The sequence below is a fragment of the Rhizobium acidisoli genome (assembly GCF_002531755.2).
GTDB classification, from domain to species: domain Bacteria; phylum Pseudomonadota; class Alphaproteobacteria; order Rhizobiales; family Rhizobiaceae; genus Rhizobium; species Rhizobium acidisoli.
The window spans coordinates 3,051,398-3,109,068 of sequence record NZ_CP034998.1 but is presented as its reverse complement, the minus strand read 5'-3'; the positions used below and the strand labels follow the sequence as shown (position 1 = coordinate 3,109,068).

Annotated in this window: 54 protein-coding genes and 1 pseudogene (2 of these 55 running past the window's edge); 31 read left to right on the top strand and 24 right to left on the bottom strand. The window is 57.9% G+C overall.

Annotated elements, in window-relative coordinates:
* Positions 1-187: the beginning of a transglutaminase-like cysteine peptidase gene (locus CO657_RS15300; protein WP_012558674.1), read on the bottom strand. It extends 413 nt beyond the left edge of the window; the window shows 187 of its 600 coding nt (coding positions 1-187); it begins with the start codon at positions 185-187; its stop codon lies off the left edge, out of view.
* A gap of 304 nt (positions 188-491) precedes the next feature.
* Here CO657_RS15300 and CO657_RS15295 point away from each other — a divergent pair, with 304 nt between their 5' ends.
* The 5 genes from CO657_RS15295 to CO657_RS15275 all read left to right on the top strand — a co-directional run bounded on the left by CO657_RS15295 (position 492) and on the right by CO657_RS15275 (position 7,220).
* Entirely contained in the window at positions 492-1,916 is a 1,425-nt protein-coding gene (locus CO657_RS15295) for an O-antigen ligase family protein (protein ID WP_054182851.1), read from the top strand.
* Positions 1,917-2,202: 286 nt separating this feature from the next.
* On the top strand, positions 2,203-3,414 hold the full coding sequence (locus tag CO657_RS15290; protein ID WP_003590696.1) for a polysaccharide biosynthesis/export family protein: 1,212 nt from the start codon (positions 2,203-2,205) through the stop codon (positions 3,412-3,414).
* Between the two features lie 79 nt (positions 3,415-3,493).
* Positions 3,494-4,192 carry a hypothetical protein gene (locus tag CO657_RS15285; protein ID WP_054182964.1) on the top strand — a complete coding sequence of 233 codons (699 nt, stop codon included), beginning with the start codon at positions 3,494-3,496 and terminating at the stop codon, positions 4,190-4,192.
* A 47-nt stretch (positions 4,193-4,239) separates the two neighbouring features.
* Complete coding sequence (locus CO657_RS15280; protein WP_003590699.1) at positions 4,240-6,516, top strand: polysaccharide biosynthesis tyrosine autokinase; 2,277 nt, start codon at positions 4,240-4,242, stop codon at positions 6,514-6,516.
* Complete coding sequence (locus CO657_RS15275) at positions 6,516-7,220, top strand: hypothetical protein (RefSeq protein ID WP_054182850.1); 705 nt, start codon at positions 6,516-6,518, stop codon at positions 7,218-7,220. The genes CO657_RS15280 and CO657_RS15275 overlap by 1 nt, the downstream gene beginning before the upstream one ends.
* Positions 7,221-7,444: 224 nt before the next feature.
* Here the strand turns inward: CO657_RS15275 and rapA2 are convergent, their stop codons facing one another.
* The gene (rapA2, locus tag CO657_RS15270) at positions 7,445-8,155 is read right to left on the bottom strand and encodes a calcium-binding lectin RapA2 (protein ID WP_003590706.1); all 711 of its coding nucleotides are present in this window, start codon (positions 8,153-8,155) and stop codon (positions 7,445-7,447) included.
* Positions 8,156-8,839: 684 nt separating this feature from the next.
* Here rapA2 and CO657_RS15265 point away from each other — a divergent pair.
* The 4 genes from CO657_RS15265 to CO657_RS15250 all read left to right on the top strand — a co-directional run bounded on the left by CO657_RS15265 (position 8,840) and on the right by CO657_RS15250 (position 14,900).
* Complete coding sequence (locus CO657_RS15265; RefSeq protein WP_054182849.1) at positions 8,840-10,465, top strand: right-handed parallel beta-helix repeat-containing protein; 1,626 nt, start codon at positions 8,840-8,842, stop codon at positions 10,463-10,465.
* A gap of 492 nt (positions 10,466-10,957) precedes the next feature.
* Positions 10,958-12,727: a type I secretion system permease/ATPase gene (locus tag CO657_RS15260; RefSeq protein WP_054182848.1), complete on the top strand. Its 1,770-nt coding sequence runs from the start codon at positions 10,958-10,960 to the stop codon at positions 12,725-12,727.
* Positions 12,728-12,742: 15 nt separating this feature from the next.
* Complete coding sequence (locus tag CO657_RS15255) at positions 12,743-14,050, top strand: HlyD family type I secretion periplasmic adaptor subunit (RefSeq protein WP_054182847.1); 1,308 nt, start codon at positions 12,743-12,745, stop codon at positions 14,048-14,050.
* Between the two features lie 154 nt (positions 14,051-14,204).
* Positions 14,205-14,900: an SGNH/GDSL hydrolase family protein gene (locus CO657_RS15250; protein ID WP_054182963.1), complete on the top strand. Its 696-nt coding sequence runs from the start codon at positions 14,205-14,207 to the stop codon at positions 14,898-14,900.
* A gap of 93 nt (positions 14,901-14,993) precedes the next feature.
* Here the strand turns inward: CO657_RS15250 and CO657_RS15245 are convergent, their stop codons facing one another.
* The 12 genes from CO657_RS15245 to CO657_RS15190 form a co-directional block, all read right to left on the bottom strand.
* Positions 14,994-15,470, bottom strand: coding sequence for a glycosyltransferase (locus CO657_RS15245; protein ID WP_054182846.1), 477 nt, complete (start codon positions 15,468-15,470; stop codon positions 14,994-14,996).
* Positions 15,467-15,925, bottom strand: coding sequence for a glycosyltransferase family protein (locus CO657_RS15240; protein WP_003565826.1), 459 nt, complete (start codon positions 15,923-15,925; stop codon positions 15,467-15,469). Before CO657_RS15240 ends, CO657_RS15245 begins: the two co-directional genes overlap by 4 nt.
* A 209-nt stretch (positions 15,926-16,134) precedes the next feature.
* Positions 16,135-17,118 carry a glycosyltransferase family 2 protein gene (locus CO657_RS15235; RefSeq protein ID WP_054182845.1) on the bottom strand — a complete coding sequence of 328 codons (984 nt, stop codon included), beginning with the start codon at positions 17,116-17,118 and terminating at the stop codon, positions 16,135-16,137.
* Positions 17,115-17,999 (bottom strand): glycosyltransferase family 2 protein, encoded by an 885-nt coding sequence (locus tag CO657_RS15230; protein WP_054182844.1) that lies wholly within the window; start codon positions 17,997-17,999, stop codon positions 17,115-17,117. Before CO657_RS15230 ends, CO657_RS15235 begins: the two co-directional genes overlap by 4 nt.
* 81 nt (positions 18,000-18,080) lie before the next feature.
* Positions 18,081-19,025 carry a glycosyltransferase family 2 protein gene (locus tag CO657_RS15225; protein ID WP_054182843.1) on the bottom strand — a complete coding sequence of 315 codons (945 nt, stop codon included), beginning with the start codon at positions 19,023-19,025 and terminating at the stop codon, positions 18,081-18,083.
* Between the two features lie 84 nt (positions 19,026-19,109).
* Entirely contained in the window at positions 19,110-19,931 is an 822-nt protein-coding gene (locus CO657_RS15220; protein WP_003590723.1) for a hypothetical protein, read from the bottom strand.
* Between the two features lie 12 nt (positions 19,932-19,943).
* A complete protein-coding gene (locus tag CO657_RS15215; RefSeq protein WP_003590725.1) occupies positions 19,944-20,975 on the bottom strand; it encodes a polysaccharide pyruvyl transferase family protein in 1,032 nt (343 codons plus the stop codon).
* A 31-nt stretch (positions 20,976-21,006) separates the two neighbouring features.
* Entirely contained in the window at positions 21,007-22,509 is a 1,503-nt protein-coding gene (locus CO657_RS15210) for a lipopolysaccharide biosynthesis protein (protein WP_003590726.1), read from the bottom strand.
* A 129-nt stretch (positions 22,510-22,638) separates the two neighbouring features.
* Complete coding sequence (gene pssM, locus CO657_RS15205; RefSeq protein WP_054182842.1) at positions 22,639-23,541, bottom strand: exopolysaccharide glucosyl ketal-pyruvate-transferase; 903 nt, start codon at positions 23,539-23,541, stop codon at positions 22,639-22,641.
* Entirely contained in the window at positions 23,538-24,044 is a 507-nt protein-coding gene (locus CO657_RS15200; RefSeq protein WP_003590730.1) for an acyltransferase, read from the bottom strand. The genes pssM and CO657_RS15200 overlap by 4 nt, the downstream gene beginning before the upstream one ends.
* A complete protein-coding gene (locus CO657_RS15195; protein ID WP_003590733.1) occupies positions 24,044-25,195 on the bottom strand; it encodes a glycosyltransferase in 1,152 nt (383 codons plus the stop codon). The genes CO657_RS15200 and CO657_RS15195 overlap by 1 nt, the downstream gene beginning before the upstream one ends.
* A 34-nt stretch (positions 25,196-25,229) precedes the next feature.
* Positions 25,230-26,303, bottom strand: coding sequence for an endo-1,4-beta-xylanase (locus tag CO657_RS15190; protein WP_054182841.1), 1,074 nt, complete (start codon positions 26,301-26,303; stop codon positions 25,230-25,232).
* 271 nt (positions 26,304-26,574) lie between these two features.
* Here CO657_RS15190 and CO657_RS15185 point away from each other — a divergent pair, with 271 nt between their 5' ends.
* A complete protein-coding gene (locus tag CO657_RS15185) occupies positions 26,575-26,883 on the top strand; it encodes a hypothetical protein (protein WP_245292960.1) in 309 nt (102 codons plus the stop codon).
* A gap of 104 nt (positions 26,884-26,987) precedes the next feature.
* Here CO657_RS15185 and CO657_RS15180 read toward each other — a convergent pair whose 3' ends face one another.
* The gene (locus CO657_RS15180) at positions 26,988-27,875 is read right to left on the bottom strand and encodes a DUF6030 family protein (protein WP_054182840.1); all 888 of its coding nucleotides are present in this window, start codon (positions 27,873-27,875) and stop codon (positions 26,988-26,990) included.
* 491 nt (positions 27,876-28,366) lie between these two features.
* Here CO657_RS15180 and CO657_RS15175 point away from each other — a divergent pair, with 491 nt between their 5' ends.
* The 5 genes from CO657_RS15175 to CO657_RS15155 all read left to right on the top strand — a co-directional run bounded on the left by CO657_RS15175 (position 28,367) and on the right by CO657_RS15155 (position 32,003).
* Complete coding sequence (locus tag CO657_RS15175) at positions 28,367-28,999, top strand: class I SAM-dependent methyltransferase (RefSeq protein ID WP_003590741.1); 633 nt, start codon at positions 28,367-28,369, stop codon at positions 28,997-28,999.
* A 170-nt stretch (positions 29,000-29,169) separates the two neighbouring features.
* The gene (locus tag CO657_RS15170) at positions 29,170-29,595 is read left to right on the top strand and encodes a helix-turn-helix domain-containing protein (RefSeq protein ID WP_003590742.1); all 426 of its coding nucleotides are present in this window, start codon (positions 29,170-29,172) and stop codon (positions 29,593-29,595) included.
* A gap of 162 nt (positions 29,596-29,757) precedes the next feature.
* A complete protein-coding gene (locus CO657_RS15165; protein ID WP_054182962.1) occupies positions 29,758-30,948 on the top strand; it encodes a YcaO-like family protein in 1,191 nt (396 codons plus the stop codon).
* Positions 30,945-31,652, top strand: coding sequence for a TfuA-like protein (locus CO657_RS15160; protein ID WP_054182839.1), 708 nt, complete (start codon positions 30,945-30,947; stop codon positions 31,650-31,652). The genes CO657_RS15165 and CO657_RS15160 overlap by 4 nt, the downstream gene beginning before the upstream one ends.
* A 102-nt stretch (positions 31,653-31,754) precedes the next feature.
* Positions 31,755-32,003, top strand: coding sequence for a hypothetical protein (locus CO657_RS15155; protein WP_054182838.1), 249 nt, complete (start codon positions 31,755-31,757; stop codon positions 32,001-32,003).
* Positions 32,004-32,478: 475 nt separating this feature from the next.
* Here the strand turns inward: CO657_RS15155 and CO657_RS15150 are convergent, their stop codons facing one another.
* A complete protein-coding gene (locus CO657_RS15150; RefSeq protein ID WP_012558648.1) occupies positions 32,479-32,685 on the bottom strand; it encodes a hypothetical protein in 207 nt (68 codons plus the stop codon).
* Positions 32,686-34,333: 1,648 nt separating this feature from the next.
* Between CO657_RS15150 and CO657_RS15145 the strand changes: the two genes are divergently transcribed.
* Positions 34,334-35,383 (top strand): glycosyltransferase family 2 protein, encoded by a 1,050-nt coding sequence (locus CO657_RS15145; RefSeq protein ID WP_003590751.1) that lies wholly within the window; start codon positions 34,334-34,336, stop codon positions 35,381-35,383.
* Here the strand turns inward: CO657_RS15145 and CO657_RS37300 are convergent.
* Positions 35,372-37,018 (bottom strand): polysaccharide deacetylase family protein, encoded by a 1,647-nt coding sequence (locus tag CO657_RS37300; RefSeq protein ID WP_245487141.1) that lies wholly within the window; start codon positions 37,016-37,018, stop codon positions 35,372-35,374. The genes CO657_RS15145 and CO657_RS37300 overlap by 12 nt on opposite strands.
* Before the next feature lie 8 nt (positions 37,019-37,026).
* Complete coding sequence (locus CO657_RS37295; RefSeq protein ID WP_245487140.1) at positions 37,027-38,415, bottom strand: glycosyltransferase family 2 protein; 1,389 nt, start codon at positions 38,413-38,415, stop codon at positions 37,027-37,029.
* 115 nt (positions 38,416-38,530) lie between these two features.
* Between CO657_RS37295 and CO657_RS15135 the strand changes: the two genes are divergently transcribed.
* From CO657_RS15135 to CO657_RS15120, 4 genes are read left to right on the top strand one after another with little or no spacing between them, the layout of a single operon-like run.
* Positions 38,531-39,379: an ABC transporter permease gene (locus CO657_RS15135; protein WP_003590755.1), complete on the top strand. Its 849-nt coding sequence runs from the start codon at positions 38,531-38,533 to the stop codon at positions 39,377-39,379.
* A complete protein-coding gene (locus tag CO657_RS15130; protein WP_054182837.1) occupies positions 39,376-40,677 on the top strand; it encodes an ABC transporter ATP-binding protein in 1,302 nt (433 codons plus the stop codon). The genes CO657_RS15135 and CO657_RS15130 overlap by 4 nt, the downstream gene beginning before the upstream one ends.
* Complete coding sequence (locus CO657_RS15125) at positions 40,677-41,867, top strand: glycosyltransferase family 2 protein (RefSeq protein ID WP_054182836.1); 1,191 nt, start codon at positions 40,677-40,679, stop codon at positions 41,865-41,867. The genes CO657_RS15130 and CO657_RS15125 overlap by 1 nt, the downstream gene beginning before the upstream one ends.
* Entirely contained in the window at positions 41,860-43,227 is a 1,368-nt protein-coding gene (locus CO657_RS15120; protein WP_054182835.1) for a glycosyltransferase family 2 protein, read from the top strand. The genes CO657_RS15125 and CO657_RS15120 overlap by 8 nt, the downstream gene beginning before the upstream one ends.
* A gap of 92 nt (positions 43,228-43,319) precedes the next feature.
* On the opposite strand, the gene CO657_RS15115 is transcribed toward CO657_RS15120, so the two are convergent.
* On the bottom strand, positions 43,320-44,276 hold the full coding sequence (locus tag CO657_RS15115; RefSeq protein ID WP_054182834.1) for an NAD-dependent epimerase/dehydratase family protein: 957 nt from the start codon (positions 44,274-44,276) through the stop codon (positions 43,320-43,322).
* A gap of 314 nt (positions 44,277-44,590) precedes the next feature.
* Positions 44,591-45,745: a class C beta-lactamase gene (gene ampC, locus CO657_RS15110; RefSeq protein WP_054182833.1), complete on the bottom strand. Its 1,155-nt coding sequence runs from the start codon at positions 45,743-45,745 to the stop codon at positions 44,591-44,593.
* Positions 45,746-45,876: 131 nt separating this feature from the next.
* On the opposite strand from ampC, the gene CO657_RS15105 reads away from it, so the two are divergent.
* On the top strand, positions 45,877-46,755 hold the full coding sequence (locus tag CO657_RS15105; RefSeq protein ID WP_054182832.1) for a LysR family transcriptional regulator: 879 nt from the start codon (positions 45,877-45,879) through the stop codon (positions 46,753-46,755).
* A gap of 59 nt (positions 46,756-46,814) precedes the next feature.
* On the opposite strand, the gene CO657_RS15100 is transcribed toward CO657_RS15105, so the two are convergent.
* On the bottom strand, positions 46,815-47,804 hold the full coding sequence (locus tag CO657_RS15100; RefSeq protein ID WP_049733775.1) for a substrate-binding domain-containing protein: 990 nt from the start codon (positions 47,802-47,804) through the stop codon (positions 46,815-46,817).
* A 48-nt stretch (positions 47,805-47,852) separates the two neighbouring features.
* Positions 47,853-48,833 (bottom strand): NAD-dependent epimerase/dehydratase family protein, encoded by a 981-nt coding sequence (locus CO657_RS15095; protein ID WP_054182831.1) that lies wholly within the window; start codon positions 48,831-48,833, stop codon positions 47,853-47,855.
* Between the two features lie 103 nt (positions 48,834-48,936).
* Between CO657_RS15095 and CO657_RS15090 the strand changes: the two are divergent.
* From CO657_RS15090 to CO657_RS15055, 8 genes and pseudogenes are all read left to right on the top strand, one after another.
* Positions 48,937-49,832, top strand: a pseudogene (locus CO657_RS15090) (ATP-binding cassette domain-containing protein).
* Positions 49,833-49,900: 68 nt separating this feature from the next.
* Positions 49,901-50,899: an ABC transporter permease gene (locus CO657_RS15085; RefSeq protein WP_012558636.1), complete on the top strand. Its 999-nt coding sequence runs from the start codon at positions 49,901-49,903 to the stop codon at positions 50,897-50,899.
* A 323-nt stretch (positions 50,900-51,222) separates the two neighbouring features.
* Positions 51,223-51,414, top strand: coding sequence for a periplasmic nitrate reductase, NapE protein (gene napE / locus CO657_RS15080; protein WP_003590772.1), 192 nt, complete (start codon positions 51,223-51,225; stop codon positions 51,412-51,414).
* 8 nt (positions 51,415-51,422) lie between these two features.
* Positions 51,423-51,737: a 4Fe-4S dicluster domain-containing protein gene (locus CO657_RS15075; protein WP_054182829.1), complete on the top strand. Its 315-nt coding sequence runs from the start codon at positions 51,423-51,425 to the stop codon at positions 51,735-51,737.
* Entirely contained in the window at positions 51,730-51,990 is a 261-nt protein-coding gene (locus CO657_RS15070) for a chaperone NapD (protein WP_054182828.1), read from the top strand. The genes CO657_RS15075 and CO657_RS15070 overlap by 8 nt, the downstream gene beginning before the upstream one ends.
* A complete protein-coding gene (gene napA, locus CO657_RS15065) occupies positions 51,987-54,494 on the top strand; it encodes a periplasmic nitrate reductase subunit alpha (protein WP_054182827.1) in 2,508 nt (835 codons plus the stop codon). Before CO657_RS15070 ends, napA begins: the two co-directional genes overlap by 4 nt.
* The gene (locus CO657_RS15060) at positions 54,461-54,964 is read left to right on the top strand and encodes a nitrate reductase cytochrome c-type subunit (protein ID WP_054182826.1); all 504 of its coding nucleotides are present in this window, start codon (positions 54,461-54,463) and stop codon (positions 54,962-54,964) included. The genes napA and CO657_RS15060 overlap by 34 nt, the downstream gene beginning before the upstream one ends.
* A gap of 8 nt (positions 54,965-54,972) precedes the next feature.
* Positions 54,973-55,668 carry a NapC/NirT family cytochrome c gene (locus CO657_RS15055; protein WP_054182961.1) on the top strand — a complete coding sequence of 232 codons (696 nt, stop codon included), beginning with the start codon at positions 54,973-54,975 and terminating at the stop codon, positions 55,666-55,668.
* Positions 55,669-55,709: 41 nt separating this feature from the next.
* On the opposite strand, the gene CO657_RS15050 is transcribed toward CO657_RS15055, so the two are convergent.
* On the bottom strand, positions 55,710-56,033 hold the full coding sequence (locus tag CO657_RS15050) for a hypothetical protein (RefSeq protein ID WP_054182825.1): 324 nt from the start codon (positions 56,031-56,033) through the stop codon (positions 55,710-55,712).
* Positions 56,034-56,334: 301 nt separating this feature from the next.
* On the opposite strand from CO657_RS15050, the gene CO657_RS15045 reads away from it, so the two are divergent.
* Together CO657_RS15045 and CO657_RS15040 are read left to right on the top strand one after the other, a co-directional pair.
* Positions 56,335-56,748 carry a hypothetical protein gene (locus CO657_RS15045; RefSeq protein WP_245292958.1) on the top strand — a complete coding sequence of 138 codons (414 nt, stop codon included), beginning with the start codon at positions 56,335-56,337 and terminating at the stop codon, positions 56,746-56,748.
* Positions 56,749-56,844: 96 nt separating this feature from the next.
* A complete protein-coding gene (locus CO657_RS15040; RefSeq protein WP_054182823.1) occupies positions 56,845-57,372 on the top strand; it encodes a YegJ family protein in 528 nt (175 codons plus the stop codon).
* 96 nt (positions 57,373-57,468) lie between these two features.
* Here CO657_RS15040 and CO657_RS15035 read toward each other — a convergent pair whose 3' ends face one another.
* Positions 57,469-57,671, bottom strand: partial view of a peptidoglycan L,D-endopeptidase MepK gene (locus tag CO657_RS15035; RefSeq protein WP_054182822.1) — the end only. 1,156 nt of this gene lie beyond the right edge of the window; the window shows 203 of its 1,359 coding nt (coding positions 1,157-1,359); its start codon lies beyond the right edge, outside the window; the stop codon is at positions 57,469-57,471.

Sequence of the window (57,671 nt, the reverse complement as noted above, 5' to 3'; positions counted from 1 at the left end):
CCGGGTTCTGGGCGCAGAACAATACCTGGGCGAAGGGCGGAATGATCTTGCCTTTTTCAGAGATATAACTGACCGCAGAATTGCCGTTAAGGCCGCGGGCAAAACCTGCGGGACCGGCGGCAAATGCCGAGCAGGCATTTCCTGCTGTAAAGGCCAGTGCCAGAAGTGTAACGAATGTTTTCTTCATCTGTTAAATCCCCGTTCAGGGCAACCGATTGAGATCAGGCTTGCCTTTTGTCCCAGTCAATGGCATGGCGATTTAGTGATCTGCCAAGTATTGGCCGCAGAACGTCTGTCCCGTTCATGCTGCTTGACGGAGCATAGCCGGGGCTTGTCTCGATTGGCTTAAGTCTTTCGCGACAATTTTAAACGATGTGAAATTCTGTTGCACTTTAACACGCAAGCCATTGATATGCAACTTATGTTAGTGCGTGCATATTGACCGCTTGGGTTGCAATTCCGTTATTGCTGCCCGCTGGTGAAGAAATCGAATGTTATCCAACCTCATCAATCGGCAGGTCTTGCGAGAGGCTCTTCTCCTTGCGTTTATCGGCCTCGTTATACTGACGCTCATTCCGTTTGGGAGCGTCACGCCCTTTCCCTTCGCCTTTGCGGCGATCGGCATGTTTGCCCTTGGCGCCATCTCGGCACTGCTGTTCGGAGAGCCGAGACAGAGCAGATGGGTCTTCAGCAGCGCTTTGTTGGTGCTCGTCGTGGTGACGGGCTGGACGTTCATCCAGACCATCGAGCTGCCTTCCAACTGGCTGGCAAACCCGGCCTGGCGTGCTGCTCGTGATCTGGCAGGTGTCGAGTACGCGGCAATCTCGGTCGCTCCGGCCGACACGCTAGCGTCGATCCTTGCGGTGGCGCTGCCTTTCGTCACCTTCCTGACGGGGCTTCTCTTATGCGATACTGATCGGCGCGCAAGGAAAGTGCTGACCCTCCTCGGGCTTTCAGCTGGTATCATCGCTGTGTTCGGGCTGATCCAGTTTTCACTGTTCCCAAACATCCTGATCGTCGTGGAGAAACAGGCCTATCTCGACAGCCTGACCGCGGTCTTCGTCAACCGCAATACCGCTGCGACCTTCCTCGGGCTTGGGACGCTGCTGATGCTGACCCTGGTCAGAGACATCGCCCGTTCCTATTCAAACCATCCGCCCGGCGAGCCGGGCCGAAACACGCTTCTGTTGAAATCGTGGATCTACATGCTGCTCTTGTGCGCATGCTTCACCGCACTGATGCTGAGCCGCTCGCGCGCCGGCATCTTCGCGACCTTTATTGCCGCCCTCATTTATTTTCCGTGGCTGGCCATGAATTGGAACGGCTCGCGGCGTTCTCTGAAACCGGCGCCGCAATGGCGTTCGATGCTGAAACTTCTCTCAGCGATCGTTTTCATCGTCGCGCTGCTGTCGGTGTTTGCAGGTCAGGCGATTTTGCGCGCGCAAGAGCGCCGGCTCGAGGATGATGATCGGTTCTGCATCCTGCCGGGCATATGGCGTGCCATTTCGGATCATTGGTTGACCGGGACCGGCCTTGGAACCTTCCGGACCGTATTTCCTGCCTACCGCGATTCTGCCTGCGGAATTTTCGGGATCTTCGACCGAGCGCATAATTTCTATCTCGAAGGATTCCTCGGCCTCGGGATATTGTTCCCGGTCACGGCGATCCTTGCCTTCGCGGTCCTTGTTAAGGTGTTTCGGCAGGGGTTCGCCCAAAGGCGGCGTCTCAGGCATTTTGTGCTGCTTGGCTTGGCGGCAACGGTTTTGGTCGCCCTTCATGCAGCCGTCGATTTTTCGCTGCAAATACCGGGTTTTGCCGTGTTCTTTTCCGCCTTCCTCAGTGCGGTCGTCGCGATCAGCCTTGGACGTAGCAACGGAGAAGCGGATGTGGCATATGAGCGGCCGCTCAGCCGCTAAAATTTAAACAGATGGTTTATGAAGGTTTTTGAAAAATAGCGATTGTGCAGGTGCGAACTGTTGACTCTGAAACGCAAGAAATTTTATAGCGGGTCCAGCCCTCGGGTTTTTACGGCGCCAGAAAAGTTAAACTGGGTCGTTATTCGCTTCCTCAGGGGCTTGGCGTTGCCAGCCTGCCACAGTTAGGGGAATGTTAATCGGCTTTCAGTGTTATTGATCGGGGTTTGTCTTGTATTTTGTCAGATTGCGGGGCAGTAGCTTCAGGGGCGTCAACACAGGTTATTCTATGGGTTGTTCTCGTATCGGTAGTACACGCGTCGCCATTGTTGTAGCGCTAACCACTATATTGGCAAGCTGCACATCGTTGCCAAGATCCGGTCCCGATCACAAAGATGTTGATCGAGATGCCGCAGTGAAAGTGACAACGAAGGAGCGTCGCGTCGGCATCGACTACGCCCTGATCGATCTCAGCAAGAACGTTCTGCCCTATTTTACCTCTCCCCAGCCGACGTCCTTCAAGGGATTTGGCGGTGGTCGCGGCGGGGCGCCTGAAATTCCGCTTGGTTATGGCGACGTCGTCCAGGTTGCCATCTTCGAAGCTCAGTCCGGCGGTCTCTTCATTCCGTCCGATGCCGGCAGCCGACCGGGCAATTACATTTCCCTGCCAGAGCAGACCATCGATAGAAACGGGACGATTACTATCCCTTATGCCGGTCGCGTTCCGGCCGCCGGTCGCCTGAAGGAGACTGTGGAGCAGGATGTCGAGGATCGGCTCGCGAGCCGCGCGATCGAACCGCAGGTGGTCATCACGACGACAACCAACCGCTCCAGCCAGGTGGCCGTGCTCGGTGACGTCAACAATCCTCAGCGCATCACGATCAGCCCGGCCGGTGAGCGTGTTCTCGATGTCATTTCCGCCGCCGGCGGTTTGACCACCAACAATATCGAAACCAATGTTACGCTGCAGCGTCGCGGCAAGACGGCAACCGTCGCCTACAATACGCTGTTGAAGAATCCGGCGGAGAATATCTATGTTGCGCCGAATGATACGGTCTCGATCGATCATGAGCGCCGCACCTATCTCACGCTCGGCGCCGCTGGCGTCAGCGGCCGCTTCGATTTCGAAGAATCCGACCTGACTCTCGGAGAAGCAATCGCCAAGGCGGGCGGTCTGCGCGATGACCGCGCCGATCCGGCCCAGGTCTTGCTCTATCGCTTGGTCCCGAAGAAAACGGTTCAGTCGATGAACGTCGACACGACGAGATTTGCGGGTGAGACGGTTCCGGTGATCGTCCGCGCGAATCTGCGCGATCCGGCGACCTTGTTTGCCGTTCAGCAATTCAAGATGGAAGACAAGGATATTATCTATATTTCCAATTCGGACTCGGTTGAACTGGTCAAGTTCCTTGACATCGTAAACTCGGTATCGTCCACTGTTTCCGGCGTGACCGACGACGCGCGTGATACTCGCAACGCGGTCCAGGATCTCGGAAATTGATTGAAATAGGCAAGCCGACATCGATCGCGAGTGATCGATGTCGGCGGCCTATATAGCGGATTTGATGAAGGACTATGTTATGGCAAGAATTGGTGTTTATCGTAAGCTTGCATATAGCGGAATTGCCGTGGCGATGTTTGCCGGCATGAATTCAAACGCTTTTGCGGCTGCTTGCCTGGGCCCGGCAAATCTCACTTCCGTTGATGTCAGCGGTTTTACGGCCAACCCCGCCGTTCTGCTCGACATGTCCGATCCATTGATTTTGTCGTCGCGTGTTCGCGCCCTGGTCGGGACCAGCAATGACGCGCTGTCGCCGGTGATCGAACAGGCCAAGGCGGCCACTGCCGCGCAGATGGCGGCAATCGGCTCCGGTCTTGGGCGGGCCGCAAACAGCTGCCAGGTGTCGGATCCGCAGTTCAAGCTGGCGATCGAAAAGGCCGTTGCCGATGCGGCAAGTGCCGATCCCAACCTTGCGCCGCTGCTCGCAGCCTTTGCAAAGGTCCTCGCAGAAGGTGGGACCGCAGCGCTCGGCCCGGGTGGCGCTGCCGCTGCAGCATCCGGTATCGGCAACACGGGATCGATTGGGCAGACAGGTCCTGGATCGGACGATGGCACGCCTTATGACGGCGCCGCAACGACTGCGGGTACGCTGAAGGTGTCGAATGCCAGCGACGACTCGTCTTCGACGACCACGACGATCGTCAGCACAAGTGGAGGCGGTCAATCCTCCTCCGACACGACGCAATCGACGAGCCCGAGCGTCGCGGTCATACAATAGCTGGAATTGCCCTTAGATCTTAGCGCTTGATTTGTTGGAGATCGAAATTGCTATCGCCAGATAAACTTACGCCGCGTATCGACCCCTCCCGCGATACGGGAAACGAAGCTGATTTCATCGATTTCGACAAGCTCATCGCGATTGCCCGCCGACAGTGGCGGATGGTTGCGGCGTGCGCGTTCGCCTTCGCCATTCTCGGGATTGTGTATGTCCTGACGTCGGTGCCTGTCTACACCGCCGACACGAGCGTGCTGATCGACCGCAGCGACAATCAGGTCATCAACCAGCTGGCGGCTTTCGGCCAGATGGACGATGACGAAGGAACTGTCCTTAGCCAGGTCGAGCTGTTGAAGTCCGACACGATTGCCTATGCCGTCGTCGATAAGTTGAAACTGGTCGACGATCCGGTGTTCAACGCGCAGCGGAATTCGCTGTTTTCAGTTGCAACGCTGAAGTCTCTGTTCAGCTTCAAATCATGGTTTGCGGACGATGCGGCAGTAGCGCCCGATCCGGAAATGCAACGGCGGTACGCTGCGGAAACTGTGGCCGGCAATATCGATGTCGAACGTGTCGGCAAATCCTACGTTCTCGATGTCAGTTATACCTCGCAGTCACCCGATATGGCGCGTCAGATCGCCGCGGCCATTGCCGACGTCTATCTGGTCGATAAACTCAATTCGAAATACGAGGCGACACGCCGGGCCGGCGAATGGCTGCAGGAGCGTATCGAAGAGCTTCGGCAGCAGGCACTGGACACCGACCTTGCTGTTCAGAAATTCCGCAGCGAGCACGGGCTCGTCGAGGCCGGATCCGGTACGCTGATCAGCGAGCAGCAGCTTTCCGAGATCAACACGCAGTTGATCAATGCTCAGGCTGAGACGGCGAAGGCCGAGGCAAAATATGCGCGCGTCAAATCGATCATCGACGCCAAGCAAACCGACGCGATCGTCACCGACGTGCTCGACAGCTCCATTTCCAACGACCTGCGCAAAAAATATCTTGAGGCTTCCAAGCTCGAGACGGAAATCGAGGCGCGGCTCGGTCCTGATCACGTCCAGGCGGTTCGGCTTCGTGCGGAGATGGAAGAATATAAGAGACTCATGTTCGATGAGTTGAACCGCATCGCCGAGAGCTACCAAAGCGAGCTGCAGGTCGCGCAGTCACGGGAGAATTCTCTGCGTGACAGTGTCACAAAGGCGACTGGCGTTGCCGCGACGGCCGGTGAAACGCAGGTGCAGGTTCGCGAACTCGAGCGCACGCGCGACACCTACAAGAATCTTTATCAGAGTTTCCTGACGCGCTACCAGGAAGCCATCCAGCAGCAGAGCTTCCCGATTACTGCTGCGCGCATCATCACCATGGCAGAGACACCGACGAAGCCGAGTGCTCCGAAGAGAGCCCTTGTCGTCGCTTTTGCGATGTTCCTCGGATGTGCGGTCGGAAGCGGCATAGGTGCCTTCCGAGAATTCCGGGATCGGTTCTTCCGTACCGGTGACGACGTCAAGGAAGTGCTCGATGTCGAATCTCTTGGCGTCATGCCGCTGGTTGACGATAACATCGATGATCCGACACTCGTCGATCCCAGCAACCCGCGAAGCATCGCCAGGGGTAGCAAGACCACGACCTATGTCGAGGAGCACCCGCTCTCGGCGTTTGCCGAGACGCTTCGAAGCGCCAAGATTGCGATCGACCTCAGTGCAGCCGACCAGCGCTGCAAGGTCATCGGCGTGGTGTCGAGCTTGCCCGGCGAAGGGAAGTCGACGACATCCATCAATTTTGCCAAGCTTCTGGCAATGCAAGGCGCCCGCTGCCTGCTGATCGACGGCGATATGCGCAATCCCGGTGCGACCCGAGCAATCGGTCGTCATGCCGAGGCCGGCTTGCTCGAGGCGATCGTCGATGGCCGTCCGCTCAAGGATCTGATCCTTCTCGATCCCAAGACAAAGCTTGCATTTCTGCCGACGGTTGCAAGGTATCGTGTCCCGCATTCGTCGGAGCTGCTCGCGTCACGCGGCATGGACCAGCTTCTTGAAATTGCGCGTCAAAGCTTCGATTACATTATCGTCGACCTGCCGCCCTTGGCGCCCGTCGTCGATGCGCGCGCTATAAACTCGAAGCTCGATGCAGTGGTTTTCGTTATCGAGTGGGGAAAGACATCGCGCAAGGTCGTGCAGTCGACGCTGCTCTCCGAGCCGGAGCTCTATGCGAAATGCGTCGGCGCTATATTGACCAAGGTCGATCCGTCGCAGATGAAGCTTTACCGGACATTCGGCTCCAGTGAGTATTATTATAAGCGTTACTCGCGATACTACACTGAAAGCTGATGCCTCGCGGTCCGTTCGTTTCGGTCACACGGATTGTTTTCCTTGTCGTCACCGCAGTCTTTGCGGTGCTGGCCGGCAGAGAGCTGTACGCTTCGATAAGAACCGCCAGTATCTCTATCGTCGCTGAAAGGCTCGAGCACGGCGAGACCGTCACCGATGATGTTGCAGCCAAATATGCGGCGCGGACCATCGACATTGTCGATGGACATTATTGTCGGTCGGACATTGTCGCCGCCGGTGTGACACTTGTCCTGGCGCAACTCGATCGGCAGAACGTCAACGTCAATTACGATGCCTGGGCTGCCGCGGCATCGAGCGCCCGACACTACATGCAACATGCGCTTTCGTGCATGCCGACGAACAGCAATTTTTGGCTTCGTCTCGCCGCCGTCCAATCCGTCATTGCGGAAGATCCGCTTTCGGTTGCGGAAATGATGAAGCGGTCCGTCGCTCTTGCGCCCCACGACGAGTCGATGATTCTGACGCGGTTTTACTTCTGGAATGATTTTACGACTGCGACGCTTTCAACGGCAAAGGCTGCGCTCGATAGCGATCTCGTGACGATGCTGAAACTTGGCGACCGTTGCAGGGTCAACGCCACCATTAAAGAGATCAGTCCACAACTCCGCCCAATCTTCGATCGAACCTGGGCAGGGCTTGGGGATGGAGCGACAGCGCGATTCCGGCAGCGCTGCAGCAAGTAATCGTCGGCGGTTCTAAAGCGCGTCGCATCAAACTTGATTCATGCGACGCGCTTTAGCTCTTTGTTTTGATGCATGTCGCTATCCCGGAACCGCTGCACACTTCCGGGCGACATGCATTAGGGAGAACAGCTGCAGAGTCAGAACCCCCGTCAACCAGGGTTTTAGGGGCAATAGCGCCCGCCGCTTGCGCGGCGGGCGTCGTCTATTGATTATCTGATGAACGATTAGACGCTGGCGCCCGAGACAAAATCCGTGCCCGTGATATTGAGCGTCAGAACGCCGGCATCCGTGTGACCTTGGCCGTCGGAAATCTTATAATATTGGATGGTTTCCGTGACGTGATCGCCAGGAGCGATATCCGATGCCAGATCGTAGGTGAATGAACCGTCCGACTTGACATGGAACGTGCCATAGGTCCCGGCGACGTCGGTCGTTGCGCTCGGATTGCCGTTGACATTCGTGCCAGCGAACTGACGGAGGAAGAGATGTCCATTGTCGCCGGCAATGTCGTTGTCGAGCGCATTACCGCTGATCGGGCTGCCTTCGTTGAAGCTGTAGTGGTCGTCGACAGCGATCGGCTTGACTTGGGTGACGCCCTGGATGTTCAGGGTGAACAGGCCGACATCGGTATGACCGCTGCCGTCGGAGATCTTGTATGAGACCTTTTCCTGGAGCAATTCACCATTGGTGAAGTTAACCTTGGCAGCATCGCTCAGAACATAGGTGTAGCTGCCGTCCGGTTTGACGAAGAAGGTGCCATAGTCGCCCTGGATTTCAGTAACCTGGCTGTTGCCTTGCTTGGCGCCAACGCTCTGCTGGTCGAATGCGCGAAGGAATAGGTGGCCGTTGTCGGATGAATCGTTGCTGAGCAGATTTCCCGAGATGACGTCGGTTTCTAGAAATGTGGCAGAATCGTCGGTTGCGTGAATAGCCATTGTTGTCTCTCCTGAATTGATCTTCGCTGGCCAATTTTAACCTTAGCGACGGGTGCGATTAAGGATATATTAATACAGAGAGTCAAGGCTGAGATTAACATGATATTAACATTAGAGTGCCGATGTGCAATAATGGCACACATACAATCGGAGTAATTGGACGAAACACCGGCGGATTGGCGCATTAATAATAAGTGAATACGCGGCATATCGGACGATTGAACATATTTCTTCACAAGGTAAGAAGTTTTATTCGGAAGCAATCAATAGGAATACAGGAAGTCACTTCCGTGCAGATGAAATTGTCAAATAATCACATTGGGCTAGCAATCTCTTTTGGTGATTTTGTCGTGTTATCTCGATAGCCTCTCTTACATCCTATTAAGGTCGTCACTGTCATTTCTATTGTTGGATACGCTGAGGAACAAACTTCTTAGTTGTAGCAACATGATCACAGCAATCCGCCGGTTACGGAAAAAGGACTGCCATCGAACTGCTTTCTAGTAAAAATACATTCTTGTCATGCGTTGCAACTTTAACGCCATGGAAAATACATCAGAGACGAAGAAAACTCGCCTGACGATGAAGAATATCGGCAGATAGAAAGAATTTTAGTGTTTCATTTTAGCCGGCGGAGAGAGGTCCACGCTTAGAAGATTTCCATTACCTTGGGGAGATCGAAGCATGACCGTCTATTACGTGAATTCAGCGACAGGGTCCGATCATAACAGTGGAACCGCGGAGAATTCGGCTTTCGCGACATTATCCGCCGTCGAATCCCTGAGGCTGAACCCTGGCGACAGTGTGCTGCTTGCTGCCGGAAGCGTGTTCAATGAACAATTCGATTTGAAATACTCCGGCAGCGTTGCGGCTCCGATCACCATTGGCAGCTACGGTCTTGGCGACGCCCCGGTCATTCACAGCAGCAATGACGGCATCCATGGTTCCAAGGCCTCGAATATCGTGATCGAGAATATCAAGATCGCCGATACTGGGGCGAACGCGATATATGCAGGAAACGTGTCGAACTGGGTCGTACGGAATGTCGAGGTGAGCAATACCGGCCTTGCCGGAAAGCCCGGATCCGTCAGCTTCCAAAGCAGCCAGAACATCACCATCGAAAACAGCACACTGACCGGTGTCCATTCCGACGGGATCTGGATGGAAAAGGTCAAGGGCGTCACCCTGATCAACAACACCGTCACCAACAGCCAGGGAAGTGCCGCAGACGCCATTCAGCTCAACGACAGCAGCAATATTCTCGTCAAGGACAATCATCTGGAGCAAACGCAAACCAACAGCGCCAAAGGTGTCTTGGTACTGGTCCGAGCTCAAGATGCTTTGGTCGAGGGCAATACGCTCGTTGGCGGCGGCTTCGGGTTGAGCGCGCAGGCGGGCACCAACATCGCCATTCACGACAACAACATCTCGGGATATGGCGGCTACAGCTGGTCCTACGGCATCGGCCTTGGCGATCAGGGCGATGCGAAGAACTACGATATTAGCGGGAATTATATCCATGACGGCGTGTATGGGGTTCTGGTCAGCGCCGCCGGCAATCCCGTCTATATCCGCGAGAATATCGATGTTCATGACAACGTCTTTGACGATCTGTCCTCCTCGGCGCTTAAGGTCGACCGGCCAGCATCGGGCTCCTTCTATGACAATATCATCGACAGCGATGTATCGACGCTGACGATGCCTGCCACAATCGCTGCGCAAAACACGTTCTTTGTCGGCGACAACAAAACATTCGAGCAAGCGCAGGCCGAACTCGACAGCGCCGCCGGCGGCACGAATGGTGATACGTCAACGAGCCACGAGCAGACGCCTGTTGCACCGGTCGTCGAGCATCCCGCGGAAATACCGGCGCAGCCCCAGGTAAGCGCTCCAGTGGCTGCGACCGAAACGCCGGTCGCGACCACGCCCTCAGTCGCCGCCCCAAAAATTGTCGCTGTCCACGACAACTTGAAGATTTCGGCCGACACCGGCAGCGCATATCATGGAAACCTTCTTGAAAACGACAGTGCCGCCAATGGCAGTGTGCTGCTGCGTCGCTTTGGCGACAGTGCCGTGGATAAACATGGGCTGACGGTAACGGGCAAATACGGTGTGATCCATATTGAGAGTGATGGCGATTACACCTACACCGTGGACGCAGCGAAACTCGTCGGCCTTCACGGGAACGTCAGCGAATCCTTCCAGTACAAAATTTCCGACGGTGCTTCGCACATCGACACGGACTCGCTGGGTATCTACATCAATGTCGATGCATTTCATTCCAGCCAAGCATCGCACTTGTTGGTGTGAAGCCCATCAACGCTGAGACAGCGTCAGTCGGTCGTGTTCGCCCGGTTGACGTTTCCCGGCTTCAATGCCGATGCTTGCTGCGAGGCTGTCGAACGCGGGCGATGGCAGATGGCAAAATATGTCCACGGGTCATAATCAGAACAAACTATAGACTGAATTTATAGTTAATCCCCCAGTAAATCTCGCGTCTATGGGCGCGTCCTGTTCATCTCTTTGAACCGTTATTGGGCGATTTGCGGTTTTCCCTTGCTTAGGCCGATATATTTAGCGTAGCGTTAAGCTAGGGCCTCTGAAATCATTCGCTATAAATGGGGATTTTCGGTCATTTTTCAGTGGGGTTCATGTAGTAAGCTTTGGACTTGTCAGCGGGTTTCGGCACCAGTGCCGAACGTCCGAAGTAGCTATGTCATTGTCTGGCCTTGATAGGCCTGTAGCTGCGATATACGCAGGCTTATTTGTCTGTATGCGATGCGGTAGAGAGGGATTTAATTCGTGTTTCAGAGTTCAGCGACCGATGCCAGTGAGCCGTCCAAAGCCTTGCGGAAGTGCAAGGGGGGACTTGTCTTCATCGGCATAGCAAGCGCGCTTATCAATATTCTCTATCTTACCAGCTCATTCTTCATGCTTGAGGTATATGACCGCGTCATTCCGAGCAAAAGCATACCGACGCTGGCTGCCTTGGCGATACTTGCATTGGCTCTTTACGCGTTCCAGGGCGCGTTCGAGGTTCTCCGGAGCAGGATGCTCGTGCGCGTTGCCGGTGCGCTTGACGAGATGGTGAACGGACGCGTGTTCCGGGCGCTCATCAAGGCGCCGCTGAAAGTCAAAATCGGCGGGGACGGGCTTCAGCCGTTGCGCGACTTCGACCAGATAAGAACCTTCCTGTCCGGCATGGGCCCGACGGCGATGTTCGATCTGCCGTGGCTTCCCTTCTACATCGTGATCTGCTTCCTGTTTCATCCGGCGATCGGATATATCGCGATCGGTGGATCGCTGGTTCTCGCCATCCTGACGTTCTTGACCAACCAGGGAACGCGGACGCTGTCAAAACAGCAATCCGACGCCGCCAATATGCGCAATGCCTTTGCGCAGACCTCGATCCGCAACTCCGAAGTCATTCACGCCATGGGCATGGCGGGCACCATGGCCGAGATCTGGGACCGCAAGAACGAGGAATACCGGCTCATCACCCGGCAGGCGTCGGATGTCGGCAACGGATATGCGACCCTGTCGAAGATTTTCCGTATTGCCCTGCAATCGGGAACGCTTGCGACCGGCGCGATCCTGGTCATTCAAGGGCAGGCCTCTTCAGGCATTATCATCGCGGGCTCTATTCTGACGTCTCGCGCTCTGGCGCCTGTGGAAGCGGCGATCGGGAATTGGCGCGGTTTCGTCTCCGCCCAGCAAAGCTGGGCGCGGCTTGCGAACCTGCTGAAAACCATTCCGGAAATCCCGGCACCGCTCGCGCTCGCAGCGCCTTCCAAGCAGGTTACGGTCGAGGGTCTGGCAAGCGGGCCGCCGGCAGGCCAGCGCCTGGTTATTTCCGATGTCAGCTTCGGGCTGAGAGCAGGAAGCGCCCTCGGGGTCATCGGTTACAGCGCTTCGGGCAAGTCGTCGCTGGCGCGGGCGATGATGGGCATCTGGCCGACCGTCAGGGGATCCATTCGCCTCGATGGCGCAGCGCTCGACCAGTGGGATGGCGACGCCCTTGGCCGGCATATCGGTTATCTCCCGCAGGACGTGGAACTGTTCTCAGGAACCGTCGCGCAGAATATCTGCCGTTTCGCCAAGGAGATGTCGCCGGAGGCGGTGGTCGCCGCGGCGCGGGCGGCACGTGTTCACGATCTCATTCTTCGTCTGCCGAACGGTTACGAAACCGAAATCGGTGACGGGGGTGCGGCACTTTCGGCCGGCCAGAGACAGCGTATCGCGCTTGCAAGAGCGCTTTACGGTGAGCCCTTCCTCGTCGTGCTCGACGAACCGAACTCCAACCTCGATGAGGAAGGCGAGCGGGCGCTGAGCGCCGCGATCATGAGCGTGCGCGCACGCGGCGGCATCGTCGTCGTCATCGCGCATCGGTCCGGGGTTCTGGCGGTCTGCGACTTCGTGCTGATGATGCAGGACGGCCGGATGATCGCATTCGGCCCGAAGGAAGAAGTTCTGGCACGGGTCAGCCGGCCGGAACCGGCGGCGCGCACGCCGATTGCCGATCGCGTGGCTCAGCTCAAAGTCGTGGTCGACGGCATGAATGCGGCTGAATAGGCCGGAAGGAAGATTGTGAGAAAAGTCATCAGTGAATCGAAACGCTCCCTCAATCGCCATGTCGCCCTTGTTGGCGTGTTGTCGATAGCTCTCGTTTGCGGCATCGGTGGTTGGGCAACAACGACTGAGCTGTCGAGCGCCGTCATCGGCGAAGGCGTTGTCGTCGTCAACGGCGATGTGAAGAAGGTCCAGCACCTGACAGGCGGTATCGTATCGAAACTGCTGGTCTCCGAAAATGACCATGTGACGGCCGGACAGATCCTGATACAGCTCGATGGCACGACGACAAAAGCACAGCTTTCGATCGTCGAGAGCACACTCGCTCAGCTTTATGCGCGTCGTGCCCGTCTGAAGGCCGAACGGATCGACGCCGAGTCATTCGATGTCGAGGAAAACATCAGCGATCTGACATCCAGCACGGCGGCGCGGGATCTGCTCGACGGCGAGACGAAATTGTTCGACAGCCGCAGGTCGGCGCTCGTGGGAATGAAGAGCCAGTTGGCGTCGCGCAAGGATCAGCTGGCCGAGCAGATCAAGGGGTTGGTCGTTCAGATCAACGCTACCAATGATTCCCTCAGCCTGATCGAACAAGAGCTCGAAGGCGTCGATACGCTCTACAAGAAGGGGCTGGTCACGCTGCAGCGTTTGAATGCACTCAAACGCGCCCGCGCCGACCTTCAAGGCAATAGCGGCCAGGAAATCGCTGCAAAGGCTGAGGCCGAAGGCAAGGCAATCGAGATCGATCGCCAGTCGCTCCAGCTGGACGAGGATCGCCGTTCGGAGATCGCCAAGGAACTGACCGACGTCGAGGCGAAGATCGCCGAAAATGAAGAGCGCCGCGGAACCGCGCTCGATCAACTCCGCCGTCTCGACATTGTCGCGCCGCTCAGCGGGCGCATTCACGAGCTTTCCATTCACACGGTCAATGGCGTCGTCAACCCGGGTGAGACCCTGATGCTCGTCGTTCCCGAAAATGAAGATCTCACGGTTCAGGCGAGAGTCGCCACGCGCGATATCGATCAGCTTCACGTCGGCCAGTCCGTCGATGTTCGGTTCAGCGCCTTTGATCAGCGCACAACGCCTGACGTGCGCGGTGAGATCACTTCGATTGCACCCGATGTCGTCAAGGATGAGCGGACGGGCATCAGCTATTATCCCCTTCGCGTCAAGCCGGAGGCTGAAAGCATCGCCAAGCTGAAGTCGATAAAGCTCTATCCCGGCATGCCGGCCGAAGTCTTCATCAAGATCGCCGACAGAAACGTTATCTCCTATCTGACGAAGCCGCTGACCGATCAGATGCAGCACGTATTTCGTGAGGAGTGATGGCGCGGCTGTGCCGCGTCACAAGCGGCGTGAGCGGTCATCGTCATGACATTGTCTCAAGCCTGCTGCAGCTTGGTTGAAGAAGGGCATGGCTGCCCTTCCAGCCGGATTTCTGACGCGTGACCTACCGGTTCCGCTGAGATATGATTCCTCCATGATAAGTTTGCGGCTTTGGCGGACGCTGCCAATCGAGAGACGACCGACCTATGGATGGCTTCTGCTTTTGGCGTGTCTGGTGATGCTCTCGGCCCCGAAAAGCGGTTATGCCGAAAATTCCCCACCGTTGAAAATAGTAGCTTTCGGAACATCGTTGACAGCCCGAGGAGGATGGCAGCCCGCTCTCGAGACAAGGCTTGCAGCCTGCCTGCAGAGGCCGGTGAAAATCGAGAGCGTTGCAAAGAGCGGGGAGACGTCGCTCTGGGCTCTGACCCAGATTGACCGCGTCGTTGCCGAGCAGCCGGATATCGTTCTGATCGAATTCTACGCTAACGACGCAGCATTGCAGCGGTTCGTGTCGCTTGCGCAAAGCCGAAAGGATATCGGCGACATCCTCGACCAGCTTCGGCAGCGCCTGCCGCAAGCGCGGATCATCGTCATGGCGATGAATCCGTTTTCGGGACTGCGTGGACTGATCCGCCCCTTTGTCGGCAGCTACATCTCGGCCCATCGGGCGGAGGCAGAGAAACGCGGTCTCGAGTTTGTCGACCACCGGCCGAACTGGCGGCGTCTGACGCCGGGGGACCTGGCGGCGGCAATTCCTGATGGCGCCCATCCCCTGCCTGACATTGCATCCGAAATCATCGTGCCGGAACTCGTCAAACATATTGCCGGCGGCAATTGCAGGGAATGAAAGATCTCTGCTTGCCGATAGCGCCGCCCGCAAGGCGGCGAAGCGCGTTGCATGAATCAAATTTGATGCGACGCACTTTCGCGCGTTACCGGTTCAGACTGTCGCGAGATAGCCTTTAAGGTAGCTGACCAGCGAAGCCCGTCCAAGCTCGGACGGATCCTCGTGGGAGGGGCTGTCCAGATCGTCGAGAAGATAGTTCTTCAGATCTTCGTCGCTATGCGCGACATAGATGCCTGGCCGGCCCGCGAGCTGGCCTACCGTGGCAAGCTGGTGATCGTTGCGGTGCTCACCGAGGGATGCCTGCCGGGGCACGAGAATGATCGGTTTTCCAAAACGCTTCGCGGTCAGCACGGTGCCGATTCCCGCATGAGAGACGATGACGCTTGCATCGAAGAAGACCCGGTCGAAGTCCGCCGGCTCGATATTCTTGATCCATTTCATATTTTGCGGCGTGTAGGTGCCCTTGCCGATCTGCGCCAGAACCGGCCTGGACAGGTCCTTTGCGAAAGTGTCGACAGCCTTGACGAGGCGATCGAACGGCAGCTGCGTTCCGACGGTGACAAGGATCAAAGCACAGCTCCTGCGTAGTGGGGGCCATCAGGCCGCGACAAATGTTGCCATTGCGTCAGCCACAGCGTCGCGATACGGCCAGCCAATTTCCCCGACAGCGACAGCTTCTCGACATTGGCGACGCTGTCGATCCAGATCGTCCGCTTGCCCGTCAATTTGCCGGCAAGCAGGCAAAAAAGCCCGGGCGCGGCACCTGTGGAAATGACGACATCGGGCCTCTGCTTGATAACGATGGCGAAGGCGCTGAAAAAGCACCGGATCGACATGGTAATCGAGTCACGGCTGCAATCGGGAAGGACCAGCCCGTCGCGAATATCATATTTGGCAAGCAACCCGGGAATGGTCGTTGCAAAGACGATATCGCAGCCCTCGAACGCGCCGCGCATGGCCATCAGCTGTTCCCAATGACCGCCGCCTGACGAGGCAGCGAGGACCTTCAATTTTTTCTCAGTCATAGACAGGCATCTCCTATGTTTGACCGACGGTAAGAGCGAAAAACCGTTCTGTTCGAACAGGGGTTGTGTCACGATGGTTCAGCAGAAGTGTACCATTCTTCGCCCGGTTGGTTGAAGCCATCAAGTTCATCGATGTTATTAGACATGATGCTTTTGGCTGAAACATAGTAAGGGCCAGAACGTCTCCAAGAGCGCTTCCGCAAATAATATCAGTGGGCGGCATTGGGCTTGTATTCCTGATAGGCATGTCCGAGGATCCCGTTAACCATGCCGGCGCCGCGCAGAACATGGGTGAGCGCGCGCATGCCCCAGTAGGGTGAAATCAAGATCGCCGGCAGCATGACCAGTCCGAGCACGACCCTCGTGGCGCCATAGGCGGCGCGATAGATCTTGCGCTTGAGGTTGCCATGCAGAACCTCGCTGACGGCAAAGGTATTGCCCAGCCGGTACTGTCTTTGCAACACCCATTTCCAGGTCATCCGGTTGGCGGGAACGATGTCATAGACCAGAGCCTTGTCAGCCCAGAAAATCTGCATGCCGCGGCGGATGGCCTGATTGAAGAAAAGATAGTCCGTGCCGCCGGTGAACCGCATCTTTTCTTCAAAACGAAGATTCCATGAGCGGATCAGCGGATAGTCGAACATGACGTTGTTCGAGGCCGCATAACCGATGCGCTGGCCGTCGATGTTCTTCTTGCGCTCGAATACTCTGGCCTTGATGAAATATTCCGGCGGGTTTTCTGGATAGACCGGCTGGACGGGGCCGTAGACGCAATCGGCGCGGTTTTTCTCGCGGGTCTCCAGCATGGCGTCCAGCCAGCCGTCGACCGGCCATTCGTCATCGTCGAGAAAGCAGAAGAGGTCGGTGCCGGGCGGTGCCGAATCCAGCGCGCGGTTGCGCGCAAAAGGGATGCCCTGGTTTTGCTCGACCACGTAGATCAGGTCGTAGGCGCCTGTCTGGCCAAAGCCCTCCACCGTTGCCTTGGCGCTGCCGGCCGCATCATTGTCGACGATCACCATGGTGAGATGATAGGGGCGGGCCGGGTGCGTGATCTGGCGCGTCATGACGTCAAGCAGCTTGGCGATCCCGTCCAGACGCCGATAGGTCAGCACCCCGACGGCGATATTCAACGGCGCGGCACCTGCCTGATCGGTGCCGACGGATGAGTGCGGGAAGGTTTCCTGCTGGTTCATGCCTGTCCTTTCCGCAGCATATTTGCCAAACGCTTGCGCGCCGCCATCAGGGCAACCTCGGTTGCGGCGGTATCGCCGAACGGACCGCCGGTCACCGTGTTGCGCGCTTCGCTCCTAAGCTTCAGCAGCGATGTCGTCTCGGCAATGCCGCCGGCCACCAGGCTCTTGCCGAGCGCCTGCAGCCCATCGTATCGGCGGGCCAGTTCCAGGCCTGTCGCGATCATGATCCGCGGGCGCAGCGTCTTTGCCCGGCTTGTGCCGGTATAGCGGTTCGACGCATGAATGCGCTGGAAGGTCAGCGGTGTTTCGACGATGGCGCCGCGGCCGAGATAGGCTGCGGCAAACTTGATATAATTGTCGCTGAGGACGACGTCTGCCGCGACGGTCATCGGCAATATCTGGGCGAGCAGGCTGCGGCGGAAGCTCAGGCCCGATGTCGGCACCGGGAGCGAGGGAAAGCCGCCCTTGCGAAGCGTGTCCCGCTTGTCGAACAGCGTCACTTGCAGTTCTGCAGAAGGCTGGTCGCCTTCCTCGGTCGTCACGCGGTCGAAACACCAGTCGATCTCGTTGCGCTCGTAGATCTCGGCGATCCGCGCGAGTTTGCCGGGCAAAAACGTATCGTCGGCGTCGAGGAGAAAGAGGATATCGCCGCTTGCGGCCGCAAAACCTGCATTGAAGCTCGAGGCCTGACCGCCGTTTTCCTTCAATACAGCTAGAATCCGATCCCCGTAGGAGGCAAGAATCTCGCGGGAATCATCCGTCGATCCGTCGTCGACCACCACCACTTCGAAGTCAGGGTAGGTCTGCGACAGCACGCTATCGATGCATGGGCCGAGAAAGCGACCATAATTGTAATTATTGATGAGCACCGAGAGCTTCAAATTACCGCCTCCTACAGCGCCGCGCGTCTTTTCAGACGCGCAAAGGACGCTGTAATATTTCGAATTGCTAAGGCCAATCGATCACCGCGCCAGCGTCTGAGGCGCATATCGGCGAATTCCCGCACGATACCCTCGCATGTAGTAATATTTCCAGATAGCCCAGAAACGCTTCTTGGATTGCGGCAGGAGATAAAGCGTGCCTGCCCGGAATGCCCATTGTGCGCTTTCGATCCAGGTCGGAAGCGGCACGCCGCTTAACCTCACTCCTCCAGGCACCTCGTCGGGAAACAGCGCCGGCATGCCGTAGCCAAGACGCTCGCCGCGTTTCTGCACCCAATCCTCGGTGACGCTCGATGCAGGAATCCAGTGATGAACCACGGCTTCGGCGCATCGATAGGATTTGGCGCCGCTGGCTGCGAGGCGGATGATGATTTCAGCATCCTCGCCCATTGCGAACATCGGTCCCGGAAGAGGACCGATGTCTTCCCGATAGCGGACGCTCGCCCCCAGCAACTCACGCCGAACAATCGTGTTCGGGCCCCAAACCTTTGTCGGGTCGCATGGTCCGCTTTGTGTCTCGTCAACGATCGCAAATGTCGATCCCATAGGAATCCAGTCGATAAAGCGATCCTTCGGCTCCTTTTCCCAATCGGGGACGATTCTGCCGCCGAAGACGCCATAGCTGGGATGGGCAGCGGCGCAGTCGACGATTGCCGTCAGCCAATTCGGTTCAGCGCGAATGTCGTCGTCGGTCAGGACAACGACATCTCCCTTTACCCGATCCAAGCCCATGTTCAACGCACCGGACTTTCCCGGCGTGCGCTGCTGCAGGATGGTGATCGGAAGCTTGTCGCTGTAGGACTTCAAAAGATCGAACGTGTCGTCATTGCTGTTGTTGTCGACAGCAATCAGTTCCCATCGATCATGGGGAAGTTCCTGGCGCACCAAGGAATCCAACATATGGCGCACCCGTCGGCTGGCGCCATTATAAGATGCAAAGAGCACGCTGACGAATAGATCCGACATCAGTGACCAACCCTCTTGGTGAAGTCGAAAGCGAAAAGTCTCATATTTTGACTGCCTGTGCCATGTTTGAACGGGATCGGCGCCTTACGCGGGGTTCGACCGTATTTTGCCGAAAAACTCGCGCCTGTGACTTTCACCGAGTACCCTCAGCTTGCGAAGATTGCGCAACCAGCGCCGCGGTTTGGTGAGCACGCCGCGGTTCAGGAAATACTGCCGCAGCAGGCTCGGCGCCTGGCTGTGCGATCCGCCGTGGGCAACCCGATAGACCGCCCCGCGAAAGGGAAGTTTCGTCAGCGGCGCTCCACGTTGGGACAGGATGTTCGCAATGCGGACATGGCTGCCCAGCATCGACTTGATCCAGTCGAGCGAAGCATCCTCGAAGCGGCCGGGGAGTTCGTAGAGATCGGCACGAATGATCAGCGACGTGCCGCAGAGATGGCTGAAATCATCATGGCCGAACAGGAAATTGCCGCCGTCGTCCCAGATATAACCATGGTCGATCGTCCAGCCGTTGGCATCCCGATTTTCGGATGCGTGCTGCACGATCCGGGAGCTGACGAAATCATCGTCGTCGACGATCATGAAAAAGCGGCTATCGGCGGCAGTCAACATGCCGCTCAGGACACGCCGGCCCTTGTCAGCGCGGAAGGCGTCAAGGAAGTCTTCCTTGCTGCCCTTTCCGAGTTCATGCAGGTCGTTCGGCGGAAAAGTCACGCGCACGGCGGAAAACTTCTCCGGCAGATCAGGCAGGTCGGCGCCTTCGTTGGCCACGATGATCCCGCGCCAGTCTCCATTGGTCTGGTTGGAAATGGAGGCGACGGTCTGGCTGAGGTTTGCCTTCAGCTTGCTCCAGTCGCGGGCATTGTCCTGATGTCGGACCGGGATAATGAAGGTGACAAGTGGCATCGAATAACCCCCTTAAGCCCGCAAGCTCACGGCTTCTTTGTTATCGATACGCCGATTGGCTGCCTGGTGACGCGCCCACTCGATCCCGTCTTCGAGCGAGGTTGCCTTGTAGGAAAGATCCGTTCCGCCGGAGAATGCATTCATGAAACGGCGGATCTTTCCGTAGCTGTTGTCTAGCACGGCATGCGGACGGCCGAGCAGCACCGAGCAGATATGGACGTGCAGGCGGTCGGTGACGATTGCGCGGGCACGCGAGATCTGGCTGATGCCGCGTTCGAAGCGGTTGTGCGCAGCCGCGTCCAGCCTGCGCAAGGCGACTTCGCTTGGCTTCAATGCGAGATAGGCCGAAGCTACTCCAAGCTTCTTGGCGATATTCACCTTCCGCTTTGACTCCGTGATCCAGTCTTCCACAGGAATGTCGGAAGGGATATTGCGATCGGTGCCGCCAACCCGTTCCGCATCCTCCCGCAGCATGGCGAGAACGGGAATTTGCGTTGCCCGTTCCGGAAGCGCACCGATGGCGAAAGCCATATCGGGGCACAGGCGCACCGTGCAGTCGAAATGTTTCTCGGAAAATTCCTTCGATTCCTCGTCGCGCACGAGCAGCACGAAATTCTTGTGGCGCCCGATTGCCCGTTTGGACTGCTCGATGCGCTCAGCCGAACTGTAGTGGATCGATTGCGGGAACTGGATGATCTGCCGATCGGGGAAACGTTCCATGATCGCTTCACGGAAATCCTGATGGGCAACCCAGATGTCGCCGAAGTTGCCGCCACCGTGAATGAAGATCGGGCCTGTGGGAACGCGCCGTTTCAATTCTTCCGCGGAGAAGTCGTATAGTCTGGAAACATAGTCCGGGCGCTTGCCGAAACGATCGTTGAGATAGGCCATCTCACCCAGCCAGATCGCCGAGTCGCCGCAATTGCGGATGTCGGGGAAGTCTAGGATCGCGAGCGGCTCGTCGCGCGAGACATAGTCCTTCAGGCAATCATGGATCATGCCATTGAGTTTTGCGATCAGCTCAGATCTGGATAGGCTGGTCATTCTGCCTCACTTGTTAATGTTCGTTTTAGCTTTAAGCCGACTTGGGAACGGCAATACGCTTGGCTTTTGACAGGAACTTGACGACGATACGCTGAACTTCTGTTTCCGGTCCATTCGGCTTCTTCATGGCGAGCCAAAGGACAAAGCTGGAACCGATATAGAGAATACCGCCGGTGACGACGAGGATGGCAAGGTGCAGGGCCAGCGCCGGCTTGTCGGTGGGGGTGTTCAGGATATGCGACAATCCCCAGACGCCGGCGGCCATCAGGGCGACGCTCGCAAGGGCGCGGAAATTCGCCGCGAGCTGCTGGAAGAACGGCAGATTGATCAGCCGCTTGACGAGAAGCATGTTGACCACGGTCGAAATCAGACCCGTGAACACACGCGCATAAACGACGCCCGGAAGCCCGGCCATCATCAGGCCGGCGATGATGATGGGAATGCGAACCACCAGCATCTGCGTGTCGCGGATGAACAGCATCTTGGTATGGCCCTTCGCCATGCCGAGCGGCTGGACGAGCGAACCGAGCGTCTGCAGGGCGAAGACCGATGCGAGTGCCTGGACGATGAAGATGGCGGGAGCCCACTTTTCTCCCAAGGCCAGCCGCATCATCGGATCGGCCACAACAGCCATGCCGATACCTGCCGGAAGCGCCACCGCAGCCAGCAGCGCCTGCGCGCGCTGATAGGCTGCGATAAGCCGGACCGGATCGTTGCGGACCTTGGAAAAGCCCGGATAAATCGTCTGGTTCAACGGCGCCGTCGCCTCGCGCGTCGGCAGCGTCGAAAGCGTGTTGCCGACGGTATAATGACCAAGCTGCGTGGCGCCGAGCATCTTGCCGATCAGCAGATACTCGATCCGCCAGTTCAGCGTATTGACGATCTGTCCGGCCGTCAGCCACACCGAGAAGGAAAACAGTTCCCGGGCATGGCGGAAGGTGATGCGCGGCCAGAATGGCAGGACGGTGTAGGAGACGATGATATTGGTCACCTGATAGGCAAGCGTGCCGATCACAAGCGCCCAATAGCTCTGGTAGATCGCAGCAATTGCCACCGTCACGATGAAGCCGACGAGCTTTTGCGAGACGTTCAGGACGAATTCCTGCCAGAAGATCAGATCGCGCTGGAGCATGACGCGGCGCGGATTGGCGAGACCGCTCAGGAGCAGGCTGAAACTCAGAGCAAGCATCACGCTCGTCAAACGAGGTTCATTGTAAAACTCGGCGATCGGATAGGACGCGGCGGCAAACAGCAGCGCCAATATGGCGCTTCTCGTCACGCTCAATGTCCAAACCGCGCTGAAGTGCGTTTCGCTCGGAGACTCGTGGCGGATGAGCGCCTGATTGAGCGAAAGCTCGGTGACCGAACTCAAGATGACCTGGATCGTCGTTGCAATGGCGACGAGACCAAAATCCGCCGGTACGAGATACCAGGCGAGGACAAAGGTGCTGAGTGCCGAAAGCCCGTTGACGATGGCGCGGGACAGGCTCAGCCACATGCTGCCTTGGATCAGTCGGTCGGTCACACTGCTCATGGGCGAACGGCTCCCGAGGTCGAGCATATCGACCATTTGAGGTGCGTCTCGCCCTTGCGGGCGCAGAGGTCATTGAGGGAGTCGAAAAGCATCATGCCTTATTGCCTCGTCACGAAACCGGTTGCGATCTTAAAGGGCGCTTGCCGTTTTCTTGGAAAAATCTTGCTTCAGCCGGTTCAGCTCGACCAGCATTCTCTCATGCGCTCTGACGATCGACTCATCGGTGCTGAGCTGGCCCGGCTTCTCCGCCACCCGCTGCAACGTCTTGACTGTCGAACCGAAGACGTAATTTCCGGTCAGCTGCCGGATGCGGCGGTGACGGAACGTTATGTTCTTCAACAGGGTGGTATTTTTCCGCACCAGCGATGCTCCGACCTCGACGAGGTTCGACGGGCCGATCGGGTCGAAATCGATCTCCAGATCGAGCGCACTTGCCCAGTCATACCATTTGGCTCTGTTCCCCGGCGCGATCGGGCGGATCGCTCGCCACGGAACGCGCAACGCATCTGATATGATGCAGCCATGCATCGCTTCTGACACCACCTTATGTGATGCGCTGATTTCGGTCAGAACCTTTTCCACCGACCAGCGCGGATCGATATAGTGAATGCCCGCGAGATCGCAGACCTTGTCCCAGCTGCCGTACATGGCGCTTTCGTAGTGCGGCATGAAGGAGACCGGGTAGCGCTTCTCGATGCTTTTTGCATCCCAGCAGCTGCGCGTCAGGATGCCCGAATCGCCGATGGCGTAGCTCGGATCGATGCCGAGGATTTCGGCGGTCTTCTTTCCACGCACGAAATAGAAGGTCCAGTTGCCGTCGACTTTCGGCGGATTGGTATAACCGCCATAACCTGAGCCGAAGACGATCTTCTGCATGTTCGGCTCGAAATTGTCGTAAAGGATCGAACCGATGCCGAGAAAGAGCTGACCTTCGTCATCATCGAAGAAGTCGGGCAGCAGCCGCTCCCAGAGCCAATGGTTGAGCTCGTCGCCAAAATTCTCGTGTTTCCCGCGATAGGCAAACATCTTCATCGTGCTTCTCCAGTCGGCAAGTGCGTGACGATCTGCGAGACCGCTTCGTCTTCGCGTGCCATGCGTCCGTAACGCGAAATGATCTTGATGTCGCTGCGGATGATCTTTGCCGGATTGCCCGCCACGAGCGAGCGCGGCGGCACGCTTCTGGTCACCACCGAGCCGGAGCCGATGACACATTCGTCGCCGATCTCGACGCCGGGCAGAATGATGCTGCGGGCGCCGATGAAGCAGCGTTTGCCGATTCGCGTGTGAAGGTAGAGCCCGCGCGTGAGGTCATGGGTCAGGATCGCCGCCTCAAAGGCGACATAGGTTTCCGCACCGATATGAAGGCCCTTCGGATTGGTCTTGTCGAACCGGACGCTTAGGGAAAAGCTCGCCGTCGGATCGATGTCCATACCCCAGAATTTCGTATAATAGAGCCACTTGGCCGTCACTATGCTGTTCCGCAGCGGCCGAAATACGTTCAGTCCCCACTTCGGCTTCTTTCCTGTCTGCACCATCAAGTCCGACCCCGGCTGGAAAATTCGTCTAGCACGGAACTGTAATAGTCCTCGAGCATCCCCGTCTGACGACGTAAGTCGAAGCGCTCGGCCACCAGAAGCGGTGCCCGCGCGCTGAAGGCTGTCCACAGGGACTGGTCGTTGAGCAGCCTTCCGACGGCTTCGGCCATTCCTGCGACATCCCGCTCCTCCACGAGATAACCAGTTTTCCCCTCTTCGATCGCTTCGCCCACGCCTCCCGAGCGAAATGCGACGACCGGAGTTCCGACGGCTTCCGCCTCTAGATTGGCGAGGCCGAACGCTTCGGCGTGACCATTGTCGAGGGTCACGCTGCCATGAAGATAAAGCTCCGCACTGGCGAGCAGATCCCTTATCTCAGTCTGCGACAGATTTTCATGGATCGTGACGCTTGGCAAGGAACGACGCGCCAGCGCCTCGATTTCCTCTTTCAGCGGTCCCTGACCCACCATGACGAATTCGACCGGGGTGCCGGTCGCCGCCACGCGCGACAGCGCGTCGATCATGAAGCGGTGGCCCTTATAGTCGACGAAACGGGCAATGGAAACCACCAGTCCTTTTTTTCGCGGACGCGGTTCCATTTTGAAGAGGTCGAGATCGATGCCGATATGGTGGCGAAAGACCCGATCGGCGCGAAAGCCGAGCGCCAGCAGCCGGTCGCGGATGAAATCGGAAACGGCGATATTCCAGCTGTTCCAGCCGGCCATCTCCCGGCGTCCCTTGGCGAAAAAGCGCACCTGGTTGAAGCCGCCCGGCTTCTTTGGATCGCCGCCATAGGTGGCGTCGAAGCCGTGGAATGTCGTGACCAGCGGCTTGCCGGCGGCGCGCGCCAGGGGCCCGATGACATAACCGTTCTTGCCGAAATGGGCGTGGATAACATCGGCATTGCCGATCGCGGGAAAGAGAAAGGGAAGGCCGATCTGGGGGATTTTCAGAAGCAGTTCACCGGCCCGCGCAACTGGAGACCGACGGATGTCATGAACCGGAACCGTGGATTTTTTGGTATGGGCGGAAGAAATTCGCGAACCGGCAAGAATTTCAGCTTCGAAGGAACGAAATGCCACCGCCTGATTGAGAACAAATGCCTGGCTGGCAGGCAGAAATTTTTCCACGTAAATAACGGCTTTTCTCATGAATCTGTCGACGTCTCCGTTGTTTTCTTACGCATCACATCGCCTCTATTGCCCGTCGGATGCCATCAACCGCACTTCTCGGCGTGTTGTTTTCGTCGTAAAGATTAACGCGTTTCGTGCAAGCCGCGTCGGGACCGGCCGCCTTCTCGTCGGGCTCGGCGTATTTTTCCGACATGCCCCATACCGTCACGCCTTTCAAGTCGCCACGCTCGGCCGCCACGGTGATCACGTCACTGAAAATATCGCCGTATGACGCCGGCGTGAAGCCTTTGTCGCGGTTGAGGAAGTGGCAGGATGCATCGAGTTCGGTGATGAAAACGCCGACCCCCATGTCCTTCAGCGCCGCACAGAAGCGCCCCATTCCTTCAGGATCGATTCGGTCGAGGCCGGGCCGGAAATGCGCCTGTAGCCCGACCGCGCCGATGGGCGTTTTCCGGGCGACGAGGTCCTCGACGATTTTCAGTATGCGGGCGCGCTTCTGTTCGAACACGTCGGATTTTTTCTCCAGATGCGTTTCGTTGAGCACCAGCGTCGCACCGGGATTGGCCTGATGTGCCATGTCGAAGCTCATACGGATATAGTCGTCGCCAAGGAGGCGTCGGAAAACACAATCCCGCAGATCCGGCGCATCATATTCCAACGGCTCGTTCACCACATCCCAAGCGTCGATCGAGTTCTTATAGCGAGTGACAACCTGTTTTATATGACGGTTCATCGTCGCCTGAATCGTCTTGGCGTCGGTGATCTCCGACACCCACTCCGGGACGCGATACCAGATCAAAGTATGGCCATAAACCCTCATGTTGTTTTTGCGTGCGAATGCAACCATAAGGTCAGCACTCTTGAAGCTGAATACACCCGGTCTCTTTTCTGTCGCATTCCATTTCAGCTCGTTTCGCGGCGTTATCGAATTGACGTTGTCGGTGTAGATCCCGGAAGCGATTGGGTCGTTGATGTTCTGCAGGTCGATTGCCGATCCGAATCGGAACGCCTTGCTGTCGGCAACGGCGCGCAACCCTCTCGCCGGAGCCACCTGTGCGAGGACGTCGCCCGCACTGGCATACAACAGAGCAAGCGGAATCGAGGCGAGGAAACGTCTTCTATTCATTCTATCTCTCACTGTTGGCTTTTTTCATGTCCGCGGCGGAATTTAACGGGCCGAGCTCGCCGGCAACGATCCATCGCGGGGTCTGTGTTTCAATTCAGTAGAGTAATGCAACCTCAAATATACTGTCGAACTAGGGGATATTGTCGGTATCTGCTAGACTTTCCAGCTTGCTCCAAGATATAAACCGTTCTGGAGGGCGCTCGCGATGGAATATTGATTTAGCTATCTGATGAGCTGTTTTCATATGGCATTTCAAAATGCCGCTTTTTTTATGGCGACCGTCCGAAACGATCTATTCCTTCTCGACGGCCGGCAGTTCGCAGCCCTTGTCTTCGGCGTCGTCGGCGTCATTGTCATCCTGTTTGCAGCGTTGATCAGAACATCCTTGCGGTTGCGTCGATCGGCGGTCGCCCTTCGCTCTCTGAGCGATGATCTTGCCCAGGTCACGCAGGACCTCAATGTCGAGCGTCTCTGGCGCCTGGCGGGCGGAGACGGCACCGAACGGCCGAGCGCGGAAAGTTTGAAAGAGCTTTACAGGATCCTGGCCAGGCATCACGACGATGCAAGTTACATGGCGTGACAAACCGACGGATAATCTCGGCAGGTCCTAAAGTGCGTCGCGATCTTTCAGATTCGCTCCTTGCACTTTAGCTCTTTGCTTTTACGCATGTCGTTGCCGCAAAACTAGCGCGGATGGTCCGCATTTCTTGCCGGTGCCTCGGCATCGGCAGGCGTGGATAGCTGTGCCGACGGCACGTCTGTCTCGACCGTTGGGTCGGGCGATGGAAGCCATGTTCTGTCGGAAAAATAGCTTCTTGTTCTTTTCTGGGGCCCGGAGGTCGCATCCAGCGACAGCGTGAAGTTATAGCGGTCGGGATTGAGCACCTCACGGGCGAAGTTGATGCTGGCTCCGAAACCGTCTTCCTTGACGTCCTTCAGATTCTTGATTGCGTTCAACGTCTCGTGAAAATCCAGCCATTGCGGTTGCCGCAACATGGTTTCGAAAATTCGCAGGATAGCGGGATCGAGCTGGCCGTTTTGATCCGTCTCGGGATTGATGATTTTCACCCGCATATTGCTGATCACGCCGGCGGCGTCGCCGCGAACGATGACGAAGATGGAACTCGGAAGCTGATCCTTTTCCCGCTTGGCGCCATGTTCGAAAAAGCATTCGAACGTATCGGCGTTGAAGCTCGCCGCCGCCCAATCGCTGGTTTCGATACCGGCATCGCGCAGAGCTGCACACATTGCAGGCCCGGATATTCGCCATGTGCGTAGAAAGGTCGACACGGTCTGCGCCACCGGCGGGTCGATCAGATGCAAGGGAAGCGTAAAAGTGGCGGGCGGCGCCGGGCGCGGAAGGGCTTTGGGGGGAGGCGGCGTAACGTCAGGGGGAAAGAGATCGAAGCCAAAATAATGGCCCACCGTCTTCAAATGTTTCATGTCGTTGGAAAGAAGCACCGTCCCCATGACCAGTGACAGTGAGATCGTCAGCAGCAACCAGAAGACCACGGGAATCGTCGGTTTTCCCAATGGCTGTTTCGCATTTGCGGACGGCGAATTATCGGGCAAGCTTGTCTTCTCCGGTCCGAGAAGGATTTCGATCGGGCTGTCTAAATCCAGCAGTATACATTTATCCGTTAAATATCTTTGGCTTCGTGTCGGCAATTGGGCGCCTTTATGCCTCACCACCAGGATGGGCGCGGCAGATTCGGTGAAGATGCAGCACCATTCAATCAGGAACCGCTCATGCGGCTACGGGCAATGTCACTGCTAGCTCCATGAAGGCGGTCGCTGCTGGTCTGGTGTTTCGTAACTTTGAGATATTGCTTTTCACTCATATTCTGAATTCAATGAATCCATTGAATTATTTAAAGTATTTTCTGCGATGCTCCATCAGCTTGTGCATTCTGTGTTCGAATTTTTGGTATTTCGCGCATAGCTTTTGTTTTTAATAATAAAACTCCAGATTATATCTTTTTCTATCCTTGCTGTTTGGCGGATTCCATCAAATTTTGGACGCATTTTTCGATAGTGTCTGCCGCGCAATCGCGGAGGGGGACATGTCCGTCGAATTAGACGCAACTACCTATGTTCATGCCAAGCCGACAACCGCGCATTTCTACATCTTACCTGCCGTGCTTGACGCGCTTGAGAGCCATTTCGCCGGTTCTGCGAAAAACGACGTCTTTGATTTGGGATGTGGTACGGGTGGAGCGGCCGCTGCTCTTGCGGAGAAGGGTTATTATGTCGTTGGCGTTGATCCTTCCAGCGATGGTATTGCCAAGGCCAATATCAATTATCCCGAACTGCCGCTGAATGTCGGCTCGGCCTATGACGATCTTTCCCGGGAGTACGGCACGTTCAACGCCGTCATCAGCCTGGAGGTTGTCGAGCATGTCTACGATCCGAGGGCATTCGCCTCGACGATGTACGATCTTGTCAAGCCGGGCGGCGTCGCCGTGATGTCGACGCCCTATCACGGTTATCTGAAGAACCTTGCACTCGCGGCGATGGGGAAAATGGATGATCACTTCATGCCGCTGAAGGATCATGGGCATATCAAGTTCTGGTCGAAAAACACACTGAGCATGCTGCTGCTGGATGCCGGCTTCGATAAGGTCCGTTTTCGTTATGTCGGAAGAATTCCTGTTTTGGCCAAGTCGATGATCGCCGTGGCTCGAAAGCCTCTTTAGAGGCGGTGTCCAAGCGGCCGTCATTTCGAACAGCAGTGCGCGAGCGCAGGTTGTTTATACTGTGAGCAGCGCCGAAAAAAATCCTTACGAAATATTTACTTTTAGTTGCATTTTTGCCTAAACTCTCCATTATACGGCTGGCATGCTGATAAAGTGGGAGACTTATTCACATGAAGGCTAAATCCCCGAATTCGATCGACGTCTATGTTGGCAACCGCGTCAGGGTGCGGCGAAAGACGCTCGGGATGACCCAGCATGGTCTGGCCGAACTTCTGGGCATTACCTTCCAGCAGATCCAGAAATACGAAAAAGGAACGAACCGGATAGGCGCCAGCCGCCTTCAACGCATATCCGAGATTCTTCGCGTGCCCATCGGCTTTTTCTTCGAGAACGGTGGCTCCGGACCGATCGAAGGCGAGACGAGCGAATTGAACAAGTTTTTGTCCTCGAAGGAGGGGCTGGCGCTCAACAAGGCGTTCATCGCCATCGAGGATCCGAATATCAGGCAAAAACTGGTGGCATTGGCCAAAAGTCTGGCCGTTGCCGGCTTGTCGGAGATCGACGGTGATTTGCAGGATCCGGTTGTAAACGGCTGAGACGGATGGTGCGTCACCTGCAGACATTCGGCGATCTGCGGTTGATCGAGACGAATGGTGACTGCTCCGCCGTCCGATCAAGGGGCTGCTGATGTCGGCCCATATCTATGTCGGTGCGCTATGAATTCAGCCCTCCATCCGGCCCACTATTCCGACAGGATCATATCGCCGGGGGAGACTCTTTCCCGCGTCGAACCTTTTTTGGCCAGGTTCGGCATTACCAGGGTTGCGCGACATACCGGGTTGGATGACATCGGAATTCCCGTCTGGTGCGCCTATGCCCCGAATTCGCGGTCGATCGTGATTGCTCAGGGAAAGGGCCTGACCGATCTGGACGCCAAGGTATCCACTGTCATGGAGGCCCTCGAACGGGCCGTTGCCGGCGAACCCTTCGTCAAGCGCGTCCACGGATCCTCTTCCCGCCTGCAGGCGATGGGCTACCAAGTCGACAGGTTGAGCTGCCTGACCGCCGTCCATAAACCCGATCTCGGGCCTGATGACGAAACCGAATGGGTCGCCGGTATCAATATCCTCAGCGGCGACGAGATCCACGTTCCCTTCGAAGCGGTGGTGCTCGACCGGACGCGGGACGCGCGATACTGGATGTCGTCGGATGGCCTGGCTTCGGGAAACAGTGTCGAGGAGGCAATTTTTCATGGCGTCCTGGAGCGCATCGAGCGTGACGCTCAGGTGCTCTGGCAGGTGGGCGGGGAAGCCGATCTCTATGCCGGCTGCGTTGATCCCCGCGGCTTTGAGGATGGTGCCCTGAACGGTCTGGTCGACATGATCGAAGCATCGGGATTGGCGCTCAGGCTGTTCGATATCACCAGCGACGTCGCGGTCCCCTGTTTCACCGCGATGCTGGGTCCTGGGGAGCTAATTCCAGGCTCCAGGCATGTTTACGCTGACAGGGACATTCGCCTCGTCGAGGTGACCGGCGGCACCGGGGCGCACCCGTCTCCCGTGCGGGCGGCCATTCGGGCGGTGACGGAAGCCGTGCAATCCCGGCTGACCTATATCAGCGGCGCCAGGGACGATATTTCTCCTGCCACTTTTTTAAGATCCCTTCCGCCGCTGATGCGGCGGGCCTTCGATGCGGTTGCCGCACCGCCTGCCGCCCTGCGCCATGACGGCGCGGCAGATTATCGGGCACGGAATCTGACGGAGCTGCTGCAACAAGTGCTTGACGCTCTGCGCAACCGAGGGATCGCTTCGGTCATCCGAGTCCGCCTCAGCGACGACACGCTTCCCTTTAGCGTCGTCAAGATCGTTATCCCTGAGCTCGAAAATCCGGAGGGGGAGCGCGCCCGGCGATTTGGAACAAGGGCTCTGGCCAAGGCGATCGGGTTTTGAAGATCATTTTCGCAGGTCCCAGTCTTCCCGATGCGGTATCGCTTGCCGGCGAGGCGGTCCGCGTCCTGCCGCCCGCCATGCAAGGTGATGTCCTGGCTCAGGTGGAACAGGGCGCCAATGTCATCGGCCTGATCGACGGCGGCTTCGAATATGCCGCACCGGTCTGGCACAAGGAAATTCTTCATGCTCTCTCGCTTGGCGTGGCCGTTCTCGGGGCAGCAAGCATGGGCGCCTTGCGGGCTGCAGAATGTCATCCGTTCGGGATGATCGGGATCGGCCGCATTTTCGAGGGCTATCGCACCGGTCGGCTGGTCGACGATGCAGCCGTCGCACTCATGCACGCGCCGAGCGCGCTCGGCAGCAAGCCGCTGACGATACCGCTCGTCAATGTCAATGCCACGCTCGATGCGATGGACGATAGCGGACTGCTCGCAGCTGGACTGCGCGAGCGGCTCGAAGATGTGGCAAACGCGATCTTTTTCAAGAGGCGGACGTGGCGGTCGATCGTCGAGCAATGCGCCGGTATAGCCGAGCCGGACCGTCCGCAGCTGCTGGCGACGCTTCTTTCGAATTCTGTCGATCAAAAACGCATCGATGCCCTGGAATTGCTGAAAGCCGTGCAGGACGCCCGCGACATAAGATCGAACGCCGATCTGCCCTGGAAGCTGCATTCAACCGCGTTCCGTACGCGTTCTGCATTGTAAATCGAAAGCAGCAATTCTCACCGAGGGTTGTGTCACGCTTTTTTCACGGGCTCAAACACTTCTGCGCGCGTATCATTGCTTCAATTCGTTGGAGAAATGCTCATGGGCGTGACATCGATTGCCAAGGCAAATGCAGACCAAGGGGCGGACGATGGTCTGAACGAACTCATCGCGCTGGCGCGGATGATTGCCTACGCGCGACAGGTCGCTGACGATGTCAAGCTGCAATTCGCCACGAATTGCCTCGATCTGGCGCTCGAGGCGGTGAAGCAGGAAGTGGGGGAAGGCTTCACCAGGGAACTGGCCGAATTGAGCTCGCCGGTTCCGCAAGTGAGTGTGAGCTGTCACTAAAACAAACGACTGGAGCGGTTCTGCGCTTCCATAACGGTTGAACCGCTCTAATGCCTGTCGCCCGGAAGTGTCCAGCGTTCCGGGTGATATGCATTAGACAAAGGACATAACGCTCGGCGCGATGCGTCACGCCTTCAAACTTAGGCATAACCGGGAAAATCAACATTGATTTTCGCGGTTATGTTTGTGCTGTTATGGAGATGGGGCTCGCGGAACCATTCGATCCCTTCGCGGGAGATAACGGGCTCAAGCTCACGCCTGGGCAAATCCATCTCAACGGCTGTTTGGAGAGGTTTGGCTTGTTGGGGCTGCGGATGGTCGACGCGTTGTTCAGGATCTGCCGGAAACGATCCGCTGGACGGTTACAAGCGAAGAGTTACGGTCTCCTCGGCGTTGCTTCCGGGGAGGGAAGCGGCGCGATTTCGCGTTCACATGGCTTCTGCGCGATCGGCCGATCGACGGCCGATCCCTCATCTCAGTGGGTCAAATTGCGCTTCTGGGCCAGGAGTAAAATGTAATCGTCGGCAATGTCTGCGATGGCCATTGCGACTTCCGCCGGATCGCACCCTTCGACCTTCGTATTTGCAATGAACTGATAAACCGCCTTCTCGATCTGCTTCCGGCAGATCATCACGCGTTCATCGTAACCAAATTCCGGAATATGCGATGCTATATCACTCATCAGGTCGGCTCCCTCACTACTTACAGTGACCATGACACAAATTATAAGTTGAGCAAGCAAATGCTTTATGAAGGGTTAATTCCCTGTCGAGGTGCGACCATTTCGACACAGGTGTGGCGCACCATAAGACGCCTTCGGCGTGTTGAACGGGACGGGCTCGAAGAAGGCCGGTCGTTTCGTGTCGGAAGATCGCGAACGAGGCTGACGTCGCGGCTTGGCGCCGGTATCTCGGCCGGACATGCCGGAACCCATGCGCCGCGGTTGAGACGGACCGACCCGCTGCTGCCGGCGGAACTGCGCTGTGTCTGCGGTCTAACCATCTGATTTAGCGACATGTTGCACCATCGTATATCTCTACTGCCGTCACGGGACGCTCCTAAGTCGCACCGGCTACGCTCCGGCGCGCGGTCATCTCCACGACTGCCGAGCTATCGGGTGTGATCCCCATCCGGTGTACCCGCGAAGTTAGCGGCGCGGCTGAAACCCGAGGTGGGAAGCGGCTTCAGCTGACTTTTTGCCCTCCTGATAATAACTGGAACCGGGGTCGGTGGTAATTAAAGACAGAATAACTTGCGACCAGTAATCGGAGTGCTCAAGAAAATTTTTATCAAAAGGTTAAATAATAAGTTTCAGATGGAGGTTGTATTTAAATATCAATTAAAAGATGACGTAAATTTTATGCGTATATAATCACGCGATGTATTGTATTGCGGTTTTTGTGGTTTTATTAGTGATTAACATGTTCCGATATCGGCTGTGTGACATCGGTTGTTGGTAAAATTACATCGATGCGTAGGTAGGTGTCGGGCTCGCCATTGAAATATAGCTTCCGATATCGCCCGCGCGGGCGGCGGGCCTCCAGTTTTCAGTTGGAAAAATGTGAGTTTGTCTCATCAGGCAGATCTCTGCCAGGTGATATCATTATTCAAAGCAATATTTTTGTATGCCGATACAAAGGCAAGAGCAATCGCATTTGCGGCAAGCGTCCGGGAAGCAAAGCAGAGAACCCGCCGGGGTGGGTGGCGGGTCCTCCGGTAGAAATGCTTGCACAGTGCGTCGGTATGATTGCAGCTAAATTCGGTCTTGTCTAAGATTTTTATTGGGGTAATTATACAATTACTTTAATTGTGTTTCTCCGGGAATAGTATCCTTCAATGGCTGCCAAATGGAGAGCTCACTCCGACGAGCATTCTCAACCAACCATCATTTCCAAGAGCAGGCGGCGACTTTGCCTTTGTGCACGCGGTAGGCCACGCAAGACCGGGTCCGCAACGAACCTCCTGTATCAACTTGATGATGACGAGAGTTCTGTGGATCGCATTTCGGGCGGCCTCAGCCGGTGAGAACGCCGATCGCGCGACTGAGCATACCGTTTGGTCCACCCCAATGCGAGGCCTGAGCGATGCGGAACGGAGTTGCCCTCGTCGGGGTCTCGGCGAGGCGGGATGGATACAGGTCAGCTTCCTCACAGGTAGATGGTAACCGTCTTTTTGGCGGCCGCGTCGCTTTTGTAGCGGCAATCTATCGACTACCAACAGCTGCTGGCTAGAAATATCTTTGTCGTATAACCATTACTCCGTTTATGGAAACTCAAACGTCCATCTGGCGTAACCATCTTTGCGATGGCGTGGATTTCGGAGTTGAGAGCTTGAAGAAATCGGCAGGAAGTGAAGTCACTGTTGCTGTTGTAATCCCTGCCTACAACGCGGAAGGAACTCTGGCTGAAACAATCAGCAGCGTTCGCAATCAAACGCATCGCGCGCTCGATATCGTCGTTGTGGACGACGGTTCTAAGGACGATACCCTGGCGATTGCGCAAGAAATCGTTGAAATCGATCCGCGCGTGCGAGTATTGAAGCAAAGAAATTCAGGGGTCGCTGCTGCTCGAAATGCGGGTTGGCGCTCTACCTCTGCCGACCTGGTGGCGTTCCTAGATGCTGATGACCTCTGGTCACCCGATAAAATTGAGCGACAGTTGGTGGCATTGGAGTCAGGGGGGCCACAAGTCGGGCTGGTCTACACTTGGTATGCGATGATCGACCACAACAATTACGTCATTTACCGGAGCAATGAGGTTTCCGTCGAGGGAGATGTGCTCGACGACGTACTTGCTCAAAACTTCATTGGAAATGGAAGCTCGCCACTTGTACGGCGGACTGTCCTCGAAGCGACGGGAGGATTTGACTCCTCGCTCCAGCAGCGCAAGGCGCAGGGATGTGAAGATTATCTCTTCTACTGCCTAGCCGCTGAACTCTCGCATTTTGCAGTAGTGCCGGATCATCTAGTCGGCTATCGCCAAACCCCCGACAACATGTCAGCCAATTTGGCGCGAATGCTTCGGTCCTGGATTCTGGTCGCGGATGAAATGCTAAAGAGGCACCCGGAAAAGGTTCTTGCAATCCGGGCAGGCCTAAGCCGCTGTGGCCGGTGGCTCGCCCAGAGGGCGGTTGAACAAGGCCAATACCGCGCGCTCATCGGACTTGTGGCTACCATGTCGGGATATGACAAGCCCATTGCCGCGGAGATGCTTGTGGTCGACGCGAGAGCAAAGGCAATGGCGAACCTCAAAAAAAAGGCTCGATCATGGCTGAGGCAGGAACCCAATTTCTCTCCAAATCCCAATCATCGCTTTGCTCTAGGAACAAAGTACGATGCGGGTTGGACGGTGGACCACCCCATTCTTGTCTCAGCTAACTAGCAGATTTGCGAACTCTGACTGGGTGATCCCGCGAAAAACCTCCTGTCTTTTCAATGCGAGCTTATCTGCATCCGCCCGCACTGCGCCGCCGACGCAGCTTAACCCGATCCGGTAACCACACTGTTCGGCTATGTCCCGGATAGCGGGGTCGAAGTCGCCGTACGGATATGCGATCGCCAGCACTTCCCGACCCAGGCATTTTTCAAGCATGGCTTTGGAGCCGGCAAGCTCTCGCAACAGGCTCTCCGGTGCCAGGGCAGATAGACGCACGTGCCGGACACCGTGGGCGCCGAGCGTCACGTCGCTTTTCGCGACTGCCGCAAGTTCCTCCCACGTCAGCAGTGGAGCTGGCGATCCATAGGCCGAATCCCATATTGCAGAGCCGCCGACCCTGCCGGTTGGGACGAAGAGTGAGGATGGGAAGCCGTATCGATGTAGCAGTGGGAGGGCATGCGTCATGAAATCGCGTGTAGCGTCGTCGAAGGTCAGAACCAATGTCTTTTCGGGCGGTTTGGCACCTTCATCGAAACAAGCAAGCAGCCGATCCAAAGTCATGCCGCGCCATCCGGCGTCGCGCAGGAAGGCCAGTTGAGCTTCGAAAGCCTCCGGAGACTGGCGGTATCGAGCCAGCTGTTCAGCACCGTCGTCCGAAACCTGATGGTACATCAGGATCGGGACATCGTTCCAGTCGGCGGCGGCTTCCACAACTTGCCCCCCTCTCCAGCGTACCTGGCTGGCGACCTGAAGAGGCAAAGGCTGCGCTGTGTTTACTTCCACGCGTGTCGGCTCAAGGAAGCCCCCGTGCTCCACCTTCTCGAACCTTTGGATTCTATAGAGCGGACTCCTGGCTTCAACCGAGAGAGTTAAATCCGGATGCTGGTCAAACATCTCACCTATGCCGACCGCACCGAATTCATGCGGCCACCCAAATCCCGTCTCATTCGGCATATCAACCAGGAGGTTGGCGTGGGCGGTCACGAACCAACCACCAGGGCGAAGGCTGCCTGCAATCTTATCGACAATCTGCCGAAGTTTTTCTCTGTTCTCGAAATAGTACAGAACTTCACTGCAGACGATGAGATCGTAAGGCCCTTCCAGCTCGTCGCGCAAAAGATCCAACTGCCGATAGGCTACCGCAGAATCATCGTCCTGGAGCGAGGCCGCTCGAGCGACTGCCGACGCCGAAATGTCGGTCGCCAGCAGGTTGTCGACGCGGGAGGCCAACATCCGTGTAAAGGTTCCTTCCGCGCAGGCCAGCTCAAGGCCGTTTGAAAAGCGCCGATCGTCCAACACCGAGAGTGTTTGAAGGTATTTCACAGTCTCATAGTTGTTTCGGTAGTCCCAAGGATCGACCTGGGAAAACAGTTCCTCCCAGTACGCCTCCGTATCGTACCTCGGCACCTCATCGCCCGCCGGGCCGGTTTTTTTCGACGGCGTCTCCTTTAACATCTGCGCCGAGGCTGCAACTGCCCGCTGACTTTCCTCTTCAACGATTCGATCGAATTCGGCGCGCCCGGCATGCGCGACGCCCAATATTGAGTCGACAGGTGTTGGTGCCGGCTCCTCCTTGCTGCCCCAACCCGCGACTGTCTTAGCTTCTGCCCAATATGATATTTTCGCCATGAGCTTCAGCACCCGTTGAGCTACCCCCGGTGGCTGGGCGCTGCCATGCTGGCGGCGGCGACGCGCCCGTCATCCTGATCAGGAAGATTGACGAAGCCGTCCTCTGCCACCGCCGTTGGGTCCGTCGGATCGTCGAACTCCAGGCCGAACATCATCCTAAGTCGATTTCGTATGGCATCGGCTTCGATTGCTCCGAAGACAACAAACTCCAGTTGCCCTAGCAGCGTCGGGCCTCGCCAGATGCAACAGCGCAGCCGCTCAATGCCGGGCAAGATAAGGTCGACGATAGGTCGATCCAAATCGATTGGCTGTATCCTCGTTGTTCCGATCGTGGCGGGCACGTCGGTCGGCAGTTGGTCGGCGATCTTTCGTTCCAGTGCACGAACCAGCAGCGAACCAAAAGCTTCTTGGGGACTATGCCGATTAAACCAAGCCTCCAGGTCGGGAAGCTTGTCCTGGATCTTCGACCAGAGTCCGGGCCAAATCGGCTCGCCCGGGAAGGCGCCGACCACAATCCCGTCCATCATGATTGCGCTGAGCGCGTAGGCGTCGGCGTCAGGTGGGATAGGCTCTGCCACCCGGTCAAGCAGTTCGCCAGGATTGTCGCCCTGACCTATTGTGGCGCCGACGAGCCAGGTCGCGAGATACCAGCACGCTGTTCCCAACGCGGCTTGTGTTATTCCCTGGGCGAGGGCCGGCACTGGATAGGCAATGCGCGGATCGGAATGGTGGCCGCGCCGGATCACCTTAAGACCAAAATCGAGATGCTTAACCCTGTTTGACGACAGCGAACCGGCCTCTACGCTAACGTCAGCCATCAGGCCTTCAACCGGCGCAAACTCGGCGCCAGCTCGAGCGAGGCGCTGCCACAGGTCCCAGTCCTCGCACATTGTCATCTCTGGATCGAAGCCGCCGATTTCTGCAAGCCGGGACCGGCGAAGCAAGGCGGCGTGGATCGCGAAGGGGCAATAGCGCGCTGTTTCGGCAAACGGATTGTCCATTTTCACCGCGGGGTGAGACTGCCACCAGGGAGCACCATCTTTCAGGCGGCGCCAACCGCAATGCAGAATGTCGGCCTGCGGCAAAGCTCGTGTGTGATTCAACATGGTTTCGAGGTGAAAGGGTGCCAGCGCGTCGTCAGAGTCGAGAAAGACGACCCAGTCGCCTTTCGCCTGTGCCAGTCCCGCATTGCGAGCAGCTGAAACGCCGCTCTGCTCCTGCCGCAGCACACGGAAGCGCGTATCCCGGGCCGCAAAACGGTCCGCGATCTCAGCAGTCCGATCGGTTGAACCATCATCAATGATGACACATTCCCAGTCGGCATGACTTTGCGCTATCAGGCTCTCCAAGGTCGAAGAAATCGTTGTTTCCGCTTCATGCGCCGGTGTAATGATGGAAACCATCGGCATAATTGTTGCTTCCTACGATAACGATCACGCTAGTGTACCGTGTCAGTTCGCGAGTATGATGATCTTTACTACTTTGAGGCAAGGTGTATTTAACCGGTGGCAAGAGTGAGCCTAAATGCCTGAACATCTCAAGGATGATGCGCTGGATCGCGCGAAACGACGGGACCAATACTGGCGTCGTGATCAGTGGAAGCCCTTGATCCACGTCTGTCTGCAATGGAACGATTTGCTGTTAGAACTTCTGACACGCGATCTGAAGATGAGATATCAACGGTCCGCGATTGGCCTCGGCTGGTCCTTGATGCGGCCATTGAGCCAGCTGCTGGTTTTTTCGCTGATCTTTCGTCACGTCCTGCCCCTAGATATTCCCCACTACACCACTTTCGTCTTTTCCGGCGTGTTGGCCTGGGGTTGGCTCAGCACTGCGGTACCCGCAGCGACGACTTCCATAACCGGCAGCAGCGAACTGGTGCGCCGGCCGGGCTTTCCGATCGGGATACTTCCTGTTGTCGCGGTCATCACACAGGCAGTGCACCTTCTGCTCGCTCTGCCACTCCTCTTCGTCATCTCGTTTATCGAGACCGGCGGCCCGACTTTAAGCGTCCTCGCACTTCCACTCGTCTTCCTTGCGCAGGCGCTGTTCATGATGGGCCTGTCCTATCTTGTTGCGGTTGCGCATGTCCACTTCCGGGATACTCAACATTTGGTAGGCGTAATTTTGATGCTGGGTTTTTACCTGACACCCGTGTTCTACAGTCCACTTAAGGCAAGCGAGCCGATGGCGTTAATTCACACCTGGAACCCGATGGCCTGGATTCTCGAGGGCTACCGCGCCATTTTCGTCGAACACGCGTGGCCTCCCGTTGATATCTATTGGAAGACTGCGCTGGTTTCTTTGCCGATGCTCATTGCCGGCATCTGTCTGGTCGAGCGTGGCAGCGCACGCCTCGTGGACGAACTATGAGACAAGGCGCCATTACCGTCCATGACGTCGGCAAGCGCTACCGTCCGCAAGGGGGTGCACGTTCCACCACCTTGAAGGGTTACCTTTTGTCCGGACGGTCCGTGGTAAAGTCGAAAAGCTTTTGGGGCCTGCGCCACATCAGCTTTGCGGTTGCGCCTGGGCAAGCTGTCGGCGTGGTCGGGCTAAACGGGGCCGGGAAGTCCACTTTGCTGCGTCTGATCGGCGGCGTTGGTCGTCCCGACGAAGGGCAGATCAAGGTGAGGGGGCGAATTGGCGCCTTGCTCGACATCGGGGCGGGCCTGACCGACGATTTGACGGGGCGCGAGAACATCTTCCTGCTGGGTGTTATCGCAGGAATGCGGCGTACCGAGGTTGCCGAGCGGTTTGACGAGATTGTAACCTTCGCAGAACTGGAGGCGGCCGTTGAGAACCCGGTTCGCAGTTATAGCACCGGGATGCGCATGCGCCTGGCATTCGCCGTGGCAGTCCATGTGCGCCCGGACATCTTGCTTATCGATGAGGCCCTCGCCGTAGGCGACCAAGCCTTCCAGCAGAAGTGCATTGCAAGAGTGAAGGAGATACTGAACGGCGGCGCCACTATCTTCTTCGTGTCACACGACGTTTCGCAGGTAAGAGAAATCTGCGATCACGTGCTGTTCCTGAGAGGCGGTCGCGTCGTGGGCTACGGACCAATCGACGAAATGCTCCCGCTTTATACCTCGGCTGTCGAGGCGAAGGTCGCCAGCGTCCAGCACGAACCGTTCGCCGTTACGAAACTGCCCGTCGAACTTGTGCCGCAGGTCAGCCGGTTCGGCAACGGCGAACTCCAGATCGCAGCCGTAGCGTTGCTGAACGAGCAAAGCACGCCGACAAGTACCATCGTTGCGGGCGACCGGCTGTCGATTTCACTGACCTATGTTGGCGCCACCAGAGATCGCAACGCCGTTATCGTCATCGGCATCTACGCGGCGGACGATACGTGCTGCTTCGAGACCGACAGCAAGTTGGCCGAATTCGCCCCTGTCGTAGACACGGACACGGTGCGCATCGAAACAACACTCGATCGTGTCGACCTGGCGCCGGGCGACTATCGCGTTACGGTGGGCCTTTTTTCGGCGGACTGGCAGCAGGTTTACGATTACCATGCCGAAGTCTATCCTCTCGCCGTGACCGGCCCCGGCCCAAGAAAGGGTATGCTGAATCCTCCGACACAGTGGCAACAGGTGCAGTCGCGCCCCACCGCGACCTCGCCGGACCACGGCTCATTGGGTCAGCACAGCTTGGATCGGAACTCCTGATGCGCCTTGCGGTTCGAGACATCGATATTCTTGACCTTCCGCCAGATTTTGAACCGACCGATGACTATCAGGGTGCGCTTGTGCTGATCCGGGTCGCCGGTCGTCCGTGCGGCCAGGCTGTGATCGCCTTCGACACCGATGGCGGCAAGATGCCAATTAAGGACAGGATTCTGTCTGCGGCCAGTTCGTCGGTCTTCGAAGCCTGGCTGAGACATCGGCTGGCCCTCCCTGACCCGTCGCCTGCTCCAAGTCAGCTGCCGAAAGCGTCCGTAGTGATCTGCACGCGCGATCGTACCGAAGATCTGGAACGCTGCCTCACCGGGCTTTTGGCTATGCCGGATAAGGCTGATATTCTAGTCGTCGACAATGCCCCATCGAACGAGGCCACGCGAGATTTAGTCGGGCGCTTCGACACTGTGAGATATCTGCGTGAACCGCGTCCTGGTCTTGACGTCGCGCGCAATACTGCCCTTCGCAACACAGAAGCAGACGTTGTCGCCTTCATCGACGACGACGCGGTTCCCGACCCGCTATGGCTTAGAACCTTGCTTCGCAATTTCGAGGACCCCCTCGTGCTGGCCGTAACCGGCCTTACCATGGCGGCAGAGCTGGAAACGGACTCGCAGATCGCCTTTCAGCATTTTGGTGGTTTTTGCCGTGGTTTCAGGCGTCAGGTCTATGATGCCTATAACCTGGACCCATTCACCGGATGGCATGCGGGTGCCGGTGTCAACATGGCATTGCGCCGAACGATCGTTGACGCGGTGGGGTGGTTCGACGAGGCTCTCGACGCTGGAACGCTCAGTCTGGCTGGTGGCGACACAGACATGTTCCGGCGTGTGCTCGAAGCCGGATATCGGATCATCTACGATCCCGAGGCTCTGAACTGGCACCGCCATCGTCGCTCAAGCAAGGAACTGCAGCAGCAGATGTATGGCTACGAGGTTGCATCATTCGCGATCTTGACGAAGGCCCTCCTGTTCGAGGGAAACCCGCGTGCGATCCCTCGCATGTTTCGTTCGTATAGCAGGCTTCTTCGGCGATTGTTTCAAGCTCGACCGACACACCAATTCAGCCTGCCTTACAACGACGCACTAACGCAGGTCAGAGGTGCTGTGAGCGGCCCGGTTCGATATCTGAGGGCGCGGGTGAGGGCGCGAGCAGGGGAGGCAGGGCATAAGCGTGGTTGAAATCAGCGTTATCATACCAACGCATAATCGTGCTGCCATGCTGAGATCGCTTTTAAGCAAGCTCGACGCTCAGCGAGAGGGGACCCCAGCATTCGAGATCCTGGTTGTGGCGGACGGGTGTGAGGACGACACGTCGACAATGCTATCGTCGCTTCGTATCCGCGTTCCGCTTCGTACCCTGACGTTGCCGGGCGTCGGTCCGGCACTCGCCCGCAATGCGGGGTCGCAGGTCGCGAGCGGCCGTTTATTGATCTTCCTTGATGACGACATTGAGCCGGGGGAAAACTTCGTTCGGGCGCACTTCGTTGAACATCAGCGCCACCCTGGAGGCGTAGTGATGGGCCCGTACCCGCCACTTCCGCACATTGCAAAGGATCGCTTCCGCCTCAGCGCGCGCGCGTGGTGGACGAGGCATTTCGAGCGTGTCTCCCGCCCTGGACATCAGTTCGCCTTTACCGATGTGCTGACAGGAAACCTTTCGCTGAATGCAGAACTATTTCATGCAATGGGCGGGCTCGATCCTCAATTCGCCCGGGCACGAGAAGACTTCGAATTTGGTCTGCGCTTGATCAAAAAAGGAGTTCCAATTCGTTTTGCTCCTGACGCATTGGGCTATCATCTCGAACATCAAACGACGACACTCACCGGAAAGATGGTGCGCAGGTATCAAGAGGGACGCTCCGATGCCTTGATGGCTCGCAAGCACCCCGACATACAGCGGCTGCTCGCGATCCATCGGTTTACCGGAAGGAAAGGGCGGAAGAGGCGTCTGCAAAGGGCCATCGCTACCCGCGTCGGTTCTGTCCTTGACCCCCTCGTCAAGGCTGGCCCCCGCATCCTCCAAATGTTGGAAAAGGCTGGCCTTCGCAGGCTCTATGAAAAGGTGGAGCGACAGTGCAATGGATATCATTATCTTCGCGGCGCCGCGGAAGTGTTAGGCGAGGATTGGCGGCTTCCGCCGGATCCGACAGCTTCCACTAATGAAATCGACGTGCTCGAGGTCAATCTGGACCAAGGCCTTGAGGCAGCCGAAGCTATGCTGGCGGAACGCCGACCCCTCGCTGCTCGTATCATGAATGGGACGGTACACGTCGGCGACATGGGTCACCGGATCGGCGCCGAACCGTGGGACGCACGGCATTTCCGTCCGTGGCTGAACCGCCAGGCAATACATAGATATCTTCCTGTGGCGCTTGCCGAATGGCAGGGTCAGCCGATCAGCGCCTCTCCGAATTTGTCCGACTTCACATTGAATACTCTCAATAACCCGAGTTTCCACGCGCATATGATCGAACAGCACGTCCAATGGATGGAGGCGAAACTGCGTTCAGCACTCTATGACAACAGGAGTAAATCGTAGCGGCCGACGCTGCTGCAGCCGACCGCCAGGTTCAGGTGCCCCACCGGGCCTATGCCGATGCGCCGAGCCAAAATCCACCAGCATATGCTCGTTTATTCTGCAGCGTGCGCCTTCATTTGGTCCCTGAACCAGTCAAGCGTCATGGCCACGCCCTGTTCGTAGCTGATCTTGCACGACCACTCGGGCATGACGTAATTGGCGTTGGTCAGGTCTGGCCGCCTGTTGGTCGGGTCCTGCGGCGGTGACGGCTCGAAGACGATCGGCACGCCGCCGACCAGTTTGGACACATATTGCGCGACTTCGAGCACCGAAATCTCGCGATCATTGCCGACGTTCAGAGGTCCCTTGTAGTCGGTTTCATTGATCCAGAAATAGCGCGCGAAACCGTCGACGACGTCATCGACATAACCCCAGCTGCGCGACTGCTTGCCGTCGCCGAATACGGTGATCGGCCGGCCCGCCAGCGCCTGGGTGATGAAGTTGGAGACGGCGCGGCCGTCATCGGACCGTGTGCGAGGACCGTAAATGTTGAAGGGACGGACGACCTTGAGGTCGAGCCCCTGGGTGCGCTGCATTTCGAACAGCAGCGATTCCGTGCAGCGCTTGCTCTCGTCGTAGGATGAGCGCGGTCCGGTGCAGTCCACCTGGCCCTTATAGGATTCCGGCTGCGGCGACACCAGCGGGTCGCCATAGACTTCGGAGGTCGAGGTGAAGCCGAAACGTCCACCCTTCTTCAAAAGCTCCAGCAGGCGGAATGCCCCGAGAAGATTGGCGGCAATCGTCCTCTTCGGCTCCTTCATGTACCATGGCGGCGATGCCGGTGAGGCAAGATGATAGATTTCATCGAATTTTTCAGAACTGCGCAGCGTCTCGACGTCCGACTTCACGAAGTGGAAGCGGGGATCCCGGATGTGGGCGATATTGTCGAAAAGTCCCGTCCAGAGATTGTCAACAACAACCAGCTTTTCGACGTCGGTTCTAAGTAAAAGCCTGTCGCACAAATGCGAGCCGATAAATCCAGCCCCGCCAGAAATCAATACGCTTTTCATTGCATTGCGCCTTATGACGTTGAGTAGGTAAGTGTTTATTAGCATCACCTTTAAGGCGTGGCAATTCATTAGAAGTATTCTAGAAAATACTCCCTTATTAATCTTAATTATTCATATGTTTTACTTAAAGTAGTACCGCCACATTCGGCAACGGAACGACTACGGGCGAGGCGCGCCCGTCGATCGCAAGAGTTTCTGTATCACGAGGGCGCTGGCTCGGCATCGGGCTAAAGTCTGACTCGATTTCCGGAGGGGTGATCCAGAATTGAAGCGATGCCGTGCGCTAGCCGTGGAGGCGATGGCCTGTTTTCCGATCAGTCGGCCGAGAGCGCGGTCAATATCTGATAGGCCGCGGCGACGCGATCCTCGTTCGGATAGTTCTTGTTGGCGAGAATGACGATGCCGAGCCGCTGTTTGGGGATGAAGGCGACATAGGCGCCGAAGCCGTTGGTCGAGCCGGTCTTGTTGATCCACACATCGCCGCGCGGCTTCATCGGCGGCCGCAGTTCCGAGACCGGCATGGTCTTCAGCATCGCGGGGGAATTGCCCTCCAGCAAGTCGTTCAACGCGGCGGGATAGGCATATTGCTCCCAGATGAGATCCTGGGTCATCGCCCCCGCTTTGAAATATCCGATATGGGTGCTGGTGATCGCCTGCTGCAGTTTTTCGTCGAGCTTGACCAGGCCCATATTGGCGCCGACGAAGCGGATCATGTCGCCTGCGGTGGATTTGACGCCATAGGCTTCGGCTGAGAGAACGGCCGGCGTCATCCGGGCGGGCTCGCCGCTGCGCTTATAACCTTGCGCATAATCCGCCAGCCGCGCTTTCGGCACATCGATATAGGTGCTTTTCAAGCCGAGCCCGGCAAACAGCTTGCCCTGCATCAAAGCCGCAAAATCCGCATGCATGGCTTTTGCCACGATATAGCCGAGCATGCCGATGCTGGGATTGGCATAACTTCTCTGCGCCCCAGCGGCATAGGAGGGCTGCCAGGTCTCGAAATAGCCGAGCAGCTGTTTTTCGGTTTTGATCTCATCGGGAAGCTGCAGCGGAAATCCGCCCGCCGTGTGGGTGCCCAGGTTCATCAGGGCGATATCGCCGAACGGCTTGCCCTTCATCGCCGGCAAATACTTGCCGACCTTGTCCGACAGCGAGAGCTGTCCATTTGCTTCCGCGTAGGATGCCAGCGTCACCGTAAAGGTCTTGCTGATCGATCCGAGTTCGAAGAGCGTGGTCGGCGCCACCGGCCTGCCGGTGTCCTTGGATTCGACACCGTAGTTGAAGATGTGATCCTGGCCGTCAGCGGTGATGGCGACGGCAACGCCGGGAATGGCGTATTTCTCGATGATCGGCTTGATCGCCGCATCCGTGATCGCCTTCAACTTGGTCTCGTCGGCGGCAAAAGCGCTGGTGGCAGCGCCGGCCGAGAGCAAAATTGCCGATAATATTCTTATCCCAACGCTTTTCATAAGCGTCATCCTCCAATCGACAGAGCAGCCAAAACAAGCGCAAAAGCGCATGGGCACGACGTTTAACGGCGCTATTTTTCAATCACAAATGATGATATCTCGCAGCAGCCACAAGAATTTCTAGGGCTCGAATGGTTCGGCAATTTCTCCCCTTGAACGGCCTGCGCGCCTTCGAAGCCTCGGCAAGGCATCTGAGTTTCACCCGTGCAGCGATCGAGCTCTGCGTCACCCAGGCGGCCGTCAGCCAGCAGGTCAAAGGCCTGGAGGCGCGATTGGGCGTGGCGCTGTTCCAGCGTCTCCCCCGCGGTTTGAAAATCACCGCGGAAGGCGAAGCTTTGCTGCCGACGGTGACGGCCTCCTTCGACCAGATGGCGACGACGCTGGACAGGATCGAAGCCGGGCAGGTGCGGGAATTGCTGTTTCTCGGCGTTGTCGGCACATTTGCCGTCGGCTGGCTGTTGCCGCGGCTTGCGGATTTCCAGCGCCGGCATCCCTTTATCGATCTCCGCATTTCCACCAACAACAATCGGGTCGATCCGGCCGCCGAGGGGCTGGATTTCGCCATCCGCTTCGGCAGCGGTTCATGGCACGGAACGGAGGCGCAGCGCCTGTTCGAAGCGCCGCTCTCGCCGCTCTGCATCCCCAAACTGGCGGAGCGTCTGCAGTCGCCTGAAGATCTTGCCGGGGCGGTGCTGCTGCGCAGTTACCGGACGGATGAATGGAGCAGCTGGTTTCAGGCGGCAGGGGTTCCCCCGGCTGCGCAGGTCAATGCCGGCATCGTCTTCGATTCCTCCGTCGGCATGATGGAGGCCGCCCTCCAGGGGCTCGGCGTCGCGCTCGCCCCGCCATCGATGTTCACAAGGCATCTTTCCTCCGGCGCGATCGTCCAGCCCTTCGCCGCCGCCATATCGCTCGGCAGCTACTGGTTGACGCGCCTGCAGTCGCGGCCGGTCACGACGGCGATGCGGGCATTTTCGGACTGGATCGGTGCGCAATCGAGCGCTGTATAATCATCGGAGCGCCCACGCGTGTGGGCGCTCCGAGCCGCATCATTGATGGGATGCCGAGGTCACTTCTGAATGCAGGTGTCGACGGTATCCTTGGTGCATTCGTCAAGCCCGGTGAACACCGGATCCTCGACCTTCTTCCCAGCGATCAGGTCCATCATCACGGTTGGCGCCTTATAGCCCATTTCGAACGGCCGCTGGCCGACGAGCGCGGTGACAAGGCCTTCCTTGGCGATTGCCACTTCGTCGCCGATCGTGTCGGCGGCGCCGATGACGAACTCATTCTTGGCGATCTTGTCGGCCATCGGCTTGAACAGGTCGCGATAGGGCTGCGGGGCGCCGAACAGCGGCCAGCCGCCCATGATGCCGAAGGCATCGAGGTCGGTGTTGGCGGCAAGGATGTCGGTCATCGCCTGCACGCCCTTGGCGCCGTCGTCATTGGTAAAGACCGGGCAGCCGGCCACTTCAGTCCAGCCGCCTTCACCCTTCAGCGCCGCCAGCCCCTTCTGGCCGCTCAGCGTATCGCGCATGCCCTGGGCGCGGCGTAGAATGTTGTCGGCGCCGGGATTGCCTTCGATGGTGCAGATCTTGCCGCCCTTCGGCTTGGCCTTCTTGATGTATTCGCCGATCTTGGCGCCCATCAGATAATTGTCGGTGCCGAGATAGGTCTTGCGCAGCGCCGCGTCATCGGCCGCAAGATCGGCATCGAGTGTCATCACGGGAACGCTCGGATTGGCCGTCTTCAGCGTCTGGGCGATCAGCTTGGCGTTCGACGGCGAGATGGCGATCGCCGCGGTATCGGCCTTGCCCAGCATATCCTGGACGATCTGCGCCTCGCCGGCCTCATCGGAGGTCGATGCCGGGCCGGTGTAGAAGCATTCATATTCGGCGGATGCGTTTTCCTTGTTCCACTTCTGGCAACCCTGGTTGATCGCCTCGAAGAACGGGTTGTCGAGGCCTTTGACGACGATGACCAGCTGCTTCTTGGCGGCGAGCGCCTGACCGGCCGTCAGCGCCAGGACTGCAGCTGTAAGCAATAATGCCTTCCTCATAGCTTCCTCCCATTGAAAAAGACGGGCGCTTCTGCACCCGCCGCGACATCAACCTGGATACCAGACGATCCGAGGCTCCTCCTTCGAACGCTGGTAGTCCCAAGCCGAATTGATCAGCTTTTCCAGATCGTAGACCGGCTTCCAGTCCAAGAGATATCTGGCCTTGCTGTTGTCCATCCAGTTCGAGTGGAACTGGCTTGCGATGTCGACCGAGCCGAGCCCGCGGGTGCGGGCAAGGTGTGCGGCAACCTCTCCATAATCGACGGGCGGATCCATCGAGATGTTGAAAAGCTCGCCCTTGGCGCGCGGATTGTCGATCGCCGCAAGGATCGCCGCGACCAGATCGTCGACATGCACGAAATTGCGTTTCAGCGGCCGCCCGTCGGCATCGCGCAGCAGCGGCACGGTGCCATCCTGCGCGTAACGCTCGGCATCATCAGTCGGCACCAGCGTCTTCCAGTCCGGCCCGCCGAAGACATCGTCGCCGAAGGAAAGCGTGTATTTGAAATCGTCCTTCTCCATGATCCACGGCGCCCGCAGGCAGCAGGTGTTGATGCCGTACTGGATGGCGAACTGCTCGAGCATCACCTCTTCCAGCACCTTGGAGAGCGCGTAGCAGCCGGGATAGGCCTTGTGCGGCGTCTTTTCGGTCACCGGCCCGTCATGGCGATAGAAGAAATGGCCGATGCCGGCATCGCCGCCGATCAGGATGAACTGCTGTGCCGTGGGGCTGACGCGGAACGCCTCGAGCAGCCAGAACAGGCCCTTGACGGTGATATCCATCACATCGGCCGGGATTTCCTTGCAGGTGGCGAGGTGCACGACATGGGTGACACCGTCCATCGCCGCTGCCACGATATCGCTGTCGGCGATCGAGCCCTTGACGACACTGATGCGGTCGGTTTCCTCGAGCACACGATTATGACAAAGCGCGCGAATGCGTGCTTTGGAAAATCGCGGCTCGTCAAGCAGCCCAGTAATGAAGCGCCGCCCGACCTTGCCCGTAGCCCCGGTGACAAGGATCAGCATACTTCTCTCCCCAGTAACAGCTAATATCCCCGCGTTTCCGGCGTCAATCTGTATTTGTCGTACAAAATAGATTTTTGTGATGAGGGGCTGATTTAGCGGACATTTGATTGACGATTCCTGGCGCTTTTGCATTAATGACCCTAATCGCTTTTCCGGGAGGAGATCGGCCAAGCGAGATTACAGGCGTCTGACTGGCAACCGGGGTTCGGCACCGGCGGCGAAGGCAGGCCTGCAGGTTCCGGGGAGGGTAGTCGGCTGGTCGCGGTTCTCGAACTCACCAATATTTCGAAACATTTCGGCGCCATCCAGGCGGTCAACGACGTGTCCTTCGCGCTCGAGCCCGGCCAGGTCGTCGGCCTGATGGGCGATAACGGCGCCGGCAAAAGCACGCTGGTCAAGATGATCGCCGGCAACTTCCGGCCGAGCGAAGGCACGATGCGGCTGGAGGGCCGGGAGATCGTCATGCACCGTCCGGTCGAGGCGCGTCAGCACGGCATCGAGATCGTCCATCAGGATCTGGCGCTCTGCAACAATTTGACGGCGGCTGCCAACGTCTTCCTCGGGCGGGAACTCCGCCGCGGCATCGGCCCGTTTCGCATCCTCGATTACAAGACGATGTACCGGCGCGCCGGCGAGATCTTCAAGGAATTGAAATCGGAAACCCGCCCGCGCGACTTGGTCAAACAGATGTCGGGCGGCCAGCGGCAGGCGGTGGCGATCGGGCGCACCATGCTGTCGGAGGCCAAGATCGTGCTGATGGACGAGCCGACTGCGGCCATTTCGGTCCGCCAGGTGGCAGAGGTCCTCAATCTGATCCGCGAGCTGCGCGATCGCGGCATTGCGGTCGTGCTGATCAGCCATCGCATGCCCGATGTTTTCACCGTCGCCGACCGGGTGATCGTCATGCGCCGCGGCCGCAAGGTCGCCGACAAGGCGATTGCCGCGAGTTCGCCTGAGGAAGTGACGGGTCTTATAACGGGCGCCATCGAGCAGGTCTGATCGGTGCTGCTTCTCCCGCGGGAGACATACCGCTGAGAACAATGCCCCATCTGGAGTGAGAGGTCGAAATGGCAGTGACACTGGACCAGACGATTGCACAGAAGCAGCGCAGCCGGCTTGCGGAGTTTGTCGGCGGTCAGACATTCTGGGTGCTGATCGCCGTGCTTCTCGCCTGCCTCTTCCTGTCCTTCGCCACCGATTCCTTTGCAACGTCGAAGAACCTCTACAACATCACCCGCAACGTCACCTTCGTCGCCATCATCGCGCTCGGCATGACGCTTGTCATCATCACCGGCGGTATCGATCTCTCGGTCGGCTCGGTGCTCTGCCTCTGCAGCATGGTGCTGGCGGTCACCATGAATGCCGGTTATTCCATCGAGGTCGGCATCACGGCCGCGATCGTCACGGCGCTGGTGATCGGCGCCTTCAACGGCGTGCTGATTGCCTATCTCAATTTCCCGCCCTTCGTGGTGACGCTCGGCATGCTGTCGATTGCGCGAAGCTTAGCGATGGTCGCCTCGAACAACACCGTCGTTTTCCAATTCGGCCCCGACCATGACAAGCTGCTCGCGCTCGGCGGCGGCGCCTGGTTTTTCGGCATCGCCAACCCCGTTCTCTACATGGTCATCCTGGCGCTCATCACCGGCTTCGTGCTGCGCTGGACGCGCTTCGGCCGCTATATTTTCGCGATCGGCGGCAATGAACATGCCGCGACGCTGACCGGCGTTCCCGTGCGCAGCATCAAGGTCGCCGTCTATATGATCTCGGCGCTCTCGGCCGGCATTGCCGGCATCGTCCAGACCGGCTGGCTCGGCGCCGTCACCACCAATATCGGCGCCGGCATGGAACTGCAGGTCATCGCCGCCGCCGTCATCGGCGGCGCCAACCTCGCCGGCGGCATCGGCACCGCCTTCGGCGCCCTGGTCGGCGCGGCGCTGATCGAAGTGATCCGCAACAGCCTCGGGCTGCTCGGCATCAATGCCTTCTGGCAGGGAACGTTTATCGGCGGGGCGATCGTGCTGGCGGTGCTGTTCGACCGGATCAGGAATTTGCGGCAGAGCGAGTAGGGGTGGAGGAATCCGCGACGCACCCGGCGGGTGTGATCCGAACTTGCCGAGACATGGACCCCTCTGCCTAGGCCCGATGAGTCCGTGAAGACAGCGATACAGCCGCCTTCGAGAGCGTCATAACAATCCGTCGGCCTCCCGGCGGTCAGGTCGCAAGCTCGCACTCTCTGCCCATCGCAACTCCGGTTCCCAACCTCCCGCACATCGGCAATCCGCTCCGTTGGTTACCGTAACATACGTGCCCAAAGGCAGGGCGGTATGCAATCCTCGGCACGCCAGGACCAGCATCAAATGCCGGCGATGACATGCGGGGAGGAAGTGAGATGCTACAGCCGGTCCAAGGCGGCTCTGCGGGCCCGCAGAGGCCGAACAGGCGGAAGATCGAGCTTGTCACCTTCTTCGTCCTTGCCTTCGGCATCTGGCCAGTGATCGCAGTCGGCGTCGTCGGCAGCTACGGCTTCGCCGTCTGGATGTGGCAAATCGTCTTCGGACCTCCGGGTCCTCCCGGTCATTGAGGCGCGCCATGCAGACAAAAGCGTTGTCTCGCCGTCAACTGCTCCTCGGGCGTCCCGACCCGGCATCCGAGGCGGACGCTTCAACATCCTTGCCTCACACGGCCATGGTGACGGAACCCTGCCTGTCCAGGCGGGGCGTTGCCTGCCGGTCGTGCGACGAAAGCTGTCCCGAGAATGCAATCCGATTCCGGCCGCGGATCGGCGGGCCGTTTCTCCCGGAGATCGACGAGACGCTCTGCACCGGATGCGACGCCTGTCTTGCGATCTGTCCGGTCGGCGCAATCGCGACCCGGATAAACGGACTGGAGGGCCGCAATGCCTGAAACGCCATCGCTCTATCACATATCGAGCGCGGTCATCGCGACGCTGCCCACTGCGACGCTGAGCGTTCTCGGCCAACTGGCGATGATGGAAAACGTTGAAGTCCACGGCCATGGCGGCGGCAAGATTGTCATCGTCATCGAAGGGACAAGCACAGGCATGATGGGCGAATGCCTGTCGCGCATATCGCTGTTCGATGGGGTCATCTCCGCGAATATGGTTTTCGAGCATGTCGAAACGGAGGGGCTTAGATGACCGGTGAACTGACCCGTCGTGACATCCTGAAGGCGCACGCGGCAGCGATAGCCGCGGCGACCGCGGGCATAACGCTTCCGGCCGCCGCGCAGCAGGTGCCCGGCGGCATCGATGCGCTCGAGATAAAGTGGTCGAAAGCGCCCTGCAGGTTTTGCGGGACCGGCTGTGGCGTCATGGTCGGGGTCAAGCAGGGCCAGGTCGTCGCCACGCACGGCGACATGCAGGCCGAAGTGAACCGGGGCCTGAACTGTATCAAGGGCTACTTTCTTTCGAAGATCATGTACGGCCAGGACCGGTTGAAGACGCCGCTGCTGCGCAAGCAGAACGGCGTCTACGCCAAGGAAGGCGAGTTCGAGCCGGTGAGCTGGGATGAGGCCTTCGACGTGATGGCGGCGCAGTGCAAACGCGTTCTGAAGGAGAAGGGGCCGACCGCCATCGGCATGTTCGGCTCCGGCCAGTGGACGATCTTCGAGGGCTATGCCGCCACGAAACTGATGCGCGCCGGCTTCCGGTCGAACAACCTCGATCCAAACGCCCGCCACTGCATGGCGTCTGCCGCCGTCGCCTTCATGCGAACCTTCGGCATGGACGAGCCGATGGGATGCTACGACGATTTCGAGAATGCCGACGCCTTCGTGCTTTGGGGCTCCAACATGGCGGAGATGCATCCGATCCTGTGGACGCGGGTCGCCGATCGTCGCCTCGGCCAACCGCATGTCCGGGTCGCGGTGTTGTCCACCTTCACCCATCGCAGCATGGATCTGGCCGACATACCCATCGTCTTCAAGCCCGGCACCGACCTGGTGATCCTGAACTATATCGCCAACCACATCATTCAAACCGGACGGGTCAACGAGGCATTCGTCGAAAAGCATGCCAAATTTGCCCGCGCCGCGACCGATATCGGCTACGGCCTGCGCCCTGATGATCCGATCGAGGTCAAGGCCGCAAATTCGGCCGATCCGGGCAAGACCGAGCCGATGGATTTCGAGGCGTTCAAGGACTTCGTCTCGGATTACACGCTGAAGAAGACGGCAGCGATGACCGGCGTCGATCCGGAGTTTCTCGAACAACTGGCCGAGCTTTATGCCGATCCCGCCCGCAAAGTCATGTCGCTCTGGACGATGGGCTTCAACCAGCACGTCAGGGGCGTCTGGGCCAACCAGATGGTCTACAACCTCCATCTTCTGACGGGCAAGATTTCCGAGCCGGGCAACAGTCCATTTTCCCTGACCGGCCAGCCTTCCGCTTGCGGTACGGCGCGCGAGGTCGGAACCTTCGCCCATCGCCTGCCTGCCGACATGGTGGTGACCAACCCCGAGCATCGCAAACATGCCGAGGAGATCTGGCATGTCCCTCACGGCCTGATTCCGGAAAAACCCGGCTACCATGCGGTGCAGCAGGACCGGATGCTGAAGGATGGCAAGCTGAATTTCTACTGGGTGCAGGTCAACAACAACGTCCAGGCGGCGCCCAATACCAGCAACGAGACCTATAACGGCTATCGCAATCCCGAAAACTTCATCGTCGTCTCCGACGCCTATCCGACGATCACCGCGATGAGTGCCGACCTGATTTTGCCCGCCGCCATGTGGGTGGAAAAGGAAGGCGCCTACGGCAACGCCGAACGCCGGACGCATGTGTGGCACCAGCTTGTGCAGGCTGCGGGCGAGGCGCGCTCCGACCTCTGGCAGATGATGGAGTTCTCGAAGCGCTTCACCACCGACGAGGTTTGGCCGGCGGAGCTGCTGGACGCCAATCCGACCTATCGCGGCAAGACGCTTTTCGACGTGCTGTTTCGCAACGGCGAAGTTGACCGGTACCCTCTCGAAGACATCAGTGCCGACTACGACAATAACGAGGCAAAGGCCTTCGGCTTCTATGTCCAGAAGGGGCTTTTCGAGGAGTATGCCGCATTCGGACGCGGACATGGCCACGATCTGGCGCCCTACGACGTCTATCACGAGGTTCGAGGCCTGCGCTGGCCCGTCGTCGACGGGCAGGAAACCAAATGGCGATACCGCGAAGGATACGATCCCTATGTCAAATCCGGCGAGGGTTTGAATTTCTACGGCCAGGCGGATGGCAAGGCCGTCATCCTGGCAGCACCCTACGAGCCTCCCGCAGAATCGCCCGACGACGAGTTCGATGTCTGGCTGGTGACGGGACGGGTGCTTGAACATTGGCATTCCGGTTCGATGACGATGCGGGTTCCTGAACTCTACAAGGCGTTCCCCGGGGCGCGCTGTTTCATGAATGCCGACGACGCGCGAAAACGCGGCATCAACCAGGGGGCCGAAGTCCGCATCGTCTCGCGGCGTGGCGAAATCCGCACCCGGATCGACACCCGCGGCAGGAACCGGATGCCATCCGGCGTCATCTTCGTCCCGTGGTTCGACGCCAGCCAATTGATCAACAAGGTCACGCTCGACGCCACCGATCCCATCTCGAAACAGACGGATTTCAAGAAATGCGCGGTCAAGATTCTCCCCGTCGTCGGTTGAGACGACCCGAATGGACAGCCATTGCAGCGGGTTTGCTGGTGTTCGTCACGACGGCATCGATCGCTGAGGTCGTCACCCAGAATGTCCCCCAGCTTCAGGGGCCGCCTGAGGCCATGCAGTCCGAGCCTGCCGCCGTCCTGCCGCGATGGGTGGTCGATGACCGCCGGCAGATGCGCGCCTATCCCGACCAGCCGCCTATTATCCCGCATTCGATCGAGGGCTATGAGCTTTCGGTCAACGCCAACCGGTGCCTCTCCTGTCACAAGCGGGAGTTCACTCAGGATTCCGGCGCCCCGATGATCAGTGTCACCCACTACATGACGCGGGACGGCCAGATGATCGCCGATGTCTCGCCCCGGCGCTATTTCTGCACGGCCTGCCACGTTCCCCAGGCTGATATCAAACCGCTGGTGCCAAGCATGTTCAAGGATATGAGCGAACTTGGTTTCAAGCCTGCCGGAAGCGAGTGACGACGATGATCGCTTGGGTGAAGCGCCTCATTCTCTGGGCATGGTCAGTTTTGACGACGCCGGCCGCGACGATCGGATTGGGCGTGCTGACGCTCGGCGGCTTTATTGGCGGCGTCATGTTCTGGGGTGCGTTCAACACCGCTCTGGAGCTGACCAACACCGAGAATTTCTGCGTGTCGTGCCACGAGATGCACGACAATCCCTATGAGGAGCTGACCCGGACGATCCATTTCTCCAACCGCTCGGGCGTGCGCGCCACTTGTCCGAATTGCCATGTTCCTCATGACTGGACGGACAAGATTGCCCGCAAGATGCAGGCTTCGAAGGAAGTGTGGGGCAAGATCTTCGGCACCATCGACACCCGGCCGGAGTTTCTGGAGCACCGTCTCGGCCTGGCGCAGAACGAGTGGGCCCGGATGAAGGCCAATGACAGCCTCGAATGCCGCAATTGCCATTCGGCAGTGGCAATGGACCTGCAGAAACAGACGCCGAGAGCCGCGGCGATCCACACGCAATATCTGCTTCCGGGCAAGGCGACCTGCATCGACTGCCATAAGGGCATTGCGCATGAGCTGCCCAACATGCAGGGAATTGATCCCGGCTGGAAGATGCCGAAGGAGCTTGAAGGCACGCAGACGTCGATCGGCAACCCGATCGACGACCTCAGTCGCGCTATGGCCGAAATCCATACGCAACAGTTCTGAAGAAGCTTCTGTAGGCGGCGCTGGACGCGCTGAACATGCCCTCAGAAATGCCCGTCCTCATAGCCATCCAACTCAGGGCATCCCCTGATGTTGCCGAAGCCGATCACCCGCCGGTCGCCCGATTGATCCAGACCTCTGAGCACGATGACATTGTCATCCTGCTGGATAACCTCGCTACGATAGATGCCGGCCCGCAGCGCCAAGTTTTTTGCCTGGCTTATGTTGCATTGTCCGGGCCGTGGCGTGACGTGCCAGTATCGCGTGCCTTGGCCATCCGTCTGCCATCCGCCGGAGGCGGCGAGCCCCGCCACGCTGGATAGCAGGATGGCACACGACACTATCGAGTTGCCTAGAACCAGTTTCATGTATCCTCCGTCAGCCGTCGGCATCTCAGGTCTCGTCGCTACTCTGCTTGCCCCGGTTGCAATGGATAACCGGGTTTCCCTTGTTGTCACGACAGTAGATGGTGCGCGCTAACACGGTGCTAACGCGGCTCCAGCGTCAACGAGATGATGTCACCCGCCCTGAGGGACCGGACGATCCACCGTTGCGCATGCTTCCTTGTCCAATCATAGTGCGGCGATGAAATCGGCAGAGCTATTTTACAGTCGTGAATTTCCTGAAACACCGATAAGCGGTTGGGCGGGAGCGCGATGGTATGGATGGATGCCAGAAATGACGCCGAGTGGGCAGATTAAGCGCCCACGACGTGTCGTGCATCCTTTTGCATCTCAACGAAAGCTATGGTGTCTCCTGGCAGTTCATTTTGATGGCGTCGATTTGATCTTTGCCACGCCTCCGGAACTGGATCAGTTCCTTGCCGTCATGTCCCAAAATCTGCTGCCTTCGGGTTGGGCGCTCGTTCCCGGCTGTTTGGTGGGTCGCCCCAACAGACATTGGTTGTCGCGTCTGCCCAAGGCAGCGAAAAGCTCGAAATTTCGGCAGTCGATTTGCAGATTTCTCCGCCAGGCAGACGTGGTGCGGGAGTTCAGGGATTTTTATGCAGGGGAGCCGTTGAAGCTGCAGTTTGATGGCGTCTTCGACAATTACTATGAGGCCTGGAAGCGACCGGTCGCTTGAAAGCAGCGGCGACGCAGGTGCATCAAGCCGATATTGAAGATCAACCAGAGGTAGCTATGTTGCCTCACATAGTAACAACAATCTTGGACCCATCGAATGTTGCGCAACCTCATTTCAATCCTCTCAATGCTTGGCCTATCCATTCTTGTCATTCCCACCGAGCTCGCTCTGGCCACCGACAACGTCCAGTTGATCGCGCCCGGCGATCCGGCCATGGCCAAAGCGCATGAGAAGTCCAAAAGCGAGTTGGACGGCTTCCTCGAGAAACTGCGAAATCCGCCGGCCGGAACCGAAAATTACAGCATCAAGCTCGGTTTCACGGACAAGGCCAAAGGCGTGGCACTGACCACGGATCAGATGGCGCCGAATGTGGAATTCATGTGGGTCTACCAGATCAAGGCATCGGGTGACCATTTCACCGCTCTTCTCAGCGATACGCCTGAGTACATCCGCAACATCAAGCCCGATGATCGCGTCGAATTCGAGAAGTCGGATATCTTCGACTGGATGTATACCGAGAATGGGAAAGTGAAGGGCAACTACACCGCTTGCCCGCTGCTGCTGGCCGGCCCGAAAGAACAGTTGGACCAATATCGCGAAATCTACGGCATCGTCTGCGACTGACCGCAAGGTCGCTCCCATGCTCCCCATCACCATGATCTCGATGTGGTCGGGGCGCCCGCTTTGTCTCAGGCGCAGCGCACAGGCTGACGTTCGAAGTCAGCCCTCCGGGGGCGAAACCGCAAACCGGCTGGCATCGAACGGGCCTCGAGCCGCGACCGGGATGACCTCATCGTCTGACGTCGCGACCTCAGCCGCACGATGAACCGTGCGGGGCGAGAGACGAGGCGCGCTCAATCCCATTGCCTCGCCGGGAGAATGCAGCGCCCACTTCATCAGCGCCGTGTCGGAGGTCGATCCGA

Excerpts from the sequence above, each read along its gene's own strand:
- CO657_RS15135 (WP_003590755.1), top strand. The coding sequence starts at position 38,531 with ATGCCTGAACATCTCAAGGATGATGCGCTGGATCGCGCGAAACGACGG.
- CO657_RS15215 (WP_003590725.1), bottom strand. The coding sequence starts at position 20,975 with ATGACCAGCCTATCCAGATCTGAGCTGATCGCAAAACTCAATGGCATG.
- pssM (WP_054182842.1), bottom strand. The coding sequence starts at position 23,541 with ATGAAGATGTTTGCCTATCGCGGGAAACACGAGAATTTTGGCGACGAG.
- CO657_RS15235 (WP_054182845.1), bottom strand. The coding sequence starts at position 17,118 with ATGAACCAGCAGGAAACCTTCCCGCACTCATCCGTCGGCACCGATCAG.
- CO657_RS15050 (WP_054182825.1), bottom strand. The coding sequence starts at position 56,033 with ATGAAACTGGTTCTAGGCAACTCGATAGTGTCGTGTGCCATCCTGCTA.
- CO657_RS15285 (WP_054182964.1), top strand. The coding sequence starts at position 3,494 with ATGGCAAGAATTGGTGTTTATCGTAAGCTTGCATATAGCGGAATTGCC.
- rapA2 (WP_003590706.1), bottom strand. The coding sequence starts at position 8,155 with ATGGCTATTCACGCAACCGACGATTCTGCCACATTTCTAGAAACCGAC.
- CO657_RS15220 (WP_003590723.1), bottom strand. The coding sequence starts at position 19,931 with ATGCCACTTGTCACCTTCATTATCCCGGTCCGACATCAGGACAATGCC.
- CO657_RS15150 (WP_012558648.1), bottom strand. The coding sequence starts at position 32,685 with ATGAGTGATATAGCATCGCATATTCCGGAATTTGGTTACGATGAACGC.
- napA (WP_054182827.1), top strand. The coding sequence starts at position 51,987 with ATGACCGGTGAACTGACCCGTCGTGACATCCTGAAGGCGCACGCGGCA.
- CO657_RS15070 (WP_054182828.1), top strand. The coding sequence starts at position 51,730 with ATGCCTGAAACGCCATCGCTCTATCACATATCGAGCGCGGTCATCGCG.
- CO657_RS15155 (WP_054182838.1), top strand. The coding sequence starts at position 31,755 with ATGGGCGTGACATCGATTGCCAAGGCAAATGCAGACCAAGGGGCGGAC.
- CO657_RS15095 (WP_054182831.1), bottom strand. The coding sequence starts at position 48,833 with ATGCTGATCCTTGTCACCGGGGCTACGGGCAAGGTCGGGCGGCGCTTC.
- CO657_RS15075 (WP_054182829.1), top strand. The coding sequence starts at position 51,423 with ATGCAGACAAAAGCGTTGTCTCGCCGTCAACTGCTCCTCGGGCGTCCC.
- CO657_RS15105 (WP_054182832.1), top strand. The coding sequence starts at position 45,877 with ATGGTTCGGCAATTTCTCCCCTTGAACGGCCTGCGCGCCTTCGAAGCC.
- CO657_RS15115 (WP_054182834.1), bottom strand. The coding sequence starts at position 44,276 with ATGAAAAGCGTATTGATTTCTGGCGGGGCTGGATTTATCGGCTCGCAT.
- CO657_RS15175 (WP_003590741.1), top strand. The coding sequence starts at position 28,367 with ATGTCCGTCGAATTAGACGCAACTACCTATGTTCATGCCAAGCCGACA.
- CO657_RS15040 (WP_054182823.1), top strand. The coding sequence starts at position 56,845 with ATGTTGCGCAACCTCATTTCAATCCTCTCAATGCTTGGCCTATCCATT.
- CO657_RS15240 (WP_003565826.1), bottom strand. The coding sequence starts at position 15,925 with ATGACTGAGAAAAAATTGAAGGTCCTCGCTGCCTCGTCAGGCGGCGGT.
- CO657_RS15200 (WP_003590730.1), bottom strand. The coding sequence starts at position 24,044 with ATGGTGCAGACAGGAAAGAAGCCGAAGTGGGGACTGAACGTATTTCGG.
- CO657_RS15265 (WP_054182849.1), top strand. The coding sequence starts at position 8,840 with ATGACCGTCTATTACGTGAATTCAGCGACAGGGTCCGATCATAACAGT.
- CO657_RS15295 (WP_054182851.1), top strand. The coding sequence starts at position 492 with ATGTTATCCAACCTCATCAATCGGCAGGTCTTGCGAGAGGCTCTTCTC.
- CO657_RS37295 (WP_245487140.1), bottom strand. The coding sequence starts at position 38,415 with ATGCCGATGGTTTCCATCATTACACCGGCGCATGAAGCGGAAACAACG.
- CO657_RS15185 (WP_245292960.1), top strand. The coding sequence starts at position 26,575 with ATGGCGACCGTCCGAAACGATCTATTCCTTCTCGACGGCCGGCAGTTC.
- CO657_RS15170 (WP_003590742.1), top strand. The coding sequence starts at position 29,170 with ATGAAGGCTAAATCCCCGAATTCGATCGACGTCTATGTTGGCAACCGC.
- CO657_RS15195 (WP_003590733.1), bottom strand. The coding sequence starts at position 25,195 with ATGAGAAAAGCCGTTATTTACGTGGAAAAATTTCTGCCTGCCAGCCAG.
- CO657_RS15190 (WP_054182841.1), bottom strand. The coding sequence starts at position 26,303 with ATGAATAGAAGACGTTTCCTCGCCTCGATTCCGCTTGCTCTGTTGTAT.
- CO657_RS15100 (WP_049733775.1), bottom strand. The coding sequence starts at position 47,804 with ATGAGGAAGGCATTATTGCTTACAGCTGCAGTCCTGGCGCTGACGGCC.
- CO657_RS15085 (WP_012558636.1), top strand. The coding sequence starts at position 49,901 with ATGGCAGTGACACTGGACCAGACGATTGCACAGAAGCAGCGCAGCCGG.
- CO657_RS15290 (WP_003590696.1), top strand. The coding sequence starts at position 2,203 with ATGGGTTGTTCTCGTATCGGTAGTACACGCGTCGCCATTGTTGTAGCG.
- CO657_RS15130 (WP_054182837.1), top strand. The coding sequence starts at position 39,376 with ATGAGACAAGGCGCCATTACCGTCCATGACGTCGGCAAGCGCTACCGT.
- CO657_RS15250 (WP_054182963.1), top strand. The coding sequence starts at position 14,205 with ATGATAAGTTTGCGGCTTTGGCGGACGCTGCCAATCGAGAGACGACCG.
- CO657_RS15275 (WP_054182850.1), top strand. The coding sequence starts at position 6,516 with ATGCCTCGCGGTCCGTTCGTTTCGGTCACACGGATTGTTTTCCTTGTC.
- CO657_RS15045 (WP_245292958.1), top strand. The coding sequence starts at position 56,335 with ATGCCAGAAATGACGCCGAGTGGGCAGATTAAGCGCCCACGACGTGTC.
- ampC (WP_054182833.1), bottom strand. The coding sequence starts at position 45,745 with ATGAAAAGCGTTGGGATAAGAATATTATCGGCAATTTTGCTCTCGGCC.
- napE (WP_003590772.1), top strand. The coding sequence starts at position 51,223 with ATGCTACAGCCGGTCCAAGGCGGCTCTGCGGGCCCGCAGAGGCCGAAC.
- CO657_RS15225 (WP_054182843.1), bottom strand. The coding sequence starts at position 19,025 with ATGTCGGATCTATTCGTCAGCGTGCTCTTTGCATCTTATAATGGCGCC.
- CO657_RS15210 (WP_003590726.1), bottom strand. The coding sequence starts at position 22,509 with ATGAGCAGTGTGACCGACCGACTGATCCAAGGCAGCATGTGGCTGAGC.
- CO657_RS15125 (WP_054182836.1), top strand. The coding sequence starts at position 40,677 with ATGCGCCTTGCGGTTCGAGACATCGATATTCTTGACCTTCCGCCAGAT.
- CO657_RS15060 (WP_054182826.1), top strand. The coding sequence starts at position 54,461 with ATGCGCGGTCAAGATTCTCCCCGTCGTCGGTTGAGACGACCCGAATGG.